Below are 56480 nucleotides of genomic sequence, written 5' to 3' on the forward strand. Positions count from 1 at the left end.
TGATCCGGCGATCGTAACCGTCCGCCGCGCTTTTTCGGTTCGGGCGAGCTTCAGCCAAGCCGGCAGAAGGAGGGCGACCACGCCCAGCTGTCCGGCTTCCACGCCGACATTAAAGCTGACGAGTGAGCTGTTGAAATAGGCCCGCGGCAGTCCGACTTCCTCAAGCGCTCCGGCAAAGCCGACACCGTGAATGAGTCCGAAGCCAAGCGTCAGCAGGAGGCGGCGGCGCAAGCCGGGGCGAGTCATCCCCAAGTTTTCGGCGGCGACGTAACAGATGCTGAGCGCAATCGCGGTCTCGACCCCAATCGGAGGCAGAGACAACAACCCGACGGCAGCCAGTATCAGCGTCGCGCTGTGAGCCGCTGTGAAGGCCGTGACTATCCATGCCGCGTCCGCCCAGCGCTGTACGGCAAGCAGCAGGGAGAACAAAAACAGCAAATGGTCGTACCCGGTCCATATGTGCAGGACACCCAGCTTGAAATAGGTCCATAGGACCGTACCCCATCCTGCCGGGTGAAGCGCCGCATACGCGTACGTTCGATGCTCCCTGTCCAGCACCGCTTGGTCGAGGTCGTCCCCTTGTTCGATCAGCGCGAAATTCAGATGAAGCGGATCGACGTCATCGAATAACAATCCGTATTCGATCGTGAACCCGCTGACCGGCGCGTCCGTCTCGAATCGCATCCGGAAGGTGACGCCGGAGACAGCGTCCTTTTCCGCCGGCTCCATCTCCTTCAACGTCATTCGCATCGGCTCAGCCTGCTGGATCAAACGAACATGCTCGCTCAGGTAGCTTGTCAACTGCTCGCGCCGCTCGTTCAAGTCATTACCCAGAACACGCCCGTTTCCGTCGACATCGAATCCGAGCAGGCTTTGCTCCGGCACGAACAACTCGTAATCGACGGCGTTCAAACCGACGTTCAGGTACGAATAACCATTGTTCAGCGGATGGGCGTAGACCGTGTCTCTATCGTTGCTTACCCCCCAAAAAAATGATATGATTAATAGAATTAAGAATAGCAACCGACAACCCTTGTAGGCCGGATTCATGATACACCTCTCAATGAATATGCTATGAAACTAGTTATCCCATATACCAACACTACCATGAATCAAGAGGGCTAAGGCCGGATTTGCGAAGGGGGAACGACCATGCTGCGTTTAGGGCAAAAAGTAATCATTATCGGGGACAGCTTTGAACAAAATTTGCCTATCGGCGAATACGGATATATCATCGCATACGATCGCAATGCGGATAATGTGTTTGATTACGTCGTACGCGTACCGAAGACGAACAAGCATCACTTCGTGCCTGGCGACGATGTCGAACTGGAAGAAGTGCTGCTTGCGCAGGAAGCCGACCGCATTGAACGCGAAGCGCTGATTGATTTTGCGCTTGCAACGAAGAACGAAGGGCTGTTCCGACGCATCATGAACGGAGACAGCGAGGAAGCGCCGGCGGAGTCGAACAAGGACGTACAGTCCAATCAAGACTTCATTCGGCAAATTCATCTGAAGGCGTGGATTTAACCGTAATCGAGCGTGGCAAAGGCCGGATTCCGCCAAGGAGTCCGGCTTCTTTTTGCGATTCTTACAGCCCGGCAGCCAGCGTATGACCGGGCAACGGCTCAGGAAGCGGCTTCCCTGGCAGGTAACCTTGCGCCAGATGAATCCCCGCCAGCTTGCAGTTTTACGCGAAATCGGTTCCTCCATTATATCAACTGCAGCATCGCTTGCACACGCCGTATCTGTAATTGAGTTAAAAAGGCAACTAAGCTATAATAGTAGGAATGATTAGACAAGAAGCGAGGTGCAGAGGATGAGTATCACCATCAAAGATGTGGAGCATGTAGCGGCGCTGGCCCGTTTGGAGCTGAGCGAACAAGATAAGGAACGGTTCGCCGGACAGCTGAGCGCCATCTTGAAATATGCGGAGCAGCTGAACCAGCTCGATACCGACGATGTCGAGCCGACCAGTCATGCGATGCCTCTTGTGAACGTGATGCGGGAAGATACGGTCAGGCCGTCTTTGCCGATTGACAAAGTGCTGCTGAACGCGCCGGACGAAGAGGACGGACAAATTAAAGTACCGGCGGTGCTGGAATAATTAGCTTCATTGAAGGGAGGATATCCGCTTGTCGTTGTTGAATTTGCGTTTGCAGGACGTACATAACAAGCTTCATGCCAAAGAAATTTCCGTAACCGATGTGGTGGATGAATCGTATCGGCGCATCGCTCAGGTGGAAGATAAGGTCAAGGCGTTCCTTGCGCTGGATGAGGAGAGAGCCCGCGCAACGGCGAAGACCCTCGACGCGCGGCTGGGGACCGACGATTCCAAAGGCCTGCTGTTCGGCCTGCCGATCGGTGTGAAAGATAACATTGTGACCGAAGGGCTCACGACGACGTGCGCCAGTCAATTTCTCAAAAATTATAACCCGATATATGACGCCACCGTGGTGAAAAAGCTGCAGCAAGCCGAAGCCGTCACGATCGGCAAGCTGAATATGGACGAGTTCGCGATGGGCGGATCCAACGAAAACTCGAGCTTCCATCCGACCTATAACCCGTGGAATCCGGATTATGTGCCCGGCGGCTCCAGCGGCGGTTCCGCTGCGGCGGTCGCAGCGGGCGAAGTGTTCTTCTCGCTTGGCTCGGACACCGGCGGTTCGATTCGCCAACCGGCGTCTTACTGCGGCGTCGTCGGGATGAAGCCGACCTACGGCCTCGTTTCGCGATTCGGGCTCGTCGCTTTTGCATCGTCGCTCGACCAAATCGGACCCTTGACGAAGAACGTCGAGGACAGCGCCTACCTGCTTCAGGCGATCGCCGGACACGACCCGATGGATTCGACTTCGCTCGACGTCGACGTGCCCGACTATCTCAGCGCGCTTACCGGCGACGTCCAAGGCCTCCGAATCGCCGTACCTAAGGAGTATCTCGGACAAGGCATCGATCCGAAGGTGAAAGATGCCGTGCTCACGGCGCTTAAAACACTCGAAGGTCTCGGCGCTATCGTAGAAGAGGTATCGCTGCCGCACTCGGAATATGCGGTCGCGGCCTACTATTTGCTTGCTTCCTCGGAAGCCTCCTCGAACCTGGCAAGGTTCGACGGCGTTCGTTACGGCGTTCGGGCGGACAACCCGAAGAACCTGCTGGACGTCTACCTCAAATCCCGCAGCGAAGGCTTCGGCGATGAAGTGAAACGCCGGATCATGCTCGGCACGTACGCGCTCAGTTCCGGTTATTACGACGCTTATTATTTGAAGGCGCAAAAGGTGCGCACGCTCATCAAACGCGACTTCGAACAAGTATTCGAGAAATACGACGTCGTCATCGGACCGACGGCGCCGACGCCTGCCTTCCGCATAGGCTCGCAGCACGGCGACCCGTTGACGATGTATTTGAACGATATTTTGACGATCCCTGTCAACTTAGCCGGTCTTCCGGCAATCAGCGTACCGTGCGGGTTTGCGGACGGATTGCCGATCGGACTGCAGGTGATCGGCAAGGCGCTCGACGAATCGACGATTCTGCGCGTGGCGCACGCTTACGAGCAGCATACCGATTTCCATAAGCAGCGCCCGCAGCTTTAATGAAAGGAGCGACCTCACGTGACAGCGGCAACCGATAAAAAGTATGAAACCGTCATCGGCCTCGAAGTGCACGTCGAACTGCACACGAAGTCCAAAATATTTTGCGGCTGCTCCACCTCTTTTGGAGCTCCGCCTAACACGCACACGTGCCCGATTTGTCTCGGTCATCCGGGCGTGCTGCCCGTATTGAATAAGCAAGCGCTGGAATATGCGATGAAAGCGTCCATGGCGCTGAACTGCCAAGTGGCGACAGAAAGCAAATTCGACCGGAAAAATTACTTCTATCCCGATTCGCCCAAAGCGTACCAAATATCCCAGTACGATAAACCGGTCGGCGAACACGGCTGGATCGAAATCGAAGTGGGCGGCGAAACGAAGCGGATCGGCATTACCCGCGTTCACTTGGAGGAAGACGCCGGCAAGCTGACGCACGTTGACGGCGGGTATGCCTCCCTCGTCGATTTCAACCGTGTCGGTACGCCGCTTATCGAGATCGTCTCCGAGCCGGATCTCCGCTCTCCGGAGGAAGCTCGCGCCTATTTGGAGAAGATCAAGGCGATCATGCAATACTGCGACGTCTCCGATGTGAAGATGGAGGAAGGGTCGCTGCGCTGCGACGCCAACATCAGCCTTCGTCCTTATGGGCAAGAGCAGTTCGGCACGAAGGCCGAACTCAAGAACATGAACTCTTTCCGCGGCGTACAGCGCGGTCTCGAGTATGAAGAATGGCGCCAAGCGGACGTGCTTGACGGCGGCGGCCAAGTCGTGCAGGAGACGCGCCGCTGGGATGAGGCGCAGGGCAAGACGCTCCCGATGCGAGGCAAAGAGCAGGCGCACGACTACCGCTATTTCCCGGACCCGGATCTCGTGGCCGTGTACATCGATGACGAGTGGAAGGAACGAGTCCGGGCTTCGATTCCGGAGCTGCCGGATGCGCGGAAGAAACGGTACGTCGCGGAGTATGCCTTGCCAAGCTACGACGCGGAAGTCATTACCGCATCCATGAAGCTGGCCGACTTCTTCGAGGAGAGTCTGAAATACACCAAAGACGCTAAAGCGGTGTCCAACTGGATCATGGGCGATCTGCTCGGTTATTTGAACGCGAACGGCCTGGAGATTACCGATGTGCAAATCACGGGCAAAAGTCTTGGCGAAATGATCGGTCTCATCGAGAAAGGAACGATCAGCAGCAAAATTGCCAAAACCGTATTTAAGTCGATGCTCGAAACCGGGAAAGATCCGCAGACCATCGTCGAAGAGCAGGGCCTCGTGCAAATCAGCGACGAAGGCGCCATAGCCGCAGTTGTCGATCAGATCGTCAGCAATAATCCGCAGTCCGTCGCCGACTTTAAAGCCGGCAAGGACAAGGCAGTCGGCTTCCTCGTCGGTCAGGTCATGAAGGAAACCAAAGGAAAGGCGAATCCCGGATTGGTCAATAAGTTAATCCTGGATCGCCTTAACCGTTAATCTGTATACATTAACATATTCAAGGCCGTCTGCCCGTGCGCAGACGGCCTTTTTCCATGCCGTAAAGGGCCGTGCCTTCTAGGGACGGGAACCCTTGCCCCGCTGTCTCTGACCTGGGTATAAAGCCCTCATGCATCCGTTCTCCCCTTGCGAAGGGGAACAGGTTCTGATAATATGCATCCAACGGAAAGGTGGGACGCGATGATCGATCCGATTGATTTGAACGATATGCCGCAGGTGCTTCAACTTCTGGAGCTTCAGCAGATTGCTTATCGCATCGAGGCTGAGCTTGTCGGTTTTGAAGAAATTCCGCCGCTGTTCGATTCGCCCCAGTCGCTGCGAGACTCGCAAGAATCGTTCTTCGGTTACTTCGAGGAAGGCCGACTGGTGGGGGCCGTCGCCTGCAGGCAAAGCGCTAAAGAGCTTACGATTTGCCGGATGATGGTGCATCCGGATTTTTTCCGGCGGGGTATCGCGGGCGCGCTTTTACGGCATATCGAATCATTTGCGGTCCCTGGGGGGATCATGACCGTCTCGACGGGAACGAATAATACGCCGGCGGTTAACCTATACGAGAAACATGGCTTCGAGCCCGTGCATGTGCAGCTGCTTGCCCCCGGCATTACGATGACGAAGTTTATGAAGTGCGTGGACTCGTGACCTCCGGACTCATTGCCCCTTCATGCCGGGTGCATCCTGTTCGTGGCGGGAGATCCTATTTTTTCGCTGCATGTTATTTTTGGGGAAAAGGTCAAGTTCTAAAATTATTCGTAATAAAATAGTGTTCAACGGCCAGACCGTCAGAGGAGGGGTTACACGATGCAAGACCCTTGGACGATAGATACGTTTCACATCACGCTTCGACTGGTGCTTGCCTTGCTGCTCGGCGGAGTCATCGGCTTCGAACGGGAGCGGAGCAGCCGCGCGGCGGGCTTGCGCACGCATATTCTCGTTTGTTTAGGCTCGACCTTGGTGATGCTGCTGTCCATGTATGGCTTCGCCGATTTTGCCCGGCTGGACAACGTGCGCTTGGACCCGGCCCGCTTGGCGGCTCAAGTGATCAGCGGGATAGGCTTTCTCGGCGCGGGCACGATTCTTTATACGGGTAAATCGATTACCGGTCTGACGACGGCGGCTTCGTTATGGGTCGTCGCGGCGATGGGTTTAGCCATTGGCGCAGGGTTTTATTATGCGGCGGGGTTGGCCTGCTTTTTCGCACTGATTAGCTTATTCGTACTTAATCTGGTTGAGAAACGATATATGCACCATAGAAAAGTGCGCAGTCTGAAGCTGGAAGCTGCGGACATTCCAAGCTTGCTGGGACGGGTTACGCAGCTTCTGGGCAGCAAAGGCTGCGATATTCAAAAGCTATCCGTAGAAGAAGCGCCTGTCGACGCGGACGAGGCTGCGCGGATTCTCATCACGCTTTCGGTTCGTTTATCCAAGGGTGCCAAGGTGTCTGAGATGATCGAAGAGCTTCTGCGGCTGGAAGGCGTGCGCTCTGTGTCTCTGGACTAACCCGACGAAAAGACGATTCCGTTTTTTTGAAAAAATGAAGGGGACTTTCATGATCCTTCGTCTAAGAATTCGAGAAACATAACCGAGGCGGTGAAACGATGGGAAGCATGACGGATGAACAACTGGTCGACCTGATCCGTCAAGGCGATGATGCGGCGTACCGCATTCTGATGGAACGCTATCAGGATTATGTGTATACGCTGATTTACCGCATGGTCGAACATCGGGAAACCGCGGAGGACTTGACGCAAGAAGTATTTCTGAAGCTATTCCGAGGGGTGGAGCGTTTTCGCGGGGATTCTCAGCTGAAGACTTGGATTTATCGGTTAACGGTCAATTTAGTGACGGATTACCGCAGATCCCAGAAGCGCAAACCTTACGAAGCCATCATGGATAAAGTGAAAGGCTGGTTCGGAGACCGGAAAGAAGAACCGGAGGCCAAGACGCTTTTGAAAGAAGAGCAGCAGACGATACAGAAGCTGCTTGCCGATTTGCCGGACAAATACAAGCTGGTGATGTACTTGTACCATTATAAGCAGTTGTCCTACCAAGAGATTGCGGGCGTAACCGGTTTACCGATCAAGACAATCGAAACGAGACTTTACCGCGGGAAATCGATGCTCAAAGAAAAATGGTTGGAGGTGGGCGGGCATGACAGGCATACATCCAAAAGATCACGAGCTGTTACATTATCTGAATAATCGCTGCCCTGAGCTGGAGACGAGAAGGATCCGGCGTCATCTGAACGACTGCTCTTTTTGCAGAGAACGGCTTTCCGCGTTTCTGGACGTGGAGCTCGCGCTTAACGAGCTTCCGCTAATATCCGCGCCTGCCGGCATGTCCGAGCGGGTGCTGCAAGCGCTGAAGACCGATGCCCGTTCGGGAGACGGCAGCTCGTCCCTCAGCCCGTCTGACCGGGTTTTTCGCTCGGAAGCCGCCCGTAAGCCGAAGCGAAGCTCGGAGCTGATGAACGGGATGGTTGCTATCGCGGCGACTTACCTGTTTATCGCAACCGGCATTATCGGCAAAATCACTTCATTTAGCGCGGACGGCCTGGAATCCGGCGTACGTAACGGTGCCATTCAACTATATCAAGCCGTCGAGACGGTTTCACGACATCTGCTTTCGTAAGGGGGATCAAATGATGGAAGAGCAAACCAACAACATAAGCAAGCCGGAGCAAGATCGCGAGGACGAGTTCCTTCGAGAAAGGATGGAGCGATGGGGGCAATCGAGCAAGCCGCTCTATGATCCGTTCGTACCGCGGCGCCCGCGCAAAAACAAGTGGATTTCCGGCATTCTTTCGTTTCTGATTCCCGGTACCGGTCAGTTGTACTTAGGTTTGATGCAGCGTGGACTCGGAATCATGGTGCTGTTTATGCTGGATATTTTTGCGATCGTTTATTTTTCGATTGGCGTAAGCATCCCTTTAATCGTTTTGTTTTCGCTACTGCTCCCCGTCGTGTATTTCTATAATATCTTTGACGCTTTACAGCAGACCGATCGCGTGAATGGGTGGGGCGGACCTGGCGATTTGCAGGGGCAGACCGGCTTCGATCCTTTGACCTCGGCGGTAGAGAAGCCGTCTACGAAGTGGGGCAAAGGCAACAATTTCGGATATTTGCTTATCATGGCCGGTGTGATTTTGTTTTTGGCTGCGGGCAAGCCGGCATGGCTTGACTCGGTATTCGACTTTTTGGGCTCGACGTTCGGGGCTTTGATATTGATCGGGATTGGACTTGCTTTGTTTTTCAAAGAATCGATGAAAAAATAGGGAGTGTTCCGCATGTTAAAAGTAGGCCGCTACACCGCAGCCCTCATTCTCGTGCTTGTCGGAGGCGCCGTCATCGCCGATAAACTGACGGATGCAGGGCTCGCGAGCCGGCTGCTGGATTGGTGGCCGGCCTTGTTCATTATGCTGGGACTGGAATATATTTTTTACAACATGAGGTACGGTGACGGGAGCCGCCCGCTGCGTCTCGATATCGGCGGTCTGGTCTTTGCGGTAGTCGTTTCCGCCGTCGTACTGTTCAGTACGCAAACCACCGACATTTTTAAGCGGTTTGAAGGTTTGAAAGGCTTTGAAGGCATTCATATCGGCGACGTGATCGAAGGTTTCCGCGACGGCAAGCGATTTGACAAAGGCGTCACGAAAATCCCGATGCCATCCGATGTTGACAATGTGAAGATCGACAATACGAACGGGAACATCATGGTGAAGCCCGGAAGCGTAGACCAAGTCGAGATTGATCTGACCGTCTACGTGAATACGGACTCTGACAGCGAGGCCCAGGAAATCGCCGAAGCCTCGACCATCGAACATACGCTGAACGGCAGTACGCTGGATATTCGCACCGTGCCTAAAGAATATGGCACCGGCTTCATCGGCAAGCGTAAACCGCGTATGGATTTGACGATCACCGTGCCTTCGCATCACCCGACCAGCATGTCGCTGTATTTGAAGAACGGAATAATTGAAGCGGCTCAGCTCCCGATCAAACAATCGTTCTCTGCCGAATCGACGAATGGCCGGATTGTGATTACCGAGTTGGAGGGCGAGATTCACCTGAAAACGACGAACGGTGAAGTGAAATCCGCAAAAACACGCGGCGAAATTTCGCTGGAAACGACCAACGGCCGTCTGGAGTTAACCGATCATCGCGGGGACGCGCGACTGGAATCGAACAACGGCGAGCTTGTCGTCAACCGGCATACGGGCGGGCTGGAGGCGGAGACGACCAACGGCTCGATCTCGGCAGACGGCGCGTTCAAGCAATTGAAGACGGAAACGACGAACGGTAAGGTTCATATCGTCTCTTCGCAGGTCGAAGGCGATTGGGACGTGAAGACTTCTCACGGCGATATTGAATTAAAGCTACCGAGAAGCGGCAATTACCGGGTGAATGGTGAAGCAGACCAGGGTACAGTCCATACCGACCTGCCGCTTACCGTGGAGAAGAAGACGATTCACGGAACGATCGGCAGCGGCGCACATACCATTCATATCGAAACGAACAGTTCCCTATCCGTCAAAGCGTCCGATTGACAATTAGGTGAAAACACGGGTAAAATAAAGTGATACAGATTTCCTTGGTTGATCGGAACGTATAAGTTGCTGTACTTCTACCCTCGCATCACCAGGGCAGCGCGCCGGTCTTTTGGATGGGATGGCGTATCGGTTTATCTTGGGTTGGGCGGTGAACACAATGAATGCATTGGGGCAAGCGCTTCATAAGCTGAAGACGATGGGAGTACGGATGACGCCGCAGCGTCACGCCATTCTTTCCTATTTGCTGAATACGATGACGCATCCGACGGCGGATGAAATATACAAAGCTCTATCTCCTCAGTTTCCCAGCATGAGCGTAGCGACGGTGTATAACAATTTGAAGGTGTTCCTCGAAGCGGGATTAGTTCGTGAAATGACGTATGGCGATAATTCCAGCCGGTTCGATGCAGATCTGTCGGATCATTATCATGCGCTTTGCGAATCATGCGGCAAGCTGGTTGATTTTGCCTATAAGCCGCTTGATGAGCTGGAGCGGGCAGCCGGGGAGATGACCGGATTTCGCGTAAAGAGCCATCGGGTGGAAGTTTACGGCATTTGCTCCGAGTGCGCTATGAAGACAACATGATAGTTTACTAGAATTACGGTATAATGGACGTGTTCGGTTTCCGCCGGTAAGGCAGGAAACGAATGCGTCCTTTTTTTTACAACCCGACCGCACACAGGAGTGAAACTATGGATTCGAAATTTCCACCGGCCGGGGGAACCCGCAGCAATAAGAACCGCACAATAAGGTGGCTGTTATTCATGTTGGCTATCGGCTGCGCACTCATCCTCGGCACTTATTATTGGGCGGTCTATGTCCCGAATCGGCAGCATGTGCAGCCCGACTTTCAAGGAAATCCGAAACCCGTCTTTTATCAGGGAGGGATGATGAAAGACCCGGCTATCGGCAGCAAGGAATCGCTGAAGCTGTCTTTTGAAACCGTTCGAGAACGGATCGATTCAACCCTCGTTTATGAGCAAAAAACGGAGTCCACCATCATCACGACGCAAAATAAAGTGGTTCGGCTGCGAACGAGTGAATTGACCGGTTTGATTAACGAAAAGTCGTTTACGCTGAAGTTCCCGCTGGAGAAATCGAATGGCAAGCTATACTTGCCGATAGAACCGTTGAAAGATTTGTACCAGATCGATTTGCGCGAATCGGCCGAATCGGGCGCGGTTCTCCTGTTTAAAGAAGGAGAGACCATCCGCTGGTTTAAAACAGTCGCTTATGACGGGAAGCCCGATAAGACGATTGACATGCGGCGCAGCCCATCGATCAAAGCTCCGATTTTGGCCGATTTGAGGCAGCAGGAGAGCGTGATCGTATGGGGAGAAGAAGGCGATTGGTATCGCGTTCAGCTTGTTAGCGGCTATACAGGCTACGTACGCAAGGAGCAATTGGCTGCTGACCGCGAGGAGACCGTACCGGCCAAAGCGCCTGAACCGGCTTTTATGCCGAAGCAGCCGATTACCGGTAAAATCAACGTGACCTGGGAGCACGTCGTCAGTAAAAATCCGGACACATCCAAAATTCCGGCAATGCCCGGACTCGATGTCGTCAGTCCGACCTGGTTTCACTTGCAGGACGGCGACGGCAATTTGCAAAATTTGGCCGACCCCGCCTACGTGAAATGGGCGAAGTCCAGAGGCTACCAGGTGTGGGCGCTGTTCAGCAATGGCTTTGATCCGAAACGGACGACAGAAGCTTTATCCACTTACGACAAGCGGATGAAGATGACGAAGCAGCTGCTGAGCTTTGCTCAAATGTATGGCCTGCAGGGGATTAACATCGACTTCGAGAATGTCGACCTGGACGACAAGCAGAACCTTGTTCAATTCGTTCGGGAAATGACGCCGCTTCTGCATGAACAAGGTCTCGTCGTCTCTATAGATGTGACGCCGCGCTCAGGCAGCGAAATGTGGTCGATGTTTTACGACCGGAAGGCGCTGATCGAATCGGTCGATTATATGATGCTGATGGCGTACGACGAGCATTGGGCGAGCAGTCCGAAAGCGGGTTCCGTCGCGTCCTTGCCCTGGGTAGAAAGCTCGATCCAAGGCCTGCTGAAAGAGGATAAAATCCCGCCCTCCAAGCTGATTCTCGGCATTCCCTTTTATTCTCGCGTATGGACGGAAGGCGTGAAGGACGGCAAGACGACCGTCAGCTCCAGGGCCGTATTTATGGAGATGCCCCAGCGGATTATGCGCGAACAGAAGATCGAAGCGAAATTTGACGAGGAGTCCGGACAAAATTACTTGGAGTTTACGGAAGAAGGCAAGCCCGCAAAAATTTGGATTGAAGACGAAACGAGCGTTCGGGCGAGAATCGCACTCGTTAAAAAGTATGATCTGGCCGGCGTCGCTTCATGGCGCAGAGGATTTGAAGTGCCGGAAGCCTGGAAATGGGTGAATGAGGAATTGAAGTAAGATAGCCTGACAAAAAAAGCGGCTTGTCCCTCGCCCTGAGCGAAGGTCAGCCGCTTTTTCGTTTAGGCTCGACACTACGTAGTCGTCGTGCGTTCTTCTTTTGATACGGTATCGGTTACACCGACAACGGGCTCGTCGTTTTCTTTGGGCGCGTGAGCCGGGTCCAAAGAAAGGATCGTTTTACAAAACATGCATCGATCCGTTTTGCCGATAATTTTCGTCGCTTTGCCGCATTCCGGACAAACGACGACGACAGCGCTTGTGGACATCATACCGGCCGCGAAATAGATGCCCATGCTGACCAGCATCATGATTGCGCCGATCACCATTCCGACCGCGGCGAAAAACCGCCCGGCCGTCCCCCATTCGAAAACGATACCCGCCAAGCCCAGAATCATAAGCGCCATGCCGCCCATCGTAAGCAGCAATCCCCATAATCGGAACTCGTTAGCCTTACTGGATTTGAATCGCACGATACGTCACTTCTTTCGCTTAAGAATTGTGAGTTTTGTCACAAAAAAATGCAGGAAATTGAGGATTCATGTAGAAATACATAAGAATATAGAACATAACGATCAATTCATGCTTCTTTTAAGTCAGGGGGCTTTTTTCTACTCATGGAATCGTTAAAACACCAGTGTTTACAAAGATTCCGGCACGATGCCACCGTCCTTAGCGTGCTTGCGGTTGATCATCAGTCGCTATATTCAGCTGTAACCGACGGCTTTGATTATCTGATACTCGTCGTCAGCAGTCAAGTCGATCGTGCGCATCAACAAATTCATTATATAAAAGACAAGTTGCGTATACAAGAAAGATGGATCACTCCCGAGTCGCTCGACGAATTGATCCTGCACGGCGAGCAGCGCAATTTCATTTTCTGGATCTTAAAAGGGGAGATACTTTTGGATCGCGAAACGTATCTGGAGAGTCTGCGTCATCGGATGCTGGAGTTCCCTGCCGAATTAAGGGAGCATAAGCTGCTGATCGAGTTTTCCAAGTTTTTGCGCAGTTACACGCAGAGCAAAGACTATTTGGCGGAAGAACACCTTCTTGACGCTTACAACATTATACTGGAAGCGCTGCACCATTGGGCGCGCATCGTGATTGTCGAAGCGGGCTACCACCCGGAGGTGACGGTCTGGAGCCAGGTGAGAATGATCAATCCCGGCGTATACAAGCTGTATGAGGAGCTTACCTTGAGCAAAGAGACACTGAAGCAGCGGGTCGAATTAGTACTGCTGGCATGTGAGTTTTCCGTCATGTCCAAAATGCAGCGCTGCTGTAAGCCGCTGCTCAATTTACTTGCCAGCCGCGAGGAAGCTTGGAGTGTGCAAGAGCTGCAGCAGTCGCCGGGGCTGTCCGACGTCAGGAACGAACTTCCTCTGCTGTTGAATAAACTCGTCAAGAAATCGCTCGCCAAAGAGGTTGTAGTGACGGCCGATCCCGAACTGAAATTGCTGGAGCTGCGATATCGGGATGTCAGAGGTGTCAAAAACCAGGTGATATGATATAATGATAGACAATCGAATAGCCACTAGGGGAGCCTCAAGATGCGGGGCTGAGATAAAGAAGCTTTCTTTGACCCTTGGAACCTGACTCGGCGGCCCGCGCCATTTCGTGCGGACGTCACTGGATGATGCCAGCGTAGGGAAGTGGACGAATGCATGAGCGATCATTCGGCATTTGGTCATGAAGTCAACCTGCACAGGTTGGCTTTTTTTGCTTGAGCCGGGCAAAAATCGGAGGAGGGACACCGTTGAAGTTGGTCGTTAACGGAGAAGTGCGCGAGGTAAGCGGCGTGGCGACGGTCGCGGAGCTGCTCGGTTTTTTTAAGTTGCAGCACAAAATATTAGTCGTCGAACTAAACCGTGTAATTATTGAACGGCATCAGTATGAAAGCACACCCTTACAGGAAGGCGATCAATTGGAAATCGTTCATTTTGTGGGTGGCGGTTAAGTCTTCATGAGCTTGAGTTAAACCATCGTACTAGAATCGTACTAGAAAAGGAGAAAGAATAACATGACTGACCTGTTGAAAATCGGTCCCTATGAGTTTAAATCGCGTTTGCTGCTTGGCACGGGCAAGTTTACGTCGCTGGACATTCAGGCGGATGCAGTTCGGGCTTCGGAAGCCGAGTTGCTCACATTCGCGATTCGCCGTCTGCCGATAGACAATCCGGAAGCACCTAATTTTCTAGAAACGCTTGATCTGAGGAAATTCAGACTGCTTCCGAATACGGCAGGAGCTTACACCGTCGATGAAGCGGTGAGAATTGCCCGTTTAGCCAAAGCGTCCGGACTATGCGATATGATCAAGGTTGAAGTCATCGGCGATCCGAGAACGCTCCTTCCCGATCCTGTAGGCACTCTGGAAGCGACCAAGATATTAGTAGAAGAAGGTTTTATCGTGCTGCCTTACACGTCGGACGATCCAATCTTGGCAAGAAAGCTTCAAGAAGCGGGTGCCGCTGCGGTCATGCCGGGCGCTTCTCCAATAGGTTCGGGCCAAGGGATTGTGAACCCGGGCAACCTGCGGTTTATTATTGAAGAAGCGAAGGTGCCGATTATTGTCGATGCGGGCATCGGCGGTCCGGCGGATGCTGCGCTTGCGATGGAATTGGGCGCCGACGGTGTGTTATTGAATACGGCCGTGGCCGGCGCGGCTAACCCTGCTTTAATGGCTGAAGCATTTAAGCTTGCCGTTGAAGCCGGACGCAAAGGTTTTTTGGCCGGACGAATACCTAAGAAGCGGTATGCATCAGCCAGCAGTCCGGTTGAAGGCATGATCGAATAGGAGTGGGAAGGGGCTGCGCAGGACTGCCTGCCCCTTCTTTTTAAGACAGAAAAAAAATTTGGCTACTAGCTTGACTTTCGACTTAGGCATATGTTAAATTAATTCTCGCCGCTTAAAAGGACTTATCTTTTAAGAAGGTGAGAAGCAAGCAGTGAAGAATTGGAAATAAAAAATGCTTGCATTGAGTTAGGTGAATGTGGTATATTATAAAAGTCGCCGCTAAACGAAGCGACAATAAATGACAAAGAAGAAATGGCGTGAGAACGCGGCTTTGTCGGACAATTGCCCTTTGAAAACTGAACATCGAGTGAGTGCCTTAAATAAGAGATAGCAATATCTCAGCTAGCTTCAACAATGAGCAAGTCAGCTTTCTACTTTAATGGAGAGTTTGATCCTGGCTCAGGACGAACGCTGGCGGCGTGCCTAATACATGCAAGTCGAGCGGACCATTCCTTCGGGGATGGTTAGCGGCGGACGGGTGAGTAACACGTAGGCAACCTGCCTGTAAGATCGGGATAACTACCGGAAACGGTAGCTAAGACCGGATAGCTGGTTTCTCCGCATGGGGGAATCATGAAACATGGGGCAACCTATGGCTTACGGATGGGCCTGCGGCGCATTAGCTAGTTGGTGGGGTAATGGCCCACCAAGGCGACGATGCGTAGCCGACCTGAGAGGGTGATCGGCCACACTGGGACTGAGACACGGCCCAGACTCCTACGGGAGGCAGCAGTAGGGAATCTTCCGCAATGGGCGCAAGCCTGACGGAGCAACGCCGCGTGAGTGATGAAGGTTTTCGGATCGTAAAGCTCTGTTGCCAAGGAAGAACGCCTCGGAGAGTAACTGCTCTGAGGGTGACGGTACTTGAGAAGAAAGCCCCGGCTAACTACGTGCCAGCAGCCGCGGTAATACGTAGGGGGCAAGCGTTGTCCGGAATTATTGGGCGTAAAGCGCGCGCAGGCGGTCTTTTAAGTTTGGTGTTTAAGCCCGGGGCTCAACCCCGGTTCGCACTGAAAACTGGGAGACTTGAGTGCAGGAGAGGAAAGCGGAATTCCACGTGTAGCGGTGAAATGCGTAGAGATGTGGAGGAACACCAGTGGCGAAGGCGGCTTTCTGGACTGTAACTGACGCTGAGGCGCGAAAGCGTGGGGAGCAAACAGGATTAGATACCCTGGTAGTCCACGCCGTAAACGATGAGTGCTAGGTGTTAGGGGTTTCGATACCCTTGGTGCCGAAGTAAACACAATAAGCACTCCGCCTGGGGAGTACGCTCGCAAGAGTGAAACTCAAAGGAATTGACGGGGACCCGCACAAGCAGTGGAGTATGTGGTTTAATTCGAAGCAACGCGAAGAACCTTACCAGGTCTTGACATCCCTCTGACCGGTACAGAGATGTACCTTCCCTTCGGGGCAGAGGAGACAGGTGGTGCATGGTTGTCGTCAGCTCGTGTCGTGAGATGTTGGGTTAAGTCCCGCAACGAGCGCAACCCTTGAACTTAGTTGCCAGCATTCAGTTGGGCACTCTAAGTTGACTGCCGGTGACAAACCGGAGGAAGGTGGGGATGACGTCAAATCATCATGCCCCTTATGACCTGGGCTACACACGTACTACAATGGCCGGTACAACGGGAGGCGAAGTCGCGAGATGGAGCGAATCCTTAGAAGCCGGTCTCAGTTCGGATTGCAGGCTGCAACTCGCCTGCATGAAGTCGGAATTGCTAGTAATCGCGGATCAGCATGCCGCGGTGAATACGTTCCCGGGTCTTGTACACACCGCCCGTCACACCACGAGAGTTTACAACACCCGAAGTCGGTGGGGTAACCGCAAGGAGCCAGCCGCCGAAGGTGGGGTAGATGATTGGGGTGAAGTCGTAACAAGGTAGCCGTATCGGAAGGTGCGGCTGGATCACCTCCTTTCTATGGAGTCCATGTCACCTGCAGGGTGGCGGACAAATCTACAGCAGCACCACTGCTGTATACAGAAGCACTCATTTCGATGTTTAGTTTTGAAAGGCGCAATAGCCTTTCTCGGTTAGTCCGCTAACCGATTCGTTTGGTGATGATGGCGGAAGGGAACCACGCGTACCCATCCCGAACACGAACGTTAAGCCTTCCAGCGTCGATGGTACTTGGACCGCAGGGTCCTGGGAGAGTAGAACGTCGCCAAGCGAATCCACCTTGTGTGGATGAATAAGGTCAACATGAGGGCCCTTAGCTCAGCTGGTTAGAGCGCACCCCTGATAAGGGTGAGGTCGGTGGTTCGAGTCCACTAGGGCCCACCATAAATTTCATAATGTTTGGGGCCATAGCTCAGCTGGGAGAGCGCCTGCCTTGCAAGCAGGAGGTCAGCGGTTCGATCCCGCTTGGCTCCACCAAAAACTACCTCTTGTCGAGCGATCGGCATTATGGTAAGATGACTTTCCTGCCGGTTGAACGGCAGCAAGAACTTGTTCCTTGAAAACTGGATAAACGAAACAAAGCAACAAATGCTGAATCAAAATCCGGTACGACTTCGGTCGTACAAGTGATAGCTGGATAAGCTATAAAGAGCACACGGAGGATGCCTAGGCACCAGGAGCCGAAGAAGGACGTGGCGAACAACGATAACGCCTCGGGGAGCCGTAAGCAGGCATTGATCCGGGGATGTCCGAATGGGGGAACCCGCGTGAGGTAATACTCACGTACCATGCAGTGAATACATAGCTGCATAGGAGGCATACGAGGGGAACTGAAACATCTAAGTACCCTCAGGAAAAGAAAACAAAAGTGATTCCGTCAGTAGCGGCGAGCGAAAGCGGATTAGCCCAAACCAAGGAGCTTGCTCCTTGGGGTTGTAGGACGCCGTCGTGGGTGCAGCAGGTTAGGCGAACAGGTCTGGAAAGGCCGGCCATAGAGGGTAAAAGCCCCGTAACCAAAAGTCTGCGAACACCCTAGGCGTATCCTGAGTAGGGCGGGACACGTGAAACCCCGTCTGAATCCGGCAGGACCATCTGCCAAGGCTAAATACTCCCTGGTGACCGATAGTGAAGCAGTACCGTGAGGGAAAGGTGAAAAGAACCGCGGGAGCGGAGTGAAAAAGAACCTGAAACCGTGTGCTTACAAGAAGTCAGAGCCCGTTCATGGGTGATGGCGTGCCTTTTGTAGAATGAACCGGCGAGTTACGTTTGCAAGCAAGGTTAAGGTGAGAAGCCGTAGCCGCAGCGAAAGCGAGTCTGAATAGGGCGAAATAGTTTGTAGGCGTAGACCCGAAACCGTGTGATCTACCCCTGTCCAGGGTGAAGGTGCGGTAACACGCACTGGAGGCCCGAACCCACGAATGTTGAAAAATTCGGGGATGAGGTGGGGGTAGCGGAGAAATTCCAATCGAACTCGGAGATAGCTGGTTCTCCCCGAAATAGCTTTAGGGCTAGCCTCGGGAGATGCGTCGTGGAGGTAAAGCACTGATTGGGTGCGGGGCCCGCCAAGGGTTACCAAGTCCAGTCAAACTCTGAATGCCACAGACGTTATCCCGGGAGTCAGACAGTGAGTGCTAAGATCCATTGTCAAGAGGGAAACAGCCCAGATCATCAGCTAAGGTCCCCAAGTGTGTGTTAAGTGGGAAAGGATGTGGAGTTGCACAGACAACCAGGATGTTGGCTTAGAAGCAGCCACCATTGAAAGAGTGCGTAATAGCTCACTGGTCGAGTGACTCTGCGCCGAAAATGTAACGGGGCTAAACACACCACCGAAGCTATGAGTCAGCATCGTGTTCACTGCGTCTTTGAGGTCATGTTTGGCCACGGGACATTCGCCAGATTCAACGACTAAAGTTGATGAAAGAATCTGGCTAAATGTCTCCAGGGGCTAAACATCCTACTTCGAAGCTGGAGTGAACACGATGCGGGCAGTAGGGGAGCGTTGTATGCGGGTAGAAGCTGGATCGTGAGGACTGGTGGACTGCATACAAGTGAGAATGCCGGTATGAGTAACGAAAAGATCAGTGAGAATCTGATCCGCCGTAAGCCTAAGGGTTCCTGAGGAAGGTTCGTCCGCTCAGGGTAAGTCGGGACCTAAGGCGAGGCCGAAAGGCGTAGTCGAAGGACAACAGGTTGAAATTCCTGTACCACCGTGAACCGTTATGAGCAATGGGGTGACGCAGAAGGATAGTGACGCGAGCTGATGGATGCTCGTCCAAGCAGTGAGGCTGGTGTGCAGGCAAATCCGCACACCGTAAGGCTGGGCTGTGATGGGGAGGGAAATTTAAGTACCGAAGGTCATGAGTTCAGGCTGCCAAGAAAAGCCTCTAGCCAGGGAGAAGGTGCCCGTACCGCAAACCGACACAGGTAGGCGAGCAGAGCATGCTAAGGCGCTCGGAAGAACTCTCGTTAAGGAACTCGGCAAAATGACCCCGTAACTTCGGGAGAAGGGGTGCCTCGGTAGGGTGAATAGCCCGAGGGGGCCGCAGTGAAAAGGCCCAAGCGACTGTTTAGCAAAAACACAGGTCTGTGCGAAGCCGCAAGGCGAAGTATACGGGCTGACGCCTGCCCGGTGCTGGAAGGTTAAGGGGAGCGGTTAGGGGTAACCCGAAGCTGTGAACCGAAGCCCCAGTAAACGGCGGCCGTAACTATAACGGTCCTAAGGTAGCGAAATTCCTTGTCAGGTAAATTCTGACCCGCACGAATGGCGTAACGACTTGGGCGCTGTCTCGACGAGAGATCCGGTGAAATTTTAATACCTGTGAAGATGCAGGTTACCCGCGACAAGACGGAAAGACCCCATGGAGCTTTACTGCAGCTTGATATTGGACTTTGGTACGATCTGTACAGGATAGGTGGGAGCCTGGGAAGCCTGCGCGCCAGCGTGGGTGGAGGCGCCGTTGGGATACCACCCTGATCGTATCGGAGTTCTAACCTGGTACCGTGAACCGGTACGGGGACAGTGTCAGGTGGGCAGTTTGACTGGGGCGGTCGCCTCCTAAAGAGTAACGGAGGCGCCCCAAGGTTCCCTCAGAATGGTTGGAAATCATTCGAAGAGTGCAAAGGCATAAGGGAGCTTGACTGCGAGACAAACAGGTCGAGCAGGGACGAAAGTCGGGCTTAGTGATCCGGTGGTACCGCATGGAAGGGCCATCGCTCAACGGATAAAAGCTACCCTGGGGATAACAGGCTTATCTCCCCCAAGAGTCCACATCGACGGGGAGGTTTGGCACCTCGATGTCGGCTCATCGCATCCTGGGGCTGAAGTAGGTCCCAAGGGTTGGGCTGTTCGCCCATTAAAGCGGTACGCGAGCTGGGTTCAGAACGTCGTGAGACAGTTCGGTCCCTATCTGTCGTGGGCGCAGGAAATTTGAGAGGAGCTGTCCTTAGTACGAGAGGACCGGGATGGACGTACCGCTGGTGTACCAGTTGTTCCGCCAGGAGCACGGCTGGATAGCCAAGTACGGACGGGATAAGCGCTGAAAGCATCTAAGCGTGAAGCCCCCCTCAAGATGAGATTTCCCAATTAGTAAGACCCCTTGTAGACGACGAGGTTGATAGGTTCGGGGTGGAAGCGCGGCAACGTGTGGAGCTGACGAATACTAATCGGTCGAGGGCTTATCCAAAAAAGACTTTCACTTTAGTGAAGTCAAAGCATTCAGCATGCTGAGTTTCGTATCCAGTTTTCAGGGCGTAAGCTCTGAAGTAATATTCCCCGATAGCTCAGTTGGTAGAGCACTCGACTGTTAATCGAGTTGTCACAGGTTCGAGTCCTGTTCGGGGAGCCATATGGAGAGGTGTCCGAGTTGGCCGAAGGAGCACGATTGGAAATCGTGTAGGCGTCACAAGCGTCTCGAGGGTTCGAATCCCTCTCTCTCCGTAGAACTGCAGAATAAGTATTCGCAAGGCCCGTTGGTCAAGGGGTTAAGACACCTCCCTTTCACGGAGGTAACAGGGGTTCGAATCCCCTACGGGTCACCATTATGGAGGCTTAGCTCAGCTGGGAGAGCATCTGCCTTACAAGCAGAGGGTCGGCGGTTCGATCCCGTCAGCCTCCACCATAATTGCTTTTTGTTTAACGACGCGGGGTGGAGCAGCCCGGTAGCTCGTCGGGCTCATAACCCGAAGGCCGCAGGTTCAAATCCTGCCCCCGCAACCAAATTCATCTCGGAGATCATAGCTTCGATATTGAATACATAGTGTGGAGCCGTGGTGTAGAGGCCTAACATGCCTGCCTGTCACGCAGGAGACCGCGGGTTCGAATCCCGTCGGCTCCGCCATTATTTAAACTATGAATGGATTTGTAAGGTTAGGCTCGGTAGCTCAGTCGGTAGAGCAGAGGACTGAAAATCCTCGTGTCGGCGGTTCGATTCCGTCCCGAGCCACCATTATGCCGCTGTAGCTCAATTGGTAGAGCAACTGACTTGTAATCAGTAGGTTGGGGGTTCAAGTCCTCTCGGCGGCACCACAGTTTCATATGGAGGCTTAGCGAAGTGGCCAAACGCAGCAGACTGTAAATCTGTTCTCTGACGAGTTCGGTGGTTCGAATCCATCAGCCTCCACCATTTTCATAGGGGCATAGTTTAAAGGTAGAACAAAGGTCTCCAAAACCTTTGGTGTGGGTTCGATTCCTGCTGCCCCTGCCAAACAAATTTCATATGGCGGTCGTGGCGAAGGGGTTAACGCACTGGTCTGTGGCTCCAGCATTCGTGGGTTCAAGTCCCATCGATCGCCCCATTTTTCTAAACTCACATTGGGGATTAGCCAAGCGGTAAGGCAACGGACTTTGACTCCGTCATGCCTAGGTTCGAATCCTAGATCCCCAGTTTCATTCTTGCGGAAGTGGCTCAGTGGTAGAGCATCGCCTTGCCAAGGCGAGGGTCGCGGGTTCGAGTCCCGTCTTCCGCTCCAATTTTATAGCTGTGTGGCGCCATAGCCAAGTGGTAAGGCAGAGCTCTGCAAAAGCTTTACCCCCAGTTCGAGTCTGGGTGGCGCCTCCAATCTTACGCCGGAGTGGCGGAATCGGCAGACGCACAGGACTTAAAATCCTGCGGTAGGTGACTACCGTACCAGTTCAAGTCTGGTCTTCGGCACCACTCCAATCTAATTGTTTTATGTGCCCTTAGCTCAGCTGGATAGAGCGTTTGACTACGAATCAAAAGGTCAGGAGTTCGAATCTCTTAGGGCACGCCACCAGCCGGTATGGCGGAATTGGCAGACGCGCGCGACTCAAAATCGTGAGGGAAACCGTGGGGGTTCAAGTCCCTCTACCGGCATCAAAGCATAGAGAGCGAATTATTCGCTCTCTATGCTTTTTTTTATATGTGTTTTTCTTTTATTTTCCTTTCGGGACGTTAAGCAATTCCGGTAAAGTGACAAGACGATAACCTTGGCCTTGTAACTTCTCGATAACATGAGGCAATGCGCGAACGGTGCCGCTTAAATCTTGGGTAGAGCCACCCCCGGAATGTTGAAGAACGATTGAACCGGCTTTGGTGTGATGCAAGATATTGGAAGTCACTTGAGGCTCATTTAATTGCTTCCAGTCCATCGAATCAACGTTCCAATTGACAACAAGGTAACCACGATCCGAAGTCCATAGAAGTTGATTCTCGCTGATTTCACCGTAGGGTGGACGGATTAGTCTCGGTCTGTAGCCAATTAAGCTGTGCAAGGTGTCTTGCGTTTGCAGAATCTGATGCTGAAAGGATTGCTCGTCCAGTTTGGTGAACAGCGGATGCGAATAGGAATGATTGCCGATAACATGTCCTTCATTGACGATGCGTTTCACGACTTCCGGATGCTTCTCGGCTTGTGAACCGACAATGAAGAAGGTCGCCTGCACGTGATATTTTTTCAAAATATCGAGCACTTGGGGGGTAAACTTAAGATCAGGCGCATCGTCAAAGGTAAGAGCGACTTTTTTACCGGTCGAAGAACCGCGTAATCGTAAAAGCTGGGGATACTTTTTTACAAGCTGAGAGAGCGTTAGACGCTGGTTTTGCGCCGCAGCCGTCGTGTGGTTCGTTTGTTTCTGTTTACCGGTTTTGGCGGATACGGTTTTTGGCGGAGCTTGCGTCTTAGCTGCCTTCTTAGGGACAACCTGCTGCTGGGCAGGCGCCGGGACGGTTTCCGTATGAACTTCCGGTGTCGGCTTAACGGGCGCAGCAGGGACTTTGTCGGGAATGGACGGAGTCAAGCTTTCGATTCGTGTATGGGGGGACGATGTGGAACCCGTATTTCGTGTTGAAGGTGTATCGTTGGACGCCTGGGCCTGTTTTGAATTCCCTTGACTTGTCCAAGGGGACGCTTGCGGTGTTGTATGAGGATGGGGTTGTGCCGAACAGGACGTCAACGCGATGCTGAGCATCGTCGTCCAAGCGAGATTCATTCCTATACGAGGATACACGGTGCCTCCCCCTTATCCATAAAGTTATCTTAGTGTTGGATAGGAGGAGGAGAATTATGCGGTGTTGTTAGATGATGTTGAGGCCTTCGAGGATCATTTTGGAAGCGATCAATACGAAGGAGATGCGTAGCACCCATAGCAGTTTCTTGCTGCTTAGACGGCTGGCGATTTGAGCGCCTAACCAACCGCCGAGCACCGCCGTAGGAGCCAGGCAAAGGACCATCCATAGGTCCACCTCTCCAAGACTCAGCTTCGTCACGGTGCCCATCACCGAAGATAGCAAAATCACGAACATCGAAGTGGCGGTAGCGACATGCGGCGGATAACGAAACAGGAGTACCATGGCCGGAACGAACAACGAGCCTCCGCCGATTCCGAACAGACCTGAAATAAAGCCGACGGCCGAGCCGATGGCCAGTGCTGGAATCAGGCTGTAACCGTACTCGAACGTTTGTCCTGAAGCATCTATGTAAGTGCGCTGAACGCTCCAGCGGACATTGATCGGTTTGATATAATCACGAAGGATGAGCAGTATGGCCATGAACATCATAAAGAAACCGAAGTACAACTGAAACGATTGCGCATCAACGAATTGCGTCACGTAGGAGCCCAGCATGGCTGCGGGCCCGCATGTCATGAAATAAAGCAAGCCGCTTCTAAAATCCACGCGCTTCTGCTTCAAGAATGCTAAGGTTGAAGAAAGCGCGGTAAATATAAGTACGGCAAGCGAAGTGCCGACCGCCGTGGAGACGGATATCGTCTGCCCGACGAACAATGGGCCTAAATAAACGAGTGCAGGCACAATAATAATACCGCCGCCGAGACCGACAAGGCTACCGAAGGTAGCTGCGATCAGGCCGACGGCGGTAAAAAACAAAAAGCTCATGAGATAACCTTCCTCCATGTTAATATTTAATGTAAATAAATATTAACATAGAAACGATGAAGTTCAATCCTGGGCGTTCAAAATATCGCTGAGCAACTGTTTGTTCGGCAAGTAGTGACTCGATTGAATGAAGCGTATTGTGCGCGTTTTGGCTCGCATGACGATCGAGTGGGTCTCCGCACGGTGATCGTTCGTATAGCGCACGCCGCTTAGAAATTCGCCTGGGGTAATGCCGGTAGCCGCAAAGATAACGTCCCCGTTACCGACCATATCGTCCATGCTCAATATTTTGTACGGATCGTCAATGCCCATCTCGCGGCAGCGGGTGATTTCTTCCTCGTTGCCCGGCATGAGTCTGCCGATCAGCTCGCCACCGAGACAACGCAGCGCAGCGGCGGCGAGCACGCCCTCGGGAGCTCCTCCGGAACCGACGTACAAATCGATGCCCGATTCAGACAGAGCAGGTGCCATTGCTCCCGCGACGTCGCCGTCGCTCAGAAATTTAATGCGCACGCCAACGCGGCGCAGTGTATGAATACGTTCACGGTGCCGATCACGATCCAAGATCATGACGGTTAAATTGCTCAATGGCTTGCCTAACAAGTCGGCGGCGCGTTCCAAGGTTGTCTCGAGTGGATCGTCGAGACTTAATTTACCGGCTAATGCCGGTCCGACGGCCAGCTTCTCCATATACATATCCGGAGCGTGAAGCAGCTGCCCCTTGCCCGCAATGGCGATGACTGCCAAGGCGTTGTTTAAACCTTTGGCAACGAGCTCTGTGCCCTCAAGCGGATCCACCGCGACGTCGACCTCCGGTCCTTGTCCGTTGCCGACTGCTTCTCCGATATAAAGCATCGGGGCTTCGTCCATTTCCCCTTCACCAATAACGACGGTTCCACGGATGGAAACGGAATCGAACATGGCGCGCATGGCCGTCGTAGCGGCGCCGTCAGCCTGATTTTTATCTCCACGGCCCATCCAGCTTGCCGCCGATAGCGCCGCGAGCTCGGTGACGCGAACGATTTCCAATGCCAATTCTCTTTCCATCTGCTCTCACTCCCTGAATATGAATGGTACATTTAATCTGAATATAGTATAATGAATAACTATATAGTACGCAATAATTATTCGAGAAGCGCGATAATATTGCGACAATAAGGACGTAGACTCAAAACGGTTCTTTGAGAAAGAGACTAATTTTGATACAATCATATGGAAAAGATGCGGATAAGAGCTGGCGAAACAAGGAGGGACCGGTCATCGAACTGAGTGCGCGCCAATTACAGATCGTTGAATTAGTGAAAGCGAATGCGCCGATTACCGGCGAACAAATAGCGGAAATGCTCGGGTTAAGCCGACCGACGCTGCGCTCTGACCTGGCGCTGCTTGTTATGCTGGGGCTGGTTGACGCCAAGCCGAAGGTCGGATACACGCCAGGTTCATCGGTGAATACGGGATCACAGGCTTCACGCAAGCTGCTGGGGCTGAAAGTGCGGGACGTTCAGGCGATTCCTGTTGTTGTCCGGGACCAGGCGTCGGTGCACGATGCGGTTGTGGCGTTGTTTCTGGAGAATGTCGGCAGCTTGATTGTAGTCGGGGAGGACGGTTGTTTGTCCGGCATCATTTCCCGTAAGGATCTGTTGAAATTTACGTTCGGCAACGCCAGCGCTTCTTCCATGCCGGTGAGTATGGTCATGACGCGAGAGCCCAATGTCATTCATGTAACGCCGGAGGAATCGGTGATCGATGCGGCGAACAAAATGATTCACCACCAAGTCGACAGCTTGCCGGTGGTCGTGCCGGTGAAAAGCGAAGAGGCGGGCGGGCGGACCCGTTGGGAAGTAGTAGGACGCGTGACAAAAACGATTATGACGAAAATATTGCTGGATTTGGCCATAGACCGCTAATCATGATCTGAAAAATAAGGAGAAGGAACCGAATGAGGGAAGAACAACATTATGAAATTACGATTTGCTCTGATTCGGTTGGGGAAACGGCAGAAGCCGTCGTCAGAGCGACGATCCGGCAGTTCGATGCTCATCAGGTAAGGACGAAGCGGATCGGCCATATTAAGAAGGAAGATGAAGTGCGCGCCATCGTCGAAGAAGCGGCGCATCGGGGCGGATTCATTGCGTATACGCTCGTGCAGCCCGAGCTCAGGGAAACGATGAAGGAAGAAGCGCTCCGGCTCGGCGTACGCGCCGTGGACATTATGGGGCCGATGATGGAAGCGTTCGTCGATACGTTCAACGACGCGCCGAAGCGAGAGCCGGGGCTGCTGCACCGGCTCGACGAGGATTATTTCCGCCGCGTGGAAGCGGTCGAGTTTGCAGTGAAGTGCGACGATGGCCGGGATACAAGCTCGCTGTTGAAGGCGAACCTGGTGCTGATCGGGGTTTCGCGGACATCGAAGACGCCACTGAGCATTTTTCTGGCGCATAAGGGCATCAAGGTATCGAATTTACCGTTGGTGCCGGAAGTGAAGCCGCCCAAGGAGCTGTTTCTCGTTCCCGGCAGCCGGATCGTCGGACTCACGATGGACGCCGAGAAGTTGTACAAGATTCGGACTGAGCGGCTGAAGGCGGTCGGCCTGCCGTTCGGAGCGAAGTATGCGACGATGGAACGGATCGATGAGGAACTGCAATACGCGCAAACGCTAATGAAGCAAGTGGGCAGTCTGATCATTAATGTGACCGATAAGGCAATCGAGGAAACAGCGGGCATTATTATGGGTTATTTAAATTAATTCCGAAGGCTTGGACCGTGAAGGTCCGAGCCTTTTTGCATGCTTCGAAGGCGCTCTTGAGCGACAAGCGAACTCATAAGCCGACGGGACGCCGCATGCCGCAAATCGGAGGGTGGCCCTTATACATGAAAAACCCCCTGAAAGCTACTTAGTAGCTTTACAGGGGGTTTTTCGGCATTAAGAGATTAGATGATGAGTGCACGTAAAACGATTACGAGCAAGATGAACAATACAAGAATTACACCAGTTGTTGTAAAAAATCCGACTGCGCTCATGTGACATCCCCCTTTCAGAAGTCATATTATACTATATGGCCTTTATATAATTTTGGTATGGACTTATGACCGAGACAGGAAAAAAGCAGTTAATTCCGCGGGAGAACAGGGCCGGAGATGCTCGCGCAAAGCTCGCTGCTACTGACTTACATCCAATTGACTAGCATTTTATTCATGGTAGAAACATGGAATTTCCCGATATTCTGGGTTACAATGGCAGCAGCATGTCTTTTGTCTTTTACTTAGGCGCATACGTAAGACGCAAGTATATGAGGATTGCCTCGATTAAACGAGAAAATGAGTTTTCAAGATTGCATGAAACGGATGGACCGAACGTACAGCAAGCGGGAGAACGCTCGGCCGCGAGGCAATCAGCCGGACTGGAATGCGTTTTTTGCAGCCGGGTTAAAAAGTAGAGACCACGAGGAAAAGAAAGGTAGTTGTGCGATGAGTGAACAGCCGGTGATTCGCAATATCCCCAAGGAGCAGTTTCAAGAGTCGATGGATTTGTCTGCTTTCGCTTTTCAGTATGTACTGACAGAGGAAGACCGTTATCATCGCGAAGCTTTGATGCGCACCGAGGAGCTGTGGGGCGCTTATGTGGATGGCCGCTTGGCGGCCAAGCTGACGATCCACGGCTTCGAAACCTGGATGCATGGCAAGAAATTCGCCCTGGGCGGCATCGCAGGCGTTGCCACTTGGCCGGAGTACCGGCGGGGCGGGCTTGTGACGAAGCTGCTGGCGCATGCGTTGATGACCATGAAGGAACAGGGACAGACACTGTCGTTCCTATACCCGTTTCAATTCCCTTTCTACCGGAAGTTCGGCTGGGAAATGTGCGCGGAGCAGAAAATATACGATATCCCGGCGGCGCTGCTCCCCCATTGGCCGGCCGGCACAGGGAAGATCGTACGTACCGGCGGGCAGCGTGAGCTGTTGGAGCCGGTGTACACAGCCTATGCCGAGCGATACAACGGGATGCTGGTCCGGGAGGAGGGCTGGTGGGAGTATCGCGTATTCCGAAATAAGCCGGGGACGGCAGCCGTGTACTACGACTCTTCGGGGCGTGCTGCAGGATATGTGATGTATCAGGTGAAGGAGCGGGTATTGAAGGTGCACGAGCTTGTATATCTCGATCACCAAGCTCGGACGGCGCTATGGCGGTTTCTGGCCGATCACGATTCGATGATCGATCGTCTCACGCTGTCAGCTCCGGCCGAGGACGATCTGGCGTTCCTGCTCGACCATCCGCGCATCAAGCAGGAGCTCTCGCCTACATTTATGGCCAGAATCGTCGATGTGCCCGCGTTTTTGGCAAAATTTCCGTTCGCCTCCGGTGTGGAAAGCACACTGCTGCTGCGCGTCGAGGACACGCATGCCGCGTGGAACAACGGGGTGTGGCGGCTCTCTGTGGACGAGTCCGGGACGGCTGTCGTGCGGGAAGCGGACAGCGCGTCGTCAGGATGCCTCCCGTTCGCGTCCTGCAGCATTCAAACGCTGGCTGTGCTGATGCTCGGTTACCGGCGCCCGGCCTTATTGCATGAGATCGGCAGGCTGCAGGGCACGGCGGAAGCGGTGGAAACGCTGGAACGGCTTATTCCGCCGCGCCCGGTGTATTTGGCGGATAACTTTTAAATGAAACCTCAGCACCCTTATTGGGGATGCTGAGGTTTTTTAGTTGCGGCTGCCGAATCCGCCAGTCGGGCAGTTCACTGGACTTTAGTCGAGTTTCAAAACCCGCCGCTGGTTCGTTTTGGGTGGAGCGGTTTTTCCCTAGAATAAAGACATAAGCAAACGAGAAACAAACGAAAGGCGGTGAAACGAATTCATGAGAATGAATAAACATACCGGACTCGCGGTGCTGTTGATTTTCTTCGGAGCGCTGATCCTGCTGAACAAGACGGGTTTTCACATCGGGCATCATGTCATGAGCATCCTATTCCCCGCAGCTATGGTCGGCCTCGGATTCGTCGGACTGAAGAACGGTAAGAGCATTATCGGCTGGATCTTGATCGGTATCGGCGGTTTGATTCTGCTCGGCAAGCTGTCCGGATTGATCGGATTGCTGGTGGCGATCGGATTGATCGGTTACGGTGTCTCGATGCTGCGCTGCAAAAAATCGGTTTACTAACACACATAACGAATCCTAGAAGAAAAGGTGGTTGAACGAAGCATGAGTTTAGGCAAACGATTCCGTGACATCACGGTCGCCCATTTCAATGAGATGCTGGAAAATTCGGAAGACCCGGTTCGCTTGATCGATAAATATTTGGCTTCGCAGTCGGAGCAGATCCGCGAATCGGAGAAGCTGCTGCAGCAATGTTTAAGCCACGCCGCGTCGCTCCGCCATCAGTACGCGGCAGCCGAGCAGCTGAAGGAGCGCCGCGAGCAGCAAGCGATGCTGGCGCTGCGTGCCGGCGAGGATGAAGTCGCCCGGATGGCGCTGCAGGAGAAGATGGCGCAGGAAGAGAAAGCGGCGCAGTACAAAGCCTTGTATGAGCAAAGCAAACTGGGCATCGTCGAGCTCGAGGAGCAAGTGCAGCAATTAAAAGCCGATTTCGATGAAATCGCATCGAAACGGAGCTATTATATCGCCAGACTGGAATCTGTCCGGCTGCAGCAGCGCATGAACGAACGAATGCGTTCGATGGGCGCAGGACCGTCGCCACGCATGTTCGAACGATTGGAAGAGCGCGTATCCGACATGGAACTGACGGCGAGAACGCTTCGCGAGGTTCGCGGCCATGTCCGTGACGCATGGACTGCCGCCAGCGGCGCCGCTTCGCAAGCGCTGGACCAAGAACTCGCAAAACTTCGCAGTAAACTGCAACAGGAGGGCTGGAATCGACCATGACGAAATTATACCGTTCCCGAACCGATCGTAAGATTACCGGCTTATGCGGAGGTCTTGCAGAAACGCTGGGATTCGATGCGACGCTGCTTCGTCTCCTGGTGGTCATCACGACGCTGTTCTCCGGCGGAGTCGTCATCGGCATCTATGTATTGGCGGCGCTGGTGATCCCGAGCGAGCCTTGGCACGGCGGGCCTCACGGTCCAGGTCCCGGCTACGGCGGAGGGGCGAATCCGTATGGCGGCAAGTGGGATCATCAATTCTGCAGCTGGAAAGATTGGAAGCGCGCCGAGAGGCACTACCGTAAAGCGCAGCGTTACGGCTGGGGCAGCCCGCAGCAAGCGGGAGGTTACGAAGCCGAGTATGCGGCAAGCCAAGCGCAAGCGGCGGGCACGGCCGGCAGCGACCTTGACGATATGATGAAAGACATCGAGAAAAAAGCGATGTGGAAAGAAATTGAAGAACTCCGCGCCAAAGTCGCGCAATACGAAAAACAACAACAAAACCAAACTAAAGGAGAGATATAATCATGGGAGTATTTTCCAGAATTAAAGATATGACGAAAGCGTCGCTGCACGAGCTGTTGGATAAGGTCGAAGATCCGATCATTATGCTGAACCAATATATCCGCGACATGGAAGAGGAAATCGCACAGGCCGAAGTGACGGTCGCCCGTCAAATCGCCAGTGAACGTAAGCTGAAGGAACGTCTGGATGAAGCGGTTCGTCTGACGGCGCAATTCGAAGCGCAAGCGAAGGAAGCGCTCAAGAACGATCAGGAGCTGGCGGCACGCCAAGCACTCGAGCAAAAGCTGTATCACGAAGGGAAAATTACCGAATACACCGAGCTGCATGAGCAGGCCAAGGGGCAAGCGGCCGAGCTGGTACAACAGCTGCATGAAATGAAAGATTCGTTCTATCAAATGCGCAACAAGCGCAGCGAGCTGATTTCCCGCGCACAGCTGGCCAAGGCTAAGAAGCAAATGGCCGAAGTGACGGCGAACAACGTTATCGAAGGCGGCAGTGCCGTGAAGGGCTTCCGCCGCATGGAAGAGAAAATCATGACGCTCGAAGTGGAGGCGGAGATCGCACGCAAGCCTTTTGTCGGCACGGCCTCTTATACGGGTTCGGCTTACGGTCTTGGCGCGAACGTCGATCCGGCGAAACAGCAAAAGCTCGACGAGCAGTTGAACCTTCTGAAAGAAAAAATTTCTTCCGAGCCTAAATAAGCATTCGCAGCAGCCGTGAAAATGCTAGTGGAGCGAACCCGGCAGTTATGATATGCTAGGTAGGGCAAAAGCCATGGAGGGCCATTATGCAGCCGCTATGGCTTTTGTTTCACGCTATCAACTAGACCGACGAAAGGGGGCGGCGCACATGTACCGTAAACGAAACCGCAATATCGCACTCGTTTTGATCGGAGCGGGCATTTTTTTGTTGGCGCACGATCACATGAGCTTCATCACGGTGGTCGCCCTCTTTTTACTGTTATTCGGCGTGTATAAAGTTCGTTCGGGAACCGGGCGCAAAGGGTATGTGCTGATGATTATCGGCCTGCTGCTGCTCTTGGGCGGAAATATGCCGCTCGTGATTGCGGTCGTGCTGATTTCTCTAGGATTTTTTTATCACAAATCACGAAAGATAGACCGGGACGATCGTCATTACCGGAAGCAAAGCATCATCGACAGCATTCGTTGGGGCCGAGATCCCTGGATGCTGCGCGATATGTCGATTTGGAACGTGCTTGGCGAGATTCATATGGATTTGACGTATGCGATACCCGAGCAGAAGGAGACGACCATCGTCCTGCAGGGCGTGATCGGGGACATCGATTTCATCGTGCCGGAGGATGTCGGGGTATCCGTGACGGCTTCTGTGCTTTTCGGTCAAACGAGCATCGGGTATGATAAGGAAGCGGGCGTGCTGAACAAGCTCGTATGGCAGTCGCCGAACTATTGGACGGCGGATCGTCAAGTGAAGATCGAAATGTCTTATGTCATTGCGGATATCGATATCAAAATCGTGTAGCGTGGAGGAAGCGGCATGGACGGACATGAGAAACGTCTGACCAACATGATATGGCGAAGTATGGCGGAGTCCATCGGGCTCAGCCTTATTTTGTTTGCCGTTATCGTGTACTTTCTCCAGGCGAACGGGTATATTCGTCCTTTTGAGTCGTGGAAAGAAGGCGTGAGCCTCAGTTTGACGTTGATCTCCATTACGATCATCCTCGGCGGCTCTTACGGGCTGTGGTACTCTACGCGTATCAACCGCAGGCTCGAACAGCTTCGGGAAGTGATGCTGCTGCTGGAAAAAGGAAACTTGAGCCGCGCGGTGCCGCAGTTAGGCGAGGACGAGATCGGACGCCTCGGGGAGCAGCTTAATCAAATAACGAAGAAATGGGAAGAGCAGGTCTCTTCGCTGCAGCGGCTGTCCAACAACAACGCCCAATTGGCGCAAAAGGCTAAATATTCGGCTATCGTCGAGGAAAGGCAGAGGCTGGCACGCGAACTGCACGATGCGGTCAGCCAGCAGCTGTTCGCAATCTCGATGACGGCGACGGCGGTCGGGCGGACGCTGGATAAAGATTTCGACAAAGCGCAGCGGCAGATCCATCTTATTGAAGAGATGGCGTCGGTTGCCCAATCGGAGATGCGCGCGCTGCTGCTGCATTTGCGGCCCGTTCACCTGGAGGGCAAGCGCTTGTCGGAGGGACTGGTCGAGCTGATGCAGGAGCTCGCGGCGAAAGTGCCGATGGAGATGGATTGGGAGCTGTCGGACGATATTAAGCTGCCCAAGGGCATCGAGGACCATCTGTTCCGGATCGCCCAGGAAGCGATGTCGAATGCGCTGCGCCACTCGAAGGCGACGAAGCTTGAAGTACGGCTCACGCAGCCTTCCGCCGATGCGGTGCGGCTGCTGATCCGGGATAATGGCGTCGGCTTCGATTTGGATATGAGGAAGCAAGCGTCCTATGGTATAGTTACGATGAATGAACGCGTGAACGAAATCGGCGGCTCGATGAATTTATTGACGGCGCCGGGCAAAGGCACGCGGATCGAGATCAGAATTCCGATTATGGCGGAGGGAGGGACTCAGAATGGAAGAGACGACGATTAAAGTGCTGCTAGTCGACGACCATGAGATGGTGCGGATCGGGCTAGCGGCCGTGCTCGGTACGGAAGACGATATCGAGGTGGTGGGCGAGGCAAGCAGCGGTCAGGAAGGCATTCGGCTGGCGCTCGAATACCGTCCTGATGTGGTGCTGATGGATTTGGTGATGGACGGGATGGACGGGATCGAAACGACGCGCCGTCTGCTGGAGCAGCACCCGGATTGTAAAGTGATCGTGCTGACGAGCTTTATCGACGACGAGAAAATTTATCCGGTCATAGAAGCGGGAGCGTTCAGCTATTTGCTCAAAACGTCGCGCGCGGCAGAAATCGCCCAAGCTATCCGGTCGGCCGTTAAAGGGCAGTCGGTGCTTGAATCACAAGTCGCTTCCAAACTGATGAACCGGTTCCGGCAGCCGAAGCAGGCGGCGATGCCGCACGAGGAGCTGACCGATCGCGAGATGGAAGTGCTGCGGCTGATCGCTTCGGGCAAATCGAACCAGGATGTCGCAGACGAGCTGTTCATCGGCGTGAAAACGGTGAAGTTTCATGTGACGAATATACTCGCTAAGCTCGGCGTCGAGGATCGGACTCAAGCGGCCATCTATGCGTTTAAGCAGGGCTTGGTGGAATAGCAAACACACAAAAATCCCCGTATCCGTCAGCGCGGAGGCTGCAGGAACGGGGATTTGCTGTTGGCTTAAGCGGCGCGGCGATCTTCGAACTGATCGCCGAACATCGTTTTCAGGAGCAATCTCTCGACGGAGAGCAACTGGCTGCCGCTGAAGGCAAGTGCTGCAGACATGGCCAGCAGTACGATTTCAAGCTCATATCCGGCCGCTTGAGCACTGCCCGTAAAGCCTGCGGCAAGCTTTACTTTAAACAGGGCGACCAGCATAATGATCGTGAACAGCGCGGAAATGATTCGGGTTCCAAGTCCGAGGATCACCGCGAAGCCGCCGATCAGCTCGACCAAAGCGACCACATAGGCCATGAAGCCAGGGAGACTGATGCTTTCGAACCAGCCGGAAACATTGGCGATGCCTCCGGCAAATTTCAAGTAACCGTGGATCATGAAGGTGAGGCCCAAGCCTATGCGTAAAATGAGTTGTCCGATTTCGACATTTCTATTCATGACTGTTTCTCTCCCTTAGGATTAAAATTCAAGGCTCAAATAACTGAGCGTGCCCAAATCGTAGCTGCGGTGAATGACCGACGGCTTTCTTTGCGGATTTCCGCTGCCCCATGCGATGTAGAAGGGCACGAAATGCTCCGCGCGCGGAACAGCGAGGCGGGCGTGAGGGGCTTGCGCGGCATAGTCGAACAGCGCTTCCTGATCGTCTTGCTCCAGGCGTCCGAGCAGCCACTCGTCGAATTCGACAGCCCAAGGCTCGGGTGTCGTTTGGCCCCACTTGATGATGCGAAGGTTATGCACGGTGACACCGCTGCCGATCACGAGGATGTCTTCGTCGCCTAGGCCGCGGAGCGCTTCACCGATCCGGTATTGCTCGCGGGGCGCGGTGTACGGATTGACCGAAACCTGTACGACCGGTATGTCAGCTTCGGGGTACATCCGGTGCAGCAGCGTCCAGGAGCCGTGGTCGAGGCCGCGCGTCGTGTCGGTTTGTACGGCGATGCCGTTCTTCTCCAGCCGCTCCTTCACGTTCGCAGCAACGATGGAGGAGCCTCTGGCTAAATAACGAATCTTGTACAGTTCGTCGGGGAAGCCGTAGAAATCGTAGATGGTGTCGTATACGTCGTCCGACGAGGAAATCGTCGTCACTTCAGTTTCCCAATGCGCGGTGAAAATAACGATAGCTTTCGGACGGATGCGCTGGGCCAGTTGAGCGAGAAATGCGGCGTATTCGGTTTGCTCGATGGCCAGCATCGGTGAACCGTGGGCTAAAAATAACGATGGTACCATTAAGGGGACCTCCTTCAAGTGCGTTCGTTTTAGGTTACTTTATGTAAGTTAGTTTAAGATAATAACTTAAATATGTCAAGTAACTAATTAATGAAGTTTAACTATATAATTTTTAGTTTATTTCGGTTATACTAGTACTAAGAGTGAGGTGAAGCCTTATGAACGAGTCGACGTTATGTCCCCGGATGGAAAAAGCGTCGCAAATCCTCAGTAAACGGTGGGCCGTGCTCATCATTTATCAGCTGCTTTCGGGCCGTCAGCGGTTTTGCACGATTGAAGCGGCATTGCCCATCAGCGGAAGACTGCTGTCCGAAAGGCTAAAGGATTTGGAGCAGGAAGGAATCGTGTTACGGGAAGTATTCCCGGAAACGCCGGTTCGCATCGAATATTCATTAACGGAGAAGGGGCGCGCCCTGGAACCTGTCATTCGCGGTATTGAAGCGTGGTCGATAGATTGGGTAAAATGAGACAAGATGCGGCCGGTAACCATGTTGCATAACAATAGGAAGCCCTGACGGAACAAATGCCGTCGGGGCTTCTGTATTTCTTAAGATTTCTTTAGAAGTGAATGCTTTCCAGCCGCTCATTCGTCATATTACTTAGAGGACGAATGCGTTCTTTGCGGCTTGGAGAGGAGATGACTTGCCGAAAATGAAAGGCTTGGCTGCACAGAATCGACACCAACCGACGAAACGGCTGTCGTTCGGGGAGAAGGCGGAAGTATTGAAGCGTTACGAGGTATACAGTTATCAAATTGCGCATTATTTGCTGCAGCGGGAGGACGCCGCGAGACGGGCAGCCGAGAACACGCTGCTTTCCTTATATCAATCCGACGATTTCTTTATGGAGGCTGAAGCGGATAAAGCCGACCGTGTGAAAAAGGAGACGATCCGGCATGCGCTGCGCGTGCGCCAAGCGGCGGCAGGGGCGACAGGCGCCTGACGGAGCGTCCCGCCTCTGATCGCGAGGCGGGCGCAAGGGCTCTCCTTACCTGGACACATCCAACAGCGTGCCGGTTAGCGGCACGGATAAATACGTCTGCAAGCCGCTGTCCGGGCTGACCGTGTAGCTGCTGAACGCGCGGTATTCGTCCTGCTGCCGGTCAATCAGGCTCGACGCGGCGAGCGATTGCAGACGGTCAGCCGCTGCTGCCAGCCGATCGGCGAAGCCGCCGCTGCCGGTCAGCGTGCCGGCAACGACGTCCGGCTGCCGCTGCAATTGCTCGGCGAGTAGTTCCGCATCGATTCGCAGCGAGCCGTCCGGCTGGCGGACGATGCCGATGCGCTCCAGGTCGCCGAACGGGAGGCGGGACGCCCATTTGCGGACAGCCGGCTTTAACAGGCTGCCGGCATCGCTTAAAGCGCCGGACAGTCGATTGAATCCCTCGACCATATGCTCGGCGGCTTCCGGCAAGCCGTCAGGTTCCGTCGTGGTCGCGGCTTGTTTGGCCGCCTCGACGGCTTGTTCGGCTTTCCCGGCCGCGGTCAACACGTTCGCGAGATCGGCGGCCGTCCTTCGCGCGAATTGCTCGAATCGATGTTGGGGCCAAAGCATAACGGGCAAGCCCGGCGGTTTCGGCTTCACCGAGCCGACGGCTTTGGACTGCGACTGTTCGTACGCATACCACTGGGCATGCACCTCATACGGGCGGAATACTCGTGTAATTGGTGGTGTAATCATGTCCGGCCCCCCTATCCCTCCAGATGCTTATTTCCATTATAAACCATTGGCGCTTTGCTCGTAAATCATTTCACTTGACACCGGCCGAGTAATTGGAGTAACATAAAAAATCAAATTTCGGTCAAAAGGAGCTCGTTCGGATGAATGCGGTACAAGTGATCGTGATAGCGGGCGTGTTGGTGATTTGTGTTGCGTTCCTGCGATTCGTAGGCAAAAAGTATAAAAAATAAACGGGTCGTCCGCCCTAACCTTTCTTCCGTTCCCTACATACGATGGAGGAAAAGCTTCAGCTAGGGAAAGGCGGTTTGACGGATGATCCGCAAACGAATTCCTCGGCGCGACGACGGCGTGATTTATCAGCTTGTCCAGAAAGAGCTGCTACCTTTCGCCAAACAGACGCTACCGAGCGCTCGAGTCAGTCGATCTCTTCTGCGAAAGCGGCTGAGCCAGGGCGTGACGTACGTGGAAACAACGGCCGGACGCGTTCCGGTCGGATTTATCGCGCTAATAGCAGACCGCGAACGGTTGTCGGTCGATATGCTCGCAGTCGATCCCCGGTATCAGGGAAAGGGGATTGGCAAACGTTTAATGTTATACGTGGAACGGAAGGCGCAGGAATTGGGACTGCCCGAAGTGACCCTGTGGGTCGACGAAGCGAACGGGCGGGCCCGGGGCTTCTATGAACGGTTAGGGTACACGTCGATTTATTACGATCCGCATATGCGTTGTTTCTTGATGAGGAAGTCAATGTAATGAAAAACCAAGTCTGCCGTTCGCTTCGCTTGCGAGCCTCGGAGACTTGGTTTTTTGCAATTAAGCGAGTGTGAATAACAGCCCAACCAGTCCAATGTCGAGAACGACTCGGCGGCCGTGCTGAAGAACGGAAACGGGATACGCCGGGTAAGGGGAGGGGCCGAACGGATGAGCGGATGCCTGCGCGATATGCTCGGCGGCGGTTCCTTTCCCGGCTCTTTTGCCGGAAGCGGGGGCTTTCTTCTTCGGCGAGCGTCGGCTGCTCCTGGTTGGGCCGGAAGCTGGAGCGACCGCCTCTTCTTCGTCGTAACTGAGAATTAGCTCGCCTTTCTTGACGCCGATCAGCGTCCCGAAGATTTCGGTACCGTTCTTCAAAATCACGCAGACCGGCTTGCCGTAATGCGGCCTGCACCCCGCTTCGCCAATCGGATAGATCGGTTTCATGCGTACATTCACCTCCGTCATGGCTTGCTGGAAGCCTACACTTCAGACTATGCGGCTTTTGTACCGCTGTCCTAGACGAATGCCCGGGGGCGACTGCCTATTTTTGCGGGCGCGGGGTATACAATCTATGGATTCCGGCCATGCTGGTCAATAGATTGATAGATTCGGAACAAAAGGACGGGATATGCGATGCGGAAGTTCGGGATGATGGCTCTGCTGGCGTTGGCGGCAATCGGATGTTTGGCGGTACTGCGCACGCAGGCGGCGCTGCCGGCGGCGGGAACGGCGGGCAAGGCAGGGGCCTATGCCGACATCATCAAGCTCTTGACGACCGCGAAGCAAGTCATGGATCCTGCAGCAACCGTCAAGCTGACGATGAAAAAGACAGGCGCTTACCTCCCCGTATCCGGCGAAGCCGATCTGCTCGCCGACGGGCAATTGTGGAGCGAACGGCTTGGCATGACTCCAGCCGCCGCCCTCACAGAGCAGCAAGGGCACGCCGTATACCGCCAGGAGGGTGCAGCGGGCGGCTGCAAGCAGACGCTGCTGCTTACCTCGCTGAATGCCGGCGAGTTTTACGCGATCGTGAAGACGGAATGTGAGACGCTCCCTGCGGCCGGAGCCGCGGAAGCGGTCGCTCTCCAGCAGCGATTGGACGCCGCTGTAGAGGGGCTGGAATGGGATGCCTCATGGAACGTAATGGTGCAGGGCGGCCTTGCCGACCCGAGCGCGCAAGGCGCGGAAGCCGCGCTCCGCACGGTGGAGCGGGAGCTGGCAGCGAAGGCGGAGGAGCGTTACGAGGACAGAGGCACGGTCAGCGTCTCGTACGCGTCGCCGGAGCTGAACGAATTCGTCTGGAGCGGCGATCGGAAGCTTCATCTGCAGGCGGCCCTGCGCTGCGATTCGCAATCGGGCGACTGGCGGCTGACGCTCGGCACACCTGTCATTACGACAGAGTATTGAAACTCGTTCTCATTTTGGTTATGCTAAAGGGAAAAGCAGGATAGGCGTTTTTTCCACCCTATATACTAAGAGAAAGAATGAGGGAAATTATGACGAATGCTGTGTTTTTAATTTTTGGAGCGACTGGGGATTTGGCTCGTCGTAAGCTGTTCCCGGCTTTCTACAGTTTATACCGCGAGCGGAAGCTGGGCGATAAATTCGCCGTCGTCGGCCTCGCACGCCGTCCGCGTTCCAATGCGGAATTCCGTCAAGACGTGCTGGATTCGATCAAAGAGTTCGCGCGCTACAATGTAACGAAGGACGAGCAGTGGGAGTCCTTCGCCGAGCATTTCGAATACATGTCGCTCGACATCAACAACGTGGAAGGGTTTCGCGAGCTGCGCAGCCTGACCGATAAGCTCGACGCCAAATTCGAAATCGGCGGCAACCGGTTATCGTACCTGGCGCTGTCGCCGGAACTGTTCGGCAGCGTGTCGCATAACCTGAAGGCCGGTGGCCTGCAGGAAACCGGCGGCTGGCACCGGCTGGTCATCGAGAAGCCGTTCGGCTACGACTTGAAATCCGCCGAGAAGCTGAACGCCGAAATCCGCCAAGTGTTCGATGAGAAGGATATTTACCGCATTGACCACTACCTCGGAAAAGAAATGGTGCAGAATATCAACGTGGTTCGGTTCGCGAATGCGTTCTTCGAGCCGCTGTGGAACAATAAATATATTGCCAACATTCAAATTACGCTGAGCGAAACGGTCGGGGTGGAAGAGCGCGGCGGTTACTACGACCGTTCCGGCGCACTGCGCGACATGGGTCAGAATCATATGCTCCAAATGCTTGCGATCATGGCCATGGAGCCCCCGGGACGGATGCACCCGGAAAGTATCCGGGACGAGAAGGTGAAGGTACTTCGCAGCTTGCGGGGATTTGAATCGTCCGATGAGGTGCGCGCCCATACCGTCCGCGGTCAATATGCGGCAGGAACGCTGAAAGGACAGGCGCTCCCCGGTTACCGCGAGGAGGACAAAGTAAATCCGCATTCGAATACCGAAACGTATTTTGCCGCGCGCGTGTTCGTGGATAATTTCCGATGGGCCGGCGTGCCGTTCTACATTCGTACAGGCAAGCGGCTTCCCGTGAAAACGACTGAAGTTGTGGTCGAGTTCAAGAATGTGCCGAATAATGTATATTTGGCCAAGAAGCACAAGCTGGAGCCGAACCTGCTCGTGTTCCGCGTCAACCCGATGGAAGGCATTTATTTCAAAATGAACGCCAAACAACCGGGCTCGGAGGGCACGATCGTGCCGGTGGCGATGGACTTCTGCCAAAGCTGCCAAGTCGGCTTGAATACTCCGGAAGCGTATGAGCGTCTATTGCATGACGCCGCCCGCGGAGACTCCACCTACTTCACTCGTTGGGATGAAGTGGCGCTCGCCTGGAAGTACGTCGACCAGATTGCGCAAGCATGGAGCGAACGGTCCGATGACCTGCAGTCGTACCCGGCCGGCACATGGGGACCGGAACGCGGCCGGAAGCTGGTCGAAGAAGACGGTTTCCGCTGGTGGCCGGTCAACGGTCAAGACGAAGGCGAAGTGGCTTGGGAATTCGTACAGCGTTAAGCAAGCAGCGCCACAACGGAAATGAACTTGTCCGAGGCCGGTGGAGCGCCGGACCCGGACATAGGGGTTCGTACGGAAGCCCTTGGAGCTCTCCAGATACCCGGGGAGACGCCGGCGCGGACATTTTTGCTACAGTATAAACGAAGGACAGGCTGTCAGGCTGCGGGGAAGCTTCGCGCCGGGCAGTCTCTTTTTTTCATTTCGTGAAGTATGTTATGATGGAGAGTAAGTGTTGACGTTAGGTAAGGGGGGTTCTGCGTGTCCAGACGCGCTTTTATCGGGTGGATGCTCGCCATGCTCGCTCTGATTGCGACGGCGCTCGCTGGGCTCGTCAAGCTGCTGCAGAAGGTTGTTGCCACGCAAGAAGCGTCCAGAGCGCCGGGAGCCGCGAAAGGTACGGTGGACGCCCCTCAAACGGGCAAGCCGGAGCTGCAAGCGGGGGGCGATCCGAATGCGCCGCTGTTTTCGTTGATGGTGCTGAGCGATTTGCATGTTTCGGAAGCCGATCCGCATACGATCCGGAATTTGAAGAAAGCGCTCGAAGACATTCAGGAGCTCGGGGGGCCGGTTGACGCGATCGCGCTTACGGGCGACTTGACCGAGTACGGCAGCGAGAAAGAGTATAAGGGGCTAAGCAAGCTGCTATCGGCGTACAAGCTGCCGCCTCTGTACGCTAACATGGGCAACCACGATTACTATGACGTTTGGATTGATCGATTCGGCCGATTTAATAAAGATACGATGCCGAACGGCAAAACCGATTGGCAGTCGCGCGAGCGGTTTCAAGCGTTCTTCGGCTTGTCTAAGCCGTACCATGACGTGTGGGTGCAGGGACATCACGTCATTCTGCTGTCGCAGGAAACGTATGTGCAGGAGAAACCGGAGGTCGGCGAGGGCGCTTGGTATTCCGAGGAGCAGCTCGCCTGGCTGGAGGAGCGTCTGGCCGCACACAAGGACGGCAAGCCGGTGTTCATTATGACGCATCAGCCGCTTCCGCCAGCAGGCCGCGACGGCAAAACGCATCAGCTGATTCCTGCGAATCGTTTTCGTGAAATATTGAAGCCTTATAAGAACGTATTCGTATTCTGCGGGCACAGTCATCAGGATTTTCAAGGGACTATTGAACATTATGTGAGGGAAAGCTTTCATTATTTTCATAATTCATCGGTCGGCCGCGTCATGAACCGCAAATACGAGACCGTGGATAAAGAGAAGTCGCAAGGCTTGTATGTGCAAGTGTATCGGGATCGCGTCACGCTTCGCGGCCGGGATTTCACCGGGAAGCAATGGCTGAAGGAAGCCGATTGGACGGTTCCACTGACGAAGGCGTAAGAAACATCTGTAACTTTGCGAAATGAGGAAGGAATTACATTCGACATGAGTACCGATAATCAAGGAAAAATAGCGGAGGAAGTCCGCAAACGCCGGACGTTCGCGATCATCTCTCACCCGGATGCCGGGAAAACGACATTAACCGAGAAGCTGCTCTTATTCGGGGGAGCGATTCGGCTGGCCGGTACGGTCAAAGGGCGCAAAGCGAGCCGCCACGCGACAAGCGACTGGATGGAGATCGAGAAGCAGCGCGGAATCTCCGTCACTTCGTCCGTGATGCAGTTCGATTATGAGGGTCATCGCGTCAACATTCTGGATACGCCGGGTCACCAGGACTTCAGCGAAGACACGTACCGGACGCTGACGGCGGCGGACAGCGCGGTCATGCTGATCGATTCGGCCAAAGGGGTCGAGGCCCAGACGAAGAAGCTGTTCCAGGTGTGCCGGAAGCGGGGCATTCCGATCTTTACGTTCATTAACAAGATGGACCGCGAAGGGCGCAATCCGTTTGAGCTGCTCGAGGAGCTGGAGAACCTGCTCGGCATTCGCTCTTATCCGATGAACTGGCCGATTGGCTCGGGCAAACAATTCAGCGGCGTGTACGACCGGAAGCTGACGCAGGTCGAGCTGTTCCAGGGCGATGATCACCGTGAAATTCAGGTTCAGCCTGTCAGCGGTTACGACGATCCGATCGTGAAGGAGATTGCGGGCGAATTTTTCTACGAGCAGCTCGTGCAGGATTTGGAGCTGCTCGATGTTGCGGGCGACGAGTTCGATATGGAGAAGGTGCGTACCGGCGAACTGACCCCGGTATTCTTCGGGAGCGCGATCAACAACTTCGGGGTGCAGACGTTCCTGGAAAACTTCCTGCAGCTTGCACCGATACCGACATCGCGCAAAAGCAACGTAGGCGAGATCGACCCGCTGAATGAGAAATTTTCGGGCTACATTTTCAAAATTCAAGCGAACATGAACCCGGCGCACCGTGATCGGATCGCCTTCCTCCGCATTTGCTCAGGCAAATTCGAGCGCGGGATGAGCGTCAAGCACGTGCGGGTCGGTAAAGACATCAAGCTGTCGCAGCCGCAGCAATTTCTCGCACAGGACCGCGATATCGTCGAGGATGCGTACCCCGGCGACATTATCGGGCTGTTCGACCCGGGCATCTTCCGCATCGGCGATACGCTGAGCCAGACCCCGGGACTGGAGTTCGACGAGCTGCCGACGTTCTCGCCGGAGCTGTTCTCGAAGGTGACGGTCAAGAACGCCTTGAAGCACAAGCAGTTCCAAAAAGGCGTGGATCAGCTGACGGAGGAAGGCACGATTCAAGTGTTCAAAACAATCGGCTTCGAGGATCTGATCCTCGGCGTCGTCGGGCAGCTCCAGTTCGAGGTGTTCGAGTACCGGATGAAAGGCGAGTACGGGGTTGACGTACAGCTCTCCCGCATGACGTATCAGTTCGCTCGCTGGCTCGTCGGCGACGATATCGATCCGGGCAAATTCCGGATCAATTCGCAGCTCGTGAAGGACAAGAAGGACAACTATGTAGCGCTGTTCGAGAACGAGTATGCGCTTCGTACGGCGATGGAGAAAAATCCGAATTTGAAGTTTTTGGAGACGGCCCCGTAAGGGACGGCGTATCTGCCAAAACCTTTCGTCCCCCGCTGCTTTAAGAGCGGTTGGCGAAAGGTTTTTTTGGTTTATCCGGGGGGCTGGGCAGGACCGACTCAGACGGCCGTAACGTACTGTCAAGCATATTGATAGTGTAGCAGGGCAAGCGGTGAAGAGGGACCTGAGCGGACGATTGAGGTTGACAGTGCGGGCCGCGCGAGAGATAATGAGCGCAACTGGCGTAGCGCGATAAAGAACGGGGGTGGTCTACATCGTAACCCGCAAAGAAGTCGCCATACTGGCGGGGGTCTCGGAAGCAACGGTCTCCCGGGTATTCAACGGGGTCGGACCGATGAGGGAGAAGACGAAGCAGCGCGTACTGGAAGCGGCCGAGACGCTCAATTATCATCCGAACGCGATTGCCCAAAACTTCGCCAGAAGGCGCAGCGGGAACATCGGCGTCGTGCTTCCGTATGTGCCCAAAGTGCATATTTTTTCGACTTATTATTTTGCCGAGGTGCTTAGCGGCATCGGGGAGCAGGCGAGGAACTCCGGCTACGACATGCTGTTAATGTTCCGTACTCCCGGCGAGGAGAACGATTACAGCCGGTTGTTCCGATCGCACAAGGTGGATGCTTGTATTCTGCTAGGCGCCACGGATACGGCGCAGGAACGGGCGGAGCTTGCCAAGCTGCACGAGAACGGATTTCCTTATTGCGTGGTGAATCAGCATTTTCCGGGAGCCGAATTTAATCTGGTGGATGCCGATCATGTGGAGGGGAGCTATCAGGCGGTTCGACATTTGATTGCAGGGAACTGCCGGCATATCGCCTTCTTGAACGGCTCCGTTCAGTATTCGAACAGCGGGGACCGGTGGTTGGGGTATCTTCGAGCGATGAAGGAAGCAGGCCTGCTGGAAGCGCATGTGAACATCCCTGCCGAGATGCCGGCCGGCTTGTATTACGAAGGCAATTACAGCCGGACAAGCGGGTACAAAGCCGCCTCGGCTATGGCGCCGCATATGGAGCGGATCGATGCGGTATTCGCTTCCAACGACCGGATGGCGATCGGGTTGATACAAGGGCTGCGGGAGCATGGGTTTCAGCCCGGACGGGATTATGCGATTATCGGGTACGACGATTCGGATGCAGCCCGCGTGACCGATCCTCCGCTCTCCAGTGTGGCCGTTCCTTTCTTCGAAATGGGACGGATCGCGGCCGAACAAGTGATCGGCCGCCTGAACGCGGACGATAACGTGCGGATGAAACCAATCGGGGTGAAGCTCGATACCCGGCTTGTCGTCCGCCGTTCGTGCCGGCTTGAGGGAACGCGGTTCTAAACGCATAGAGCCCGGCTTTGCCGCAACGGCGAAAGTCGGGCTGCATCCATTCCCGGCAAGAGCTATATCCGGCTAGGCCAAGTGCTCTTTTAACGTTGAGATGAGTTGGGTCTGCACTTCGGTTTCGCTGTTCTTCCAAATGATTTCAAACAGCACTCCGAGGCCTGGGAGCACGCGTTCTTCCCCGTCGATCGAATCCTCGATCACCCCCATCAGCTCCTCGTTCGATTTATCGTGCATCCGTTGTACGATGGCTTGTCTCAAGTTCAAATTCATGCCCGCCCTCCGCTTTTCGTTCGATTTCACTTTCATTAATATGCTCCGAATCGTTCGGATTCATGCCTTTTTCAGCAGGACGTTGAACGATTGGACTTCGGTTTGCATTTATATTTATAATGAAAGTAAGGCTCAGGTTTAGATTCAGAATCGCACGGTGGAGGCGGAAACGCATGAAAAAACAATTTGCTGTTATCGGCATGGGACGCTTCGGTTCCAGCGTAGCTGTGACGTTATCCAACCTTGGTTTTGAAGTATTGGCCATTGACAGCAGCGAACAGCGTATACAAGAGGTCGCTAACCTCGTGACTCACGTGGTGCAGGCCGATTCGACGGACGAGGAAGCGCTCCGTTCCTTGGGCTTGCGCAATTTCGACGTTGTCGTGGTGGCGATCGGCCAAGACATTCAGGCGAGCATTCTGACAACCATTATTGTGAAGGAAATCGGGGTCCCGCGCTTAATTGTGAAGGCCCAAACCGAGCTTCAAGGCAAGGTACTGCGCAAGGTCGGGGCGGACAAGGTGATTTATCCCGAACGGGACATGGGACAACGCGTGGCCCATCATCTGATTTCATCCAATATTATCGATCATATCGAAATTTCCGAAGATTACAGCATTGTTGAAATTGCGGCCTCGGGAAGGATGATCGGGCGCAGCTTGCGGCAGCTGGATATTCGGGCCAAATATGGCTGCAACGTCATGGCGATCAAAACCGGAGAGAAAATGAATATTGCGCCGCATGCCGAAGATTTAATTCAAGCGAATGACATACTCGTCATTGTCGGCAAAAATACCGACCTGCAGCATTTTGAAAAGACGTTCGCGGAATAGAGGTTGCTCGAATTGACATCATATTATGAACAAAACGCTGCCGCGGCAGACACGATCCGTTCGGCGCAAAACCCGCGCGTGAAACAGTGGGCGGAACTGTTAAGCCGCAAAGGGCGGGATAAAATCGGCCGCTTCATGATCGAAGGGCTCCATTTGGTGGAGGAGGCTTTGAGCTCCGAGTCGATGCCGGAGACGCTAGTGTATACGGCGGAAAGGTTCGACGTCGTTTCGCCGCTCCTGCGGAAGGCGAAAGCGGCGGGAGTCGAGTGCGTCCCCGTGACGGAACAGGTGCTGGCGAAGTGCACTGACACTCAGACGCCGCAGCCTGTATTCGCCGTCGTTCCCAAGCTGCCATGGCGGCCGGCGGACTTGATGAAGGCCAGCTTGCCGGACGGGCTCGTTGTCGTCATCGACGGCATTCAAGATCCCGGCAACTTGGGGACGATCATTCGCAGCGCGGACGCTGTCGGCGCAACGGGCGTATTGCTTGGCAAAGGCACGGTCGATTTGTACAATCCGAAAACCGTGCGCTCCACGATGGGATCGCTCTTCCATCTTCCGATTGCGCAGGGCGATCTCGGGGAATGGCTGCCGCAAGCCGCGGCCGCCGGCATTCAAGTGGCGAGTACGAGCCTGGCGGGCGCTGTTCCGCTCTATGACTGCGACTTCCGGCCGCCGACCTGGTTCGTGATCGGCAACGAAGGCCAGGGCGTGTCGCCCGAAGTCGACCGGCTGGCGTCGCAGCGCGTGCTTATTCCGATGGCCGGAAGGGCCGAGTCGTTGAATGCTGCGATGGCGGCGACGGTTGTGCTGTTTGAGGCGATGCGGCAGCGGCTGGGGTAAGTGAACGATTATTCTGTTGTTGTGAGTTGTAATTCAGTTTGGCACTGATTGGAACGTTGTTTGTCACGGGTTTGGAACGTAGATTTGTCATAAGTAAGATAGCCCGATGAGTCAAAAAACCTTGATTTGTCGGGCTATTTTTTGTCATCATTAGTGAAAATACGATTAAGGTACGGTGCTGTATGATTGGGGATATAATTTGTGTTCTAAGAAAAACTAAACAGATTAAATCAAGTTGAATTTGCTGCTTCGCTTGGTATATCACAAGGCAATTTTTAAGTGAGATCGAAAAGGGGAAAAGTAAACCTTCAGCGGAAACGCTAATGGCGTTAAGAAGAACTTAAAATCAGGACGGTTTTAATAGGTCTGAAGTACCAAACATGAAAATACATATTGTGCGAATTCGAATTTTTTGTTAGACTTGTATCACAAGTTACAAGATTGGTGGTGGATAATAATTATAAAGGCCATTGAAAAGCAAAATGTGGTAGATGAGGTTTATGATCAGATCAAAAGCAACATTATCACCGCAAAATGGAAGCCTGGCGACAAGATACCGTCTGAAAACGAACTGTGCCAAATGTTTAATGTCAGCCGCGTTAGTGTCAGAAGCGCTATTCAAAAGCTAAGGGCTGTCGGTATCATTACCACGCACCATGGAAAGGGCTCCTTTGTGTCTCCTTCCATAAATGAAAGCATTCTCAATAGCTTCATCCCTGTCATGAACTTAAGCGAACAAGAATTTTTGGACATGATGGAATTTCGTGAGACGATTGAGTTCAAGTGTATTGATTTGGCCGTTGAGAGGGCGGAGGAGAAGGATATTCAGCAAATCGGTCAAGCCTTGCAGAAAATGATTGCGAACAAAGATGACTTTGTAAAATATTCCCAGAGCGATCTGGAATTTCACTTCGCAATTGTAAGGGCTTCCAAAAACGAGTTGTTCCTCAAACTTATGAATGCAGTTAAGGATGCGTACTATTACTATCTCGAAGAGTTAAATCGCGTCTTTGGGGTTAACGAAGAAAGCCTGCAGGGGCATATTGCCCAGTATGAAGCAATCCGTAATAAAGACGCAGGAAAAGCGAAAGAGCTGATCGCTATCGGGATGGAAGAGAACCGCCGAAAAATCGCGCAATTAAAAAATCATTTTTGATTTTTTTCTTTATACTTGTATGACATGATATGTGTTATGACTTTACCTGAATTTGGTTTTAAGCGGTCCGCTGCCTGTTCCTACATAAAGGCAACCCCGTTTTGAACAAATAAATGACAACAAGTTGGAGGGTAAACTATGAAATTGAAAAGCATTACTACAGCAACTCTCACCTTGGCCTTAACCGCAAGCATGATCGGTTGTTCGTCAAAAGCGGAGAATTCCGATTCGGGAGCGGCGGGAACAGGATCTAAGCAAACTACTTTGACCATTATGTCCGCTGTCCAAACGGAAAAACCCGGGGGAGACATTGAGAAGCAAATAGCGGAAGCTTATATGAAAGAGCACCCGAATGTAAAAATTGAATTCATGGGTGTATCGATGAACGACATGTACAAAAAGATATCTGTACTTGCCGCTGCCAATCAAATGCCGGACGTCTTTACAAACACGCCGGAATTTATGTACAACGTTTATCAAATGAATGCCACGGAGGATTTGAGCAAGCTCCTCGGGGTGGATTATCTGAAGGAATTTTATTCGAATGTCATTGAGGAATCCAGCATAGACGGCAAGCTGCAGTTCATTCCTTGGACCTCGACGCCTCAAGCATTGATTTATCGGGGAGACTTGTTCGAGAAGGAAGGGCTGAAGGCTCCGGAAACTTGGGACGATTTTCTCGCTGCGGCTCAAAAGCTTACAAAGGATACTAACGGCGACGGCAAACCGGATCAATGGGGCTTCGCTATGATCGGTACCCGCAATACATCTGGAGGAACCCGCTTCCTGCCTGTGCTTCGCTCTTTCGGCGCGGAAGAAGTCCGCAAAGATGCGAACGGCAAATGGGTAACTGATTTGGACACTGCGAAAGCTAAGGATGCCCTGCAATTTTATACCGATCTGAACAATAAATACGGTGTGGTTCCTCCGGGCGTAACGGAAACCGGCTTCCCGGAAGCGGCCAGCATGCTCGCCTCCGGTAAAGCGGCCATGCTGATCAGCGGACCGAATGCTCTCGGCACCATCATCTCGCAAAATCCGGATATGAAAGGAAAACTGTACAGCGCTCCTATACCGATGAAAGAAAAGCACTCTGCAACATTCGGGCTGCTGGGATATTCCATTTCGGCAACAAGCAAAAACAAGGAAGTGGCTGCAGATTACCTGAAGTATCTCCTTAACAATGAAAATGCACTGAAATTCACTGAAGCAACCGGCCCGCTGCCGACTAAAGCCCAATTGGCATCAAGCCCGTCGCTGAGCGCTCCGGATAAGGCCGGATTCGTAAAAGCGCTGCAGTACGCTTATCATGCACCGACCATTTCTACGTATTCGCAATTCTATGATATCGTAGCCGAATCTTATCAAGTCCTCTTGGCTTCGAATTCGAAAGTAACGGCTGACGAAGCCATGAAAAAAGCGGCTGCACGTGCAAATGAATTGATTGCAAAAGAAGGCAAGTAAGCATACAAATTACACCGATGGCTTTCTGAAGAAGGGAGTTCCTTCTTCAGAAAGCTGGCGGCATCATGAAAAGAAAGGAGGGGGGACAGTGAAGAACGCAATCGTCAAAAAAGAGTGGTGGGCCGCATATGGTTTCATTTTGCCGGCTGCCATTACGCTCTTGTTGTTGGTTACGTATCCTCTACTGTATGGCGCATACATTAGCTTTTTTAATACCAATTTGGTCAACAAATGGGACTTTGTTGCACTGAACAATTATGTAAGCATTTTTTCAAACATTCAGTTTGTCGGAAATATTGTAGTCACGTTGAAATATACGTTGTTTACCGTTATCGGTCACTTCGCGATCGGACTTGTGCTTGGGCTCATACTGAATATGAAGTTGCCGGGCATAACAATTTTTCGGACAATTCTAATCCTCCCTTGGCTGCTCCCGGAAGTAGTAGTCGGATTGTTGTGGAAGTGGTTGTTCAACCCGATGTACGGCCTCTTCAACGATATCCTGATGCGTCTTCATGTGATTGATAGTCCGGTTTCCTGGTTGGGTGACGCATCTTACGCTTTTATCGCGATCGTCATCGTTTGCGTATGGAAGGGTTACCCGATGGTTATGATGATGGTCCTCGCCGGGCTTCAGTCGATATCGCAGGACACGTATGAAGCGGCCAAGATCGATGGCTGTAATCGGGTTCAGTCGTTCCGTTACGTCACGCTGCCCGGTCTGCTTCCGGTGCTCGTGGTCACACTGATCCTTGATACCGTCTGGTGGTTCAAACACTTCACCATGATTTGGCTGCTGACGGAGGGGGGCCCGGGGGACGCCACAAACGTTGTCAGCATCGATATTTTCAAGCAAGCCTTCCAGTTCTTCGATTTTGGCAAAGCTGCGGCAATGGCAGTGATCGTGTTCTTTGTGTGCTTCTTAATCGGATTTTTATACAGGAGGCTGTTCGGCAATGACAACGACTAATGGAAACGGACGCTTGTTCAACCTGCTCATGTATCTAATATTGGCAATTGCTTCCTTATGCGTATTGGTTCCGACGTTGTGGATGCTGTCGACAGCACTCAAGCCGATGGATGAAGTTATGGTTACTCCGCCCAGATGGATCCCGGAACACATCACTTTTGAAGCTTTCTCTCGAATTTGGAAGGATTATCCGTTCGGTACTTATTTCTACAATAGTATTATCGTTGTGCTGGTTTCTACCGGAATCTCCCTAGTATTCTCCGCACTGGCAGGATACGGGGCATCTCGCTTTCAATTCCGCGGGAAGGGGGCGTTCCTGACCTTTTTGCTCGTTACGCAAATGTTTCCGTCTATCATGCTGCTGATTCCGTTCTATAAGGTTTTGAAAACGCTTGGTCTGGTAGACACCCATTGGGGTTTGATTTTGGTGTACATCTCATTTTCAGTCCCGTTCTGCACATGGTTAATGCTTGGCTTTTTTCAAGGGATACCTAAGGAGCTGGATGAGGCGGCGAAAATCGACGGATGCGGCCGGGTCCGCACGTTTGTGCAGATTATTCTTCCCTTGTCGTTACCCGGCTTGGCGGCTACGGCGATTTACTCATTCATCGTAGGTTGGAACGAATACATGTTTGCGTTTATTTTGACGACCTCAGAGAAGATGAAAACTTTGCCGATCGGCATCGGTCAATTGAACGGGTTTTATAAGATTGTGTGGAACGATTTGATGGCGGCTTCCATTGTATCAAGCTTGCCCCTAATCATCCTGTTTATTTTCCTGCAAAAGTATTTTATCAGCAGTCTGACGGCAGGAGCCGTAAAACAATAGAGTATGTTCGGATAGGAGCAGCGAAGATGATTACTATACGCGATGTGAAAACGATACTGACTGCCCCGGAGGGAATCAACCTGGTGGTGGTCAAAGTCGAAACGTCGGAACCCGGCTTGTATGGCTTGGGATGCGCTACGTTTACCCAAAGATATTTGACTGTTGCCTCAGCTATCGAGGATTACTTAAAGCCTTTTCTAATCGGAAAAGACGTACACCGTATCGAGGATATTTGGCAGACTGCGATGGTAAGCGGCTATTGGCGCAATGGTCCGGAGTTTAACAATGCTCTTTCGGGCGTCGATATGGCGTTATGGGATATAAAAGGGAAAATTGCCGGTTTACCGGTGTATCAGCTGCTTGGCGGCAAATGCCGCGAAGGCGCTGCAATATACAAGCATGCTGACGGATCGTGCAAAGAAGAGGTAGAAGAAAATGTAAGGTCTTATATGGAACAGGGCGTCCGTTATGTGCGCTGTCAGATGGGGCTATATGGCGGTCGGGACCAAAAAATTATCAAACCTGAGAACGCATTGGACGGCGTTTATTACGATCCGAAGGCTTATATGAGAGGGATCGTCGAATTGTTCGAGCACTTGCGTGGCAAGCTTGGCTGGGAAATCGAATTTTTGCACGATGTTCATGAACGGCTGTCTCCTATAGACGCGGTCGCGTTCGCTAAGCAGATGGAACCATTCCGGCTGTTTTATCTGGAGGACGCGCTGCCACCGGAACAAATCGAATGGTATCGCACGATTCGTCAGCATACGGTGACTCCAATCGCCATGGGGGAACTGTTTAACAATCCGAATGAATGGCTTCCGCTTATGTCCAATCGCTTGATTGACTTTATCCGTGTGCACGTTAGCCAAGTAGGCGGAATAACTCCGGTTAAAAAAATGACGTCCATGGCAGAGGCTTTCGGCATCCGCACTGCGTGGCACGGGCCGGGAGATGTTTCTCCGGTAGGTCATGCCGCAAACGTGCATTTGGACATAAGCAGCATCAATTTCGGTATTCAGGAGTGGAACGGATTCAAGGAAGAAGTTTACGAAGTATTCTCCGGATGCCCCGTAGAAAAAGACGGATATGTATATCCGAATGACCTTCCAGGACTCGGCATCGATATCGATGAAGAAAAAGCAAAGAAGTATCCGTGTACGAACGTACTTCCAAAATGGACGTTGGCCCGTTTGCCGGACGGGACATCGGCACGTCCGTGACTCGATTAGACTTGAGTGGATTCAATGCTTAAACGGTGATACCCGTTAATGCTATCACGCAGACCATGCCAATGGTCTGTTTTTTTTGAATTGATGCTTGTGGCCTCCCGGGATTCCTAATAACATCGGCATGAAATTTATTTTCTCACGTCAATTTCAAACTCCAGTTTATTACGCTCCCTCAATATGATTCAGTTTCCTCACTGAGACTCATGAATTCGCAGGATTTCACCCTGTGTAAGATGAGAGAAGAGAGTCACACGGAGGAGCCGGTGGCTAGATCCGTAGAAAGGGCATGCGAGAACAAAGGTATGGTGTCCAACACCCAAGTTGTTCCATATTGTGCACGTCTCCACGTAGCCCTAGCGATTCTCGCTCCCATGTCTCAACGGGTCTATGCCCTTACATGCTTCGTCACATCTAACTAAGGGGTGGAGGTCGGTTTTTCTAACGGAACGGGTCCATTTTGCGCAACATATCCCGATAGGTGGGGAGGTTCCATGCCGACGATGACTTTGGTCAACTTGTAAGACTTGAGCAGATCTTGAATCCAACGACCGAACAGTTGAAAGCCCTCGTCATGGTTGCCGAACTCCAGCGGCGATCCCAGTGCAATTCCCCAATAGCTGACCGAACGAGCAACGTGAGCCTCCTGGGCAATATCTACACCGACAACCAAATGCAAAGAGCAAGTGTTTTCAATGAGTTGATTTTGCTTGTCCTGGGCCTTAGTGTGGTACTAAAAAAAGATAGTACTTGTAGGATATTGGTAAATTATTTAAATTATAAGTAGTTCAAGTATTAACCAAAAATGGTTGCTATGGAGGATAAACGCATATGAATCATCAAAAATATCAAAGAAGGAATACACCTGCTTTTACAGCTGTATCTTACTTCGCTTTTGCAGCAGGATTGTTTTTATTTGCAATTGGGGTTTATAACGCGGATTGGCAGCTTAATGTCAAAGGGTACTATATCCTTTGTGTGGTTCTCATAACGATGACCTGTATTGTGGTGCAGAAGGTTGCCCGAGACAACGCAGAAGACAAATTTTTGCAGCAAGATAACCCAAAGCATAAAATGCGTAATACGACAGCCTTTACTGGCATGTCATATATCGGTTTATTGATTGGCTATGTAATGTTCTTTATTGGACTATATAATGCGCCCTTTGAATTGAACGTCAAAGGATACTACATTGCCGTGGTTCTCCTTATCTCGTACAGCGCTATCGGTGTGCAGAAAGTTATCCGCGACAACGTTGAGGACAAAGAGATCCTTGGGGACCTGGAGTTTAATCGTAATCCTCAAGACACGATATAGTTAAGCTGCCTTTAAGGCATGAGTTCGGTACTGTACTGGGCTCATGCCTTTTAGTTTTGTCTTAATTCGTTTGTGATTATAGTAGTTGATGTATTTTTCTAGTTCCACTTTGAATGGTTCAATACTCTCAAATTCCTGTGTGTATAAGAATTCGGATTTTAAGATGTTAAGAAACCTTTCGATACAACGCAAAAGAGAACGTTCTTCTCTATCAAGCTAATGGAGTAGAGGTTCAATCAGATAAGCGACCCGGAAGCGAAGACTATCGCTTGGGGTGCGCAAACTCCGTCCTGTTAATTGCTCGCACTTGTCCAATCGGTAGATAACGGTATTTCGATGAACAAAAAGCTGTTTGGCGGTTTCAGCGATTTGGCAATGATTCTCATAAAAGACCATCAGTGTTCTCATCAGTTCTTTTCGTTCTTTTTCCTCCAGTCCTTTCAGATCTTGAAAGGTGTCCAAGTAAAATTTCTTCAACTCTCCTATGGGAACCATTCGTAATAAATCCGCCAATTCTTTAATGTGATTGAATTGGACAAACATCCTTTTCTTACTGAGATATCCGGTTTGCAGGGCATCGAACGCTTCTTTGTAGGTGACGGAAATATCCAAGAGCTTTTGCACGGGATTACCAACTCCGAAGGAGACGGCAATCTGAGTCCTCTTATAGATCTCATCGGCAATCTTTTTTAATAGCTCCGCCAGTTCCATTTCCGTTTCTTGAAGATAAGGCTCATTCGGATTATAGGAAAGGATGACAACAAACAGGTCGTTTTTCGTGAAAATGACAAAGGGCGTTCCATGATCCGTAAATCCTTTTTTAATTAATTGATAGAGTTCCTCGCGCTCCGTAAATCTGCTGTCTTCAAGCGAAGCGGGGTTTATGCCGTTTGATTCCGCCGGCGCGTCTTTTTTGGCTGCGATACACAAAGAGGTGCTGTGTTCGTTTAGACCGTATCTTTTTCCCCGATGAATCACTTCCTGTTCGGAGGTTACGAACCCTTCCACCAAATCCGAAAAAAATTCATTCTTGTACCTTCTTGAGCGTTCCTTTACCGCCTGCTGTTTCAGCATTTCGAAGCTGATCACGTTGGCCGCTTGCTCCATTGCCATTAAGGGATGTTTATTGGTTGGCGGATTGTCAATGAACGAAATCAGGAATCCTTGAGGCTGATAGGTTTGAATAGGGTGAACGGCTACGTTTCGGCATGGTGAATCGGCATCCGCCACCAAGGACAAAGATTGGGTGGAGCGGGTGGCCGGCAAGGCCGTTAATGCATGCTGGATGACGGGCAGCAACGCCATATAAGGTGCGCTTTGAAAATGTCGGGATGAAGAAATGAGCTCCAGTTTATGATTTAACAGCAGTGTAGGGGAATCCAGCAACTTGGAGAGCTCTTGCACAATCTCCGGAATGCTTTTTCCCTCCAGCACGATACTGGTGAAATGTCTGTGGCTTTCTAAAGCGTATCGCAGCTCGTCGGCACTTTTTTCGAGAATATAGCTGAGCGACTGGTTCATAATTTCTCCAAGAGAAAAATCCAGAGGAAGCTCAATGATGGGAAAGTTCAGCTTATTGGCGACTTCTACAACACGAATAGGGATTGCCGGTAAAAAGCGCTTCGTCTTGATCATGAGTCCGGCGCAGCCGACATTGGCCATATTGGAGACCAGAGATTCCAGTGCTTCCGGACGATCCTTTATGACATATGCCGTGGTTAGCAGCAGCTCCTGAGGTTTTAAAAAGTCGATAATATCCGGAGCGTCCATCATGTTGACAGAATAGACGATGCGGTTCAACCCCTCTTCCCCGGCGATTACTCTGGATGTGGACAAGCAGGGAATTTTCAGAAGATCCGCTAATATCATGGACAACCTCTCCTTCATTACATTATGCGTGATATAATTTAACAAAAATATATCACATAGGGCGGATTTTGTGCAATATGAACAAAGGGGATTTTAATTTTGTTTATTCTGTATGATGAATAAGTCAAATAAATTCATTATAATCTGTTATATAAACAAACAATATATGTGATATAAAGTCACGTTAAATGGTTGGAAGGAGAGAAAGAGAGTATGAATTCGCAAACGCAAACTGAGATATTAAAGAGGCCCTTTTACAAAGGACTATTTTTTCAGATTATTGCATCGATCGTCGCGGGTATTTTAGTGGGCTATTTTTGGCCGACCATTGGCATTGCCCTGAAGCCGCTAGGCGATGGCTTCATCAAACTGATCAAAATGATCATTGCACCGCTTGTTTTTGGAGTTGTTGTCGTTGGTATTGCCAAGGTCGGTGACATAAAAGCGGTCGGAAGAATGGGAGGAAAAACGATCCTCTACTTCGAAATCGTAACGACCATCGCGCTGATCATAGGCATGGTAGTTGCAAACTTGATGAATCCCGGTGCAGGAATGAATGTCAATACCGCTACCCTATCAACGGATGCAGTCACCAAAGCGACCAAGGGCTCGCAGCTTCCCAGCACGACGGATTTCTTCCTGAATATGATCCCGGAAAGCGCCATCGGAGCGTTCGCAAACAATTCGATATTGCAAGTATTGCTAATATCTTGTTTGTGCGGTTTTGCAATCATCCATATTGGCGGACGGACGTCGGAGGTTCTGGTCGATTTCCTCGAACATGCCAACAAAGTCATGTTTCAAATTATGGGCTATATCATGAAGCTTACGGCGCTAGCGACATTCGGCGCATTGGCCTTCGCGGTCAGCCAGTACGGGATTAACACGCTCCTTTCATTCGGTAAACTGTTTATTGCCATGACCGTCGCATGTGTTGCCTTTCTCAT

At 52.6% G+C, this 56480-nt stretch carries 54 protein-coding genes, 19 tRNA genes, 3 rRNA genes, 2 pseudogenes and 1 riboswitch (2 of these 79 only partly in view); of the genes and pseudogenes, 65 read left to right on the forward strand and 13 right to left on the reverse strand.

Translation table 11 applies throughout. The features are described 5' to 3' along the window. A protein-coding gene (locus tag ACZ439_RS17485; protein ID WP_464619984.1) for a HupE/UreJ family protein crosses the window boundary here: on the reverse strand, positions 1-1023 show its 5' portion. The gene continues 66 nt to the left of window position 1, outside the view; the window shows 1023 of its 1089 coding nt (coding positions 1-1023); its start codon is at positions 1021-1023; its stop codon lies off the left edge, out of view. 129 nt (positions 1024-1152) lie between these two features. Here ACZ439_RS17485 and ACZ439_RS17490 point away from each other — a divergent pair, with 129 nt between their 5' ends. The 12 genes from ACZ439_RS17490 (at position 1153) to ACZ439_RS17545 (ending at position 12060) form a co-directional block, all read left to right on the forward strand. Continuing rightward, the gene (locus tag ACZ439_RS17490; RefSeq protein WP_054798210.1) at positions 1153-1530 is read left to right on the forward strand and encodes a hypothetical protein; all 378 of its coding nucleotides are present in this window, start codon (positions 1153-1155) and stop codon (positions 1528-1530) included. 289 nt (positions 1531-1819) lie between these two features. Then, positions 1820-2107, forward strand: a complete 288-nt coding sequence (gene gatC, locus ACZ439_RS17495; RefSeq protein WP_054798212.1) for an Asp-tRNA(Asn)/Glu-tRNA(Gln) amidotransferase subunit GatC — start codon at positions 1820-1822, stop codon at positions 2105-2107. A 28-nt stretch (positions 2108-2135) separates the two neighbouring features. Then, positions 2136-3593 carry an Asp-tRNA(Asn)/Glu-tRNA(Gln) amidotransferase subunit GatA gene (gene gatA / locus ACZ439_RS17500; protein WP_127609906.1) on the forward strand — a complete coding sequence of 486 codons (1458 nt, stop codon included), beginning with the start codon at positions 2136-2138 and terminating at the stop codon, positions 3591-3593. Between the two features lie 18 nt (positions 3594-3611). Further along, positions 3612-5060, forward strand: a complete 1449-nt coding sequence (gene gatB / locus ACZ439_RS17505; protein WP_127609908.1) for an Asp-tRNA(Asn)/Glu-tRNA(Gln) amidotransferase subunit GatB — start codon at positions 3612-3614, stop codon at positions 5058-5060. 201 nt (positions 5061-5261) lie between these two features. Beyond that, the gene (locus tag ACZ439_RS17510) at positions 5262-5720 is read left to right on the forward strand and encodes a GNAT family N-acetyltransferase (RefSeq protein WP_464619985.1); all 459 of its coding nucleotides are present in this window, start codon (positions 5262-5264) and stop codon (positions 5718-5720) included. A gap of 159 nt (positions 5721-5879) precedes the next feature. Beyond that, positions 5880-6578, forward strand: coding sequence for an MgtC/SapB family protein (locus ACZ439_RS17515; protein WP_054798213.1), 699 nt, complete (start codon positions 5880-5882; stop codon positions 6576-6578). A gap of 98 nt (positions 6579-6676) precedes the next feature. Then, positions 6677-7279: an RNA polymerase sigma factor gene (locus ACZ439_RS17520; protein ID WP_054798214.1), complete on the forward strand. Its 603-nt coding sequence runs from the start codon at positions 6677-6679 to the stop codon at positions 7277-7279. Then, entirely contained in the window at positions 7230-7709 is a 480-nt protein-coding gene (locus tag ACZ439_RS17525) for an anti-sigma factor family protein (RefSeq protein ID WP_054798215.1), read from the forward strand. The genes ACZ439_RS17520 and ACZ439_RS17525 overlap by 50 nt, the downstream gene beginning before the upstream one ends. Positions 7710-7722: 13 nt before the next feature. Beyond that, positions 7723-8352, forward strand: coding sequence for a hypothetical protein (locus ACZ439_RS17530; RefSeq protein WP_127609912.1), 630 nt, complete (start codon positions 7723-7725; stop codon positions 8350-8352). 12 nt (positions 8353-8364) lie between these two features. After that, positions 8365-9624 (forward strand): DUF4097 family beta strand repeat-containing protein, encoded by a 1260-nt coding sequence (locus ACZ439_RS17535; protein WP_127609914.1) that lies wholly within the window; start codon positions 8365-8367, stop codon positions 9622-9624. 160 nt (positions 9625-9784) lie between these two features. Next, positions 9785-10213: a peroxide-responsive transcriptional repressor PerR gene (perR, locus tag ACZ439_RS17540; protein WP_054798219.1), complete on the forward strand. Its 429-nt coding sequence runs from the start codon at positions 9785-9787 to the stop codon at positions 10211-10213. Between the two features lie 179 nt (positions 10214-10392). Further along, positions 10393-12060 (forward strand): glycosyl hydrolase family 18 protein, encoded by a 1668-nt coding sequence (locus ACZ439_RS17545; RefSeq protein WP_464619986.1) that lies wholly within the window; start codon positions 10393-10395, stop codon positions 12058-12060. A gap of 74 nt (positions 12061-12134) precedes the next feature. Here the strand turns inward: ACZ439_RS17545 and ACZ439_RS17550 are convergent, their stop codons facing one another. Then, on the reverse strand, positions 12135-12533 hold the full coding sequence (locus ACZ439_RS17550) for a DUF2614 family zinc ribbon-containing protein (RefSeq protein ID WP_127609918.1): 399 nt from the start codon (positions 12531-12533) through the stop codon (positions 12135-12137). A gap of 144 nt (positions 12534-12677) precedes the next feature. On the opposite strand from ACZ439_RS17550, the gene ACZ439_RS17555 reads away from it, so the two are divergent. The 25 genes from ACZ439_RS17555 (at position 12678) to ACZ439_RS17675 (ending at position 22088) form a co-directional block, all read left to right on the forward strand. Further along, positions 12678-13571: a nucleotidyltransferase-like protein gene (locus tag ACZ439_RS17555; RefSeq protein WP_141336587.1), complete on the forward strand. Its 894-nt coding sequence runs from the start codon at positions 12678-12680 to the stop codon at positions 13569-13571. Positions 13572-13589: 18 nt separating this feature from the next. Further along, positions 13590-13731: riboswitch (TPP riboswitch) on the forward strand. Between the two features lie 88 nt (positions 13732-13819). Then, positions 13820-14020 carry a sulfur carrier protein ThiS gene (gene thiS, locus ACZ439_RS17560; protein WP_201318063.1) on the forward strand — a complete coding sequence of 67 codons (201 nt, stop codon included), beginning with the start codon at positions 13820-13822 and terminating at the stop codon, positions 14018-14020. Between the two features lie 63 nt (positions 14021-14083). Next, positions 14084-14857 (forward strand): thiazole synthase, encoded by a 774-nt coding sequence (locus ACZ439_RS17565; protein WP_464619987.1) that lies wholly within the window; start codon positions 14084-14086, stop codon positions 14855-14857. A gap of 376 nt (positions 14858-15233) precedes the next feature. Further along, a 16S ribosomal RNA gene (locus tag ACZ439_RS17570) occupies positions 15234-16774 on the forward strand. Between the two features lie 135 nt (positions 16775-16909). Next, positions 16910-17026, forward strand: a 5S ribosomal RNA gene (gene rrf / locus ACZ439_RS17575). 36 nt (positions 17027-17062) lie between these two features. After that, positions 17063-17139, forward strand: a tRNA-Ile gene (locus ACZ439_RS17580). A 17-nt stretch (positions 17140-17156) separates the two neighbouring features. Then, positions 17157-17232 (forward strand) — tRNA-Ala (locus tag ACZ439_RS17585). Between the two features lie 158 nt (positions 17233-17390). Continuing rightward, positions 17391-20438: ribosomal RNA gene (locus tag ACZ439_RS17590) — 23S ribosomal RNA — on the forward strand. Together the 16S, 23S and 5S rRNA genes with 19 tRNA genes alongside form the textbook arrangement of a ribosomal RNA operon. Before the next feature lie 86 nt (positions 20439-20524). Further along, a tRNA-Asn gene (locus tag ACZ439_RS17595) sits at positions 20525-20600 on the forward strand. Positions 20601-20603: 3 nt separating this feature from the next. Continuing rightward, positions 20604-20692: transfer RNA gene (locus ACZ439_RS17600), tRNA-Ser, on the forward strand. Between the two features lie 26 nt (positions 20693-20718). Continuing rightward, a tRNA-Glu gene (locus tag ACZ439_RS17605) sits at positions 20719-20793 on the forward strand. A 4-nt stretch (positions 20794-20797) separates the two neighbouring features. Next, a tRNA-Val gene (locus ACZ439_RS17610) sits at positions 20798-20873 on the forward strand. A gap of 21 nt (positions 20874-20894) precedes the next feature. Next, positions 20895-20971 (forward strand) — tRNA-Met (locus ACZ439_RS17615). Positions 20972-21015: 44 nt separating this feature from the next. Then, positions 21016-21092 (forward strand) — tRNA-Asp (locus tag ACZ439_RS17620). Positions 21093-21124: 32 nt separating this feature from the next. Beyond that, positions 21125-21200: transfer RNA gene (locus tag ACZ439_RS17625), tRNA-Phe, on the forward strand. 4 nt (positions 21201-21204) lie between these two features. Next, positions 21205-21280: transfer RNA gene (locus tag ACZ439_RS17630), tRNA-Thr, on the forward strand. A gap of 11 nt (positions 21281-21291) precedes the next feature. Beyond that, positions 21292-21377 (forward strand) — tRNA-Tyr (locus tag ACZ439_RS17635). Positions 21378-21384: 7 nt separating this feature from the next. Then, positions 21385-21458: transfer RNA gene (locus ACZ439_RS17640), tRNA-Trp, on the forward strand. A 15-nt stretch (positions 21459-21473) separates the two neighbouring features. Then, positions 21474-21549: transfer RNA gene (locus tag ACZ439_RS17645), tRNA-His, on the forward strand. 17 nt (positions 21550-21566) lie between these two features. Then, positions 21567-21638 (forward strand) — tRNA-Gln (locus ACZ439_RS17650). 10 nt (positions 21639-21648) lie between these two features. After that, a tRNA-Gly gene (locus tag ACZ439_RS17655) sits at positions 21649-21723 on the forward strand. Between the two features lie 15 nt (positions 21724-21738). Next, positions 21739-21812: transfer RNA gene (locus tag ACZ439_RS17660), tRNA-Cys, on the forward strand. A gap of 7 nt (positions 21813-21819) precedes the next feature. Beyond that, a tRNA-Leu gene (locus ACZ439_RS17665) sits at positions 21820-21908 on the forward strand. Positions 21909-21928: 20 nt separating this feature from the next. Then, positions 21929-22005: transfer RNA gene (locus tag ACZ439_RS17670), tRNA-Arg, on the forward strand. 3 nt (positions 22006-22008) lie between these two features. Then, positions 22009-22088: transfer RNA gene (locus ACZ439_RS17675), tRNA-Leu, on the forward strand. Positions 22089-22147: 59 nt separating this feature from the next. Here the strand turns inward: ACZ439_RS17675 and ACZ439_RS17680 are convergent. The 3 genes from ACZ439_RS17680 to glpX form a co-directional block, all read right to left on the reverse strand. Next, positions 22148-23221, reverse strand: coding sequence for a polysaccharide deacetylase family protein (locus ACZ439_RS17680; protein ID WP_330164574.1), 1074 nt, complete (start codon positions 23219-23221; stop codon positions 22148-22150). Between the two features lie 67 nt (positions 23222-23288). Continuing rightward, the gene (locus tag ACZ439_RS17685) at positions 23289-24107 is read right to left on the reverse strand and encodes a sulfite exporter TauE/SafE family protein (protein WP_127608202.1); all 819 of its coding nucleotides are present in this window, start codon (positions 24105-24107) and stop codon (positions 23289-23291) included. A 63-nt stretch (positions 24108-24170) separates the two neighbouring features. Continuing rightward, complete coding sequence (gene glpX, locus ACZ439_RS17690; RefSeq protein ID WP_127608201.1) at positions 24171-25154, reverse strand: class II fructose-bisphosphatase; 984 nt, start codon at positions 25152-25154, stop codon at positions 24171-24173. Positions 25155-25393: 239 nt separating this feature from the next. Here glpX and ACZ439_RS17695 point away from each other — a divergent pair, with 239 nt between their 5' ends. From ACZ439_RS17695 to ACZ439_RS17740, 10 genes are all read left to right on the forward strand, one after another. Then, positions 25394-26014: a helix-turn-helix transcriptional regulator gene (locus ACZ439_RS17695; protein ID WP_306439360.1), complete on the forward strand. Its 621-nt coding sequence runs from the start codon at positions 25394-25396 to the stop codon at positions 26012-26014. A gap of 32 nt (positions 26015-26046) precedes the next feature. Further along, entirely contained in the window at positions 26047-26853 is an 807-nt protein-coding gene (locus ACZ439_RS17700) for a pyruvate, water dikinase regulatory protein (RefSeq protein ID WP_430103919.1), read from the forward strand. Positions 26854-27575: 722 nt separating this feature from the next. Next, on the forward strand, positions 27576-28763 hold the full coding sequence (locus ACZ439_RS17705) for a GNAT family N-acetyltransferase (protein WP_054796148.1): 1188 nt from the start codon (positions 27576-27578) through the stop codon (positions 28761-28763). Between the two features lie 193 nt (positions 28764-28956). Further along, a complete protein-coding gene (locus ACZ439_RS17710) occupies positions 28957-29259 on the forward strand; it encodes a LiaF transmembrane domain-containing protein (protein WP_127608198.1) in 303 nt (100 codons plus the stop codon). A gap of 42 nt (positions 29260-29301) precedes the next feature. Continuing rightward, entirely contained in the window at positions 29302-29982 is a 681-nt protein-coding gene (locus ACZ439_RS17715; RefSeq protein WP_054796150.1) for a PspA/IM30 family protein, read from the forward strand. After that, complete coding sequence (locus ACZ439_RS17720) at positions 29979-30506, forward strand: PspC domain-containing protein (protein ID WP_201318065.1); 528 nt, start codon at positions 29979-29981, stop codon at positions 30504-30506. The genes ACZ439_RS17715 and ACZ439_RS17720 overlap by 4 nt, the downstream gene beginning before the upstream one ends. 2 nt (positions 30507-30508) lie before the next feature. Then, positions 30509-31207 (forward strand): PspA/IM30 family protein, encoded by a 699-nt coding sequence (locus ACZ439_RS17725; protein WP_127608196.1) that lies wholly within the window; start codon positions 30509-30511, stop codon positions 31205-31207. A gap of 148 nt (positions 31208-31355) precedes the next feature. Then, on the forward strand, positions 31356-32006 hold the full coding sequence (liaF, locus tag ACZ439_RS17730) for a cell wall-active antibiotics response protein LiaF (protein ID WP_201318066.1): 651 nt from the start codon (positions 31356-31358) through the stop codon (positions 32004-32006). A 15-nt stretch (positions 32007-32021) separates the two neighbouring features. Next, entirely contained in the window at positions 32022-33098 is a 1077-nt protein-coding gene (locus ACZ439_RS17735; protein WP_464619988.1) for a HAMP domain-containing sensor histidine kinase, read from the forward strand. Next, on the forward strand, positions 33079-33726 hold the full coding sequence (locus tag ACZ439_RS17740; protein WP_054796152.1) for a response regulator: 648 nt from the start codon (positions 33079-33081) through the stop codon (positions 33724-33726). Before ACZ439_RS17735 ends, ACZ439_RS17740 begins: the two co-directional genes overlap by 20 nt. A 65-nt stretch (positions 33727-33791) precedes the next feature. Here ACZ439_RS17740 and ACZ439_RS17745 read toward each other — a convergent pair whose 3' ends face one another. After that, entirely contained in the window at positions 33792-34226 is a 435-nt protein-coding gene (locus ACZ439_RS17745) for a DoxX family protein (RefSeq protein WP_054796153.1), read from the reverse strand. 21 nt (positions 34227-34247) lie between these two features. After that, a complete protein-coding gene (locus ACZ439_RS17750) occupies positions 34248-35015 on the reverse strand; it encodes a DODA-type extradiol aromatic ring-opening family dioxygenase (RefSeq protein ID WP_054796154.1) in 768 nt (255 codons plus the stop codon). Positions 35016-35173: 158 nt separating this feature from the next. On the opposite strand from ACZ439_RS17750, the gene ACZ439_RS17755 reads away from it, so the two are divergent. Both ACZ439_RS17755 and ACZ439_RS17760 read left to right on the forward strand, forming a co-directional pair. Next, complete coding sequence (locus ACZ439_RS17755; protein WP_054796155.1) at positions 35174-35482, forward strand: winged helix-turn-helix transcriptional regulator; 309 nt, start codon at positions 35174-35176, stop codon at positions 35480-35482. Between the two features lie 184 nt (positions 35483-35666). Continuing rightward, positions 35667-35957, forward strand: coding sequence for a hypothetical protein (locus ACZ439_RS17760; RefSeq protein ID WP_054796193.1), 291 nt, complete (start codon positions 35667-35669; stop codon positions 35955-35957). 45 nt (positions 35958-36002) lie between these two features. Here the strand turns inward: ACZ439_RS17760 and ACZ439_RS17765 are convergent, their stop codons facing one another. Beyond that, positions 36003-36695, reverse strand: coding sequence for a hypothetical protein (locus tag ACZ439_RS17765; protein ID WP_054799254.1), 693 nt, complete (start codon positions 36693-36695; stop codon positions 36003-36005). Positions 36696-37007: 312 nt separating this feature from the next. Here ACZ439_RS17765 and ACZ439_RS17770 point away from each other — a divergent pair, with 312 nt between their 5' ends. Further along, positions 37008-37448: a GNAT family N-acetyltransferase gene (locus ACZ439_RS17770; RefSeq protein ID WP_054796157.1), complete on the forward strand. Its 441-nt coding sequence runs from the start codon at positions 37008-37010 to the stop codon at positions 37446-37448. Positions 37449-37508: 60 nt separating this feature from the next. Here ACZ439_RS17770 and ACZ439_RS17775 read toward each other — a convergent pair whose 3' ends face one another. Continuing rightward, positions 37509-37892, reverse strand: a complete 384-nt coding sequence (locus tag ACZ439_RS17775) for an LSm family protein (protein ID WP_054796158.1) — start codon at positions 37890-37892, stop codon at positions 37509-37511. A gap of 189 nt (positions 37893-38081) precedes the next feature. Here ACZ439_RS17775 and ACZ439_RS17780 point away from each other — a divergent pair, with 189 nt between their 5' ends. From ACZ439_RS17780 to ACZ439_RS17800, 5 genes are all read left to right on the forward strand, one after another. Next, positions 38082-38855, forward strand: a complete 774-nt coding sequence (locus tag ACZ439_RS17780; protein ID WP_054796159.1) for a YwmB family TATA-box binding protein — start codon at positions 38082-38084, stop codon at positions 38853-38855. A gap of 89 nt (positions 38856-38944) precedes the next feature. After that, complete coding sequence (zwf, locus tag ACZ439_RS17785; RefSeq protein WP_127608191.1) at positions 38945-40465, forward strand: glucose-6-phosphate dehydrogenase; 1521 nt, start codon at positions 38945-38947, stop codon at positions 40463-40465. A 258-nt stretch (positions 40466-40723) separates the two neighbouring features. After that, on the forward strand, positions 40724-41797 hold the full coding sequence (locus ACZ439_RS17790; RefSeq protein ID WP_054796160.1) for a metallophosphoesterase family protein: 1074 nt from the start codon (positions 40724-40726) through the stop codon (positions 41795-41797). Positions 41798-41842: 45 nt separating this feature from the next. Further along, on the forward strand, positions 41843-43426 hold the full coding sequence (locus ACZ439_RS17795; protein WP_127608190.1) for a peptide chain release factor 3: 1584 nt from the start codon (positions 41843-41845) through the stop codon (positions 43424-43426). Between the two features lie 253 nt (positions 43427-43679). Further along, positions 43680-44747 (forward strand): LacI family DNA-binding transcriptional regulator, encoded by a 1068-nt coding sequence (locus ACZ439_RS17800; protein WP_141335812.1) that lies wholly within the window; start codon positions 43680-43682, stop codon positions 44745-44747. Positions 44748-44819: 72 nt separating this feature from the next. Here the strand turns inward: ACZ439_RS17800 and sspI are convergent, their stop codons facing one another. Beyond that, on the reverse strand, positions 44820-45023 hold the full coding sequence (sspI, locus tag ACZ439_RS17805; RefSeq protein ID WP_054796194.1) for a small acid-soluble spore protein SspI: 204 nt from the start codon (positions 45021-45023) through the stop codon (positions 44820-44822). Positions 45024-45196: 173 nt separating this feature from the next. Between sspI and ACZ439_RS17810 the strand changes: the two genes are divergently transcribed. The 8 genes from ACZ439_RS17810 to ACZ439_RS17845 all read left to right on the forward strand — a co-directional run bounded on the left by ACZ439_RS17810 (position 45197) and on the right by ACZ439_RS17845 (position 52341). After that, the gene (locus ACZ439_RS17810; protein ID WP_127608189.1) at positions 45197-45856 is read left to right on the forward strand and encodes a potassium channel family protein; all 660 of its coding nucleotides are present in this window, start codon (positions 45197-45199) and stop codon (positions 45854-45856) included. A 12-nt stretch (positions 45857-45868) separates the two neighbouring features. Further along, positions 45869-46699, forward strand: coding sequence for a TrmH family RNA methyltransferase (locus ACZ439_RS17815; protein ID WP_054796195.1), 831 nt, complete (start codon positions 45869-45871; stop codon positions 46697-46699). A 284-nt stretch (positions 46700-46983) separates the two neighbouring features. Then, complete coding sequence (locus ACZ439_RS17820; protein WP_464621140.1) at positions 46984-47043, forward strand: hypothetical protein; 60 nt, start codon at positions 46984-46986, stop codon at positions 47041-47043. Positions 47044-47111: 68 nt separating this feature from the next. Further along, the gene (locus ACZ439_RS17825) at positions 47112-47855 is read left to right on the forward strand and encodes a FadR/GntR family transcriptional regulator (RefSeq protein WP_464619989.1); all 744 of its coding nucleotides are present in this window, start codon (positions 47112-47114) and stop codon (positions 47853-47855) included. Positions 47856-47993: 138 nt separating this feature from the next. Continuing rightward, the gene (locus ACZ439_RS17830; protein WP_464619990.1) at positions 47994-49319 is read left to right on the forward strand and encodes an ABC transporter substrate-binding protein; all 1326 of its coding nucleotides are present in this window, start codon (positions 47994-47996) and stop codon (positions 49317-49319) included. Between the two features lie 88 nt (positions 49320-49407). Further along, positions 49408-50289 carry a carbohydrate ABC transporter permease gene (locus ACZ439_RS17835; protein ID WP_127608186.1) on the forward strand — a complete coding sequence of 294 codons (882 nt, stop codon included), beginning with the start codon at positions 49408-49410 and terminating at the stop codon, positions 50287-50289. Beyond that, entirely contained in the window at positions 50276-51118 is an 843-nt protein-coding gene (locus tag ACZ439_RS17840; protein WP_464619991.1) for a carbohydrate ABC transporter permease, read from the forward strand. Before ACZ439_RS17835 ends, ACZ439_RS17840 begins: the two co-directional genes overlap by 14 nt. Before the next feature lie 26 nt (positions 51119-51144). Then, the gene (locus ACZ439_RS17845; RefSeq protein WP_464619992.1) at positions 51145-52341 is read left to right on the forward strand and encodes an enolase C-terminal domain-like protein; all 1197 of its coding nucleotides are present in this window, start codon (positions 51145-51147) and stop codon (positions 52339-52341) included. A gap of 493 nt (positions 52342-52834) precedes the next feature. Here ACZ439_RS17845 and ACZ439_RS17850 read toward each other — a convergent pair. Beyond that, a pseudogene (locus ACZ439_RS17850) lies at positions 52835-53044 on the reverse strand (IS110 family RNA-guided transposase); the annotation flags it as partial. Between the two features lie 134 nt (positions 53045-53178). Between ACZ439_RS17850 and ACZ439_RS17855 the strand changes: the two are divergent. After that, the gene (locus tag ACZ439_RS17855; RefSeq protein ID WP_054799259.1) at positions 53179-53664 is read left to right on the forward strand and encodes a YiaA/YiaB family inner membrane protein; all 486 of its coding nucleotides are present in this window, start codon (positions 53179-53181) and stop codon (positions 53662-53664) included. Here the strand turns inward: ACZ439_RS17855 and ACZ439_RS17860 are convergent. Beyond that, positions 53665-53847, reverse strand: a pseudogene (locus ACZ439_RS17860) (IS3 family transposase); the annotation flags it as partial. Positions 53848-53880: 33 nt separating this feature from the next. Then, positions 53881-55464 carry a PucR family transcriptional regulator ligand-binding domain-containing protein gene (locus ACZ439_RS17865; protein WP_236595791.1) on the reverse strand — a complete coding sequence of 528 codons (1584 nt, stop codon included), beginning with the start codon at positions 55462-55464 and terminating at the stop codon, positions 53881-53883. Between the two features lie 282 nt (positions 55465-55746). On the opposite strand from ACZ439_RS17865, the gene dctA reads away from it, so the two are divergent. Next, a protein-coding gene (gene dctA, locus ACZ439_RS17870; protein WP_127608181.1) for a C4-dicarboxylate transporter DctA crosses the window boundary here: on the forward strand, positions 55747-56480 show its 5' portion. It continues 607 nt past the right edge of the window; only the first 734 of its 1341 coding nucleotides appear in the window; its start codon is at positions 55747-55749; its stop codon lies beyond the right edge, outside the window.

This window comes from Paenibacillus sp. JCM 9796 (assembly GCF_055379675.1).

Excerpts from the sequence above, each read along its gene's own strand:
- ACZ439_RS17490 (WP_054798210.1), top strand. The coding sequence starts at position 1,153 with ATGCTGCGTTTAGGGCAAAAAGTAATCATTATCGGGGACAGCTTTGAA.
- gatC (WP_054798212.1), top strand. The coding sequence starts at position 1,820 with ATGAGTATCACCATCAAAGATGTGGAGCATGTAGCGGCGCTGGCCCGT.
- ACZ439_RS17510 (WP_464619985.1), top strand. The coding sequence starts at position 5,262 with ATGATCGATCCGATTGATTTGAACGATATGCCGCAGGTGCTTCAACTT.
- ACZ439_RS17515 (WP_054798213.1), top strand. The coding sequence starts at position 5,880 with ATGCAAGACCCTTGGACGATAGATACGTTTCACATCACGCTTCGACTG.
- ACZ439_RS17520 (WP_054798214.1), top strand. The coding sequence starts at position 6,677 with ATGGGAAGCATGACGGATGAACAACTGGTCGACCTGATCCGTCAAGGC.
- ACZ439_RS17525 (WP_054798215.1), top strand. The coding sequence starts at position 7,230 with ATGACAGGCATACATCCAAAAGATCACGAGCTGTTACATTATCTGAAT.
- ACZ439_RS17530 (WP_127609912.1), top strand. The coding sequence starts at position 7,723 with ATGGAAGAGCAAACCAACAACATAAGCAAGCCGGAGCAAGATCGCGAG.
- ACZ439_RS17535 (WP_127609914.1), top strand. The coding sequence starts at position 8,365 with ATGTTAAAAGTAGGCCGCTACACCGCAGCCCTCATTCTCGTGCTTGTC.
- perR (WP_054798219.1), top strand. The coding sequence starts at position 9,785 with ATGAATGCATTGGGGCAAGCGCTTCATAAGCTGAAGACGATGGGAGTA.
- ACZ439_RS17545 (WP_464619986.1), top strand. The coding sequence starts at position 10,393 with ATGTTGGCTATCGGCTGCGCACTCATCCTCGGCACTTATTATTGGGCG.
- ACZ439_RS17555 (WP_141336587.1), top strand. The coding sequence starts at position 12,678 with ATGGAATCGTTAAAACACCAGTGTTTACAAAGATTCCGGCACGATGCC.
- ACZ439_RS17565 (WP_464619987.1), top strand. The coding sequence starts at position 14,084 with ATGACTGACCTGTTGAAAATCGGTCCCTATGAGTTTAAATCGCGTTTG.
- ACZ439_RS17685 (WP_127608202.1), bottom strand. The coding sequence starts at position 24,107 with ATGAGCTTTTTGTTTTTTACCGCCGTCGGCCTGATCGCAGCTACCTTC.
- glpX (WP_127608201.1), bottom strand. The coding sequence starts at position 25,154 with ATGGAAAGAGAATTGGCATTGGAAATCGTTCGCGTCACCGAGCTCGCG.
- ACZ439_RS17700 (WP_430103919.1), top strand. The coding sequence starts at position 26,047 with ATGAGGGAAGAACAACATTATGAAATTACGATTTGCTCTGATTCGGTT.
- ACZ439_RS17705 (WP_054796148.1), top strand. The coding sequence starts at position 27,576 with ATGAGTGAACAGCCGGTGATTCGCAATATCCCCAAGGAGCAGTTTCAA.
- ACZ439_RS17710 (WP_127608198.1), top strand. The coding sequence starts at position 28,957 with ATGAGAATGAATAAACATACCGGACTCGCGGTGCTGTTGATTTTCTTC.
- ACZ439_RS17715 (WP_054796150.1), top strand. The coding sequence starts at position 29,302 with ATGAGTTTAGGCAAACGATTCCGTGACATCACGGTCGCCCATTTCAAT.
- ACZ439_RS17720 (WP_201318065.1), top strand. The coding sequence starts at position 29,979 with ATGACGAAATTATACCGTTCCCGAACCGATCGTAAGATTACCGGCTTA.
- ACZ439_RS17725 (WP_127608196.1), top strand. The coding sequence starts at position 30,509 with ATGGGAGTATTTTCCAGAATTAAAGATATGACGAAAGCGTCGCTGCAC.
- liaF (WP_201318066.1), top strand. The coding sequence starts at position 31,356 with ATGTACCGTAAACGAAACCGCAATATCGCACTCGTTTTGATCGGAGCG.
- ACZ439_RS17735 (WP_464619988.1), top strand. The coding sequence starts at position 32,022 with ATGGACGGACATGAGAAACGTCTGACCAACATGATATGGCGAAGTATG.
- ACZ439_RS17740 (WP_054796152.1), top strand. The coding sequence starts at position 33,079 with ATGGAAGAGACGACGATTAAAGTGCTGCTAGTCGACGACCATGAGATG.
- ACZ439_RS17745 (WP_054796153.1), bottom strand. The coding sequence starts at position 34,226 with ATGAATAGAAATGTCGAAATCGGACAACTCATTTTACGCATAGGCTTG.
- ACZ439_RS17750 (WP_054796154.1), bottom strand. The coding sequence starts at position 35,015 with ATGGTACCATCGTTATTTTTAGCCCACGGTTCACCGATGCTGGCCATC.
- ACZ439_RS17755 (WP_054796155.1), top strand. The coding sequence starts at position 35,174 with ATGAACGAGTCGACGTTATGTCCCCGGATGGAAAAAGCGTCGCAAATC.
- ACZ439_RS17760 (WP_054796193.1), top strand. The coding sequence starts at position 35,667 with ATGAAAGGCTTGGCTGCACAGAATCGACACCAACCGACGAAACGGCTG.
- ACZ439_RS17765 (WP_054799254.1), bottom strand. The coding sequence starts at position 36,695 with ATGATTACACCACCAATTACACGAGTATTCCGCCCGTATGAGGTGCAT.
- ACZ439_RS17770 (WP_054796157.1), top strand. The coding sequence starts at position 37,008 with ATGATCCGCAAACGAATTCCTCGGCGCGACGACGGCGTGATTTATCAG.
- ACZ439_RS17775 (WP_054796158.1), bottom strand. The coding sequence starts at position 37,892 with ATGAAACCGATCTATCCGATTGGCGAAGCGGGGTGCAGGCCGCATTAC.
- ACZ439_RS17780 (WP_054796159.1), top strand. The coding sequence starts at position 38,082 with ATGCGGAAGTTCGGGATGATGGCTCTGCTGGCGTTGGCGGCAATCGGA.
- zwf (WP_127608191.1), top strand. The coding sequence starts at position 38,945 with ATGACGAATGCTGTGTTTTTAATTTTTGGAGCGACTGGGGATTTGGCT.
- ACZ439_RS17795 (WP_127608190.1), top strand. The coding sequence starts at position 41,843 with ATGAGTACCGATAATCAAGGAAAAATAGCGGAGGAAGTCCGCAAACGC.
- sspI (WP_054796194.1), bottom strand. The coding sequence starts at position 45,023 with ATGAATTTGAACTTGAGACAAGCCATCGTACAACGGATGCACGATAAA.
- ACZ439_RS17810 (WP_127608189.1), top strand. The coding sequence starts at position 45,197 with ATGAAAAAACAATTTGCTGTTATCGGCATGGGACGCTTCGGTTCCAGC.
- ACZ439_RS17830 (WP_464619990.1), top strand. The coding sequence starts at position 47,994 with ATGAAATTGAAAAGCATTACTACAGCAACTCTCACCTTGGCCTTAACC.
- ACZ439_RS17840 (WP_464619991.1), top strand. The coding sequence starts at position 50,276 with ATGACAACGACTAATGGAAACGGACGCTTGTTCAACCTGCTCATGTAT.
- ACZ439_RS17845 (WP_464619992.1), top strand. The coding sequence starts at position 51,145 with ATGATTACTATACGCGATGTGAAAACGATACTGACTGCCCCGGAGGGA.
- ACZ439_RS17855 (WP_054799259.1), top strand. The coding sequence starts at position 53,179 with ATGAATCATCAAAAATATCAAAGAAGGAATACACCTGCTTTTACAGCT.